Source organism: Streptomyces sp. NPDC006197, assembly GCF_040613865.1.
Taxonomy (GTDB): Bacteria; Actinomycetota; Actinomycetes; order Streptomycetales; family Streptomycetaceae; genus Streptomyces.
Map to the genome: position 1 here is coordinate 1 of NZ_JBEXSZ010000023.1, position 55,615 is coordinate 55,615.

A 55,615-nucleotide genomic window follows, 5' to 3' on the forward strand; every position below is an offset into this window, starting at 1 on the left:
CTGCCGGCGCTGAGGCCTGTCGGCAGGGTGTCCTGAACGGTGACCGGGGTGCCGTTCGTCCTCCGCCGTTCGTTCTTCCGTACTAGAGACCTCTGCGGGGCCCCGGTGGCAGCGCCGCCTGGGTGTGGGGGTGCTGCTGCCCCGACCAGGCCGTCGGATACCCGCTCGCGTGCCGGTGCCCGTACACGCCCGTGCTCAGGACCGTGCCGAAGGCCCGGAAGCTCAGCTCCTCCTCGCCGCTGCGGTCGCCCGGCAGCGTACGGAACGTCCTGCGGTACTCCGAGTACAGGGCGTCGTAGATCGGCGTCGGCGAAGGGCCTGCCGTGACGTCCCGCGCGGGACGCATCGCGGGGATCTGGCTCGGATACGGCTGGGTGAAGGGGTCGTATGGGTGCACATAGGTGCCAACGACACCGCCGTCCGTCGGATGCGGGCGGTTCTCCGAAAGAGGAGCGCTCCGGGGACGCGGCACGGTCGGCACACCCGGTCCCGCCCCCGGCGCGTCCGGTCCCGCCCCCGGGAACTGCCGCGCCCGCCGTAAGCCCGGCCGGCCGTCTTCCATCAGGTGCCGGCCAGCGGCATGGCGGCGGCCACCAGACGGCCGTTCGCGGCGGCCTTCTCCAGGGCGTCGCGCAGCAGGTCCTCGCGCGGCTGCTGGCCGATCGAGCCCACCGGGGCGGCGAAGACCAGGACCGTGTGCGACTTGTTGGCCGCCGCGCGCCAGCCCTCGGTGACCTGGAGCGGCTGGTGCGCCTGCCACCAGGCGGCCTGACCGGCACCGCCCGGCCCCGGCTGGAGCACGGAGTGCAGCTGGCCCATGGCGACCAGGACCGACCAGCCCGGCAGCATCGTCGGCTTCTCGCCCAGGTCCGTGACCGGCTGGAAGCCCTGCTCGGTCAGGAGCGAGAGGAACTCGTCGGCGAGGCCGTCCGAACCGGGACGGGCCACCGGGGCGGTCGGCTCCACGACGAGCGCCGGGTGCAGCTCGCCCTCGATCAGGACGAGACCGCTGGTGACCCCGAGCACGGCCTGCTCGGGGTGGGAGGCGGAGAGCGCGTCGGCGGCGTCGGAGGCCGTGATGGAGGCGACGGCGCCCTGGAGCTGCTCCTCGGCGACCCGGACGACCTGCGACGGGATGCAGCTGGCGTGGGCGAACGCGAGGACCGCGGTCTCCTCGCCGACGAACAGCACCGTGCTGGTGCGCTCCTGGTCGGAGTCTCCCGGCGTGCGGCAGGAGGTGCAGTCGTAGCTGCCCGGGGCGTTGTCGCCGGCCAGCAGCCGGTCCGCTTCTTCGTCGCCGATCTCGGCGCGTACGTCCTCGCTGACGTCGAGCATGCGCGGCACGGGGGGCTCCCTGGACTCGGTACGGGGGACGCCGGGCCGTTCCCGGGCGTCTCATGCCGAGTTCAACGGGTCAGCCTCGGCCGGGGTCACGCGCGGAAGCGAGGCAAGTTGCCGGTGGCGCGTGCGTCCCGGGCGGTCCGCGGGCGTCCGTGCTCGTCCGGGGCCGTGACTCCGACCGGGTGGGGTGTGAACAGTGTTCCGCGCGGCACGGGTCGGGGGCGGTGGGGGGCTGCCTAGCCTTCCCCGATGTCGAAGATCCGATTTTGGACGGCGGGTTCCCTCGTGGCGGCGTCCGCGGCCGCGCTCCTGACCCTGGCCCCGGCGCCCGCCCTGGCCCGGGACACGCCCGCGGGGCCCGTCCCGGGCGCGGTCGCGGGGGCGCGGGACGTGCCGGGGGCCGTCGAGGACCTGGTCGCCGGGGTGCGGGAGCTGCCGGGGGCCGTCGAGGGCCTGGTCGCCGGGGTGCGGGACGTGCCGGGCGGCGTGCGGGAGGTCTCCGCCGCGCTCCTGGGCGTGTCGGACGCGCTCCGGGAGGCCGCCGCCGTGCCCTCGTACGCCTGCGCGCGGGACCAGTGGCCGTGGGGCTGCGTCGCCGAGTGCGAGAGCAGCGGGCGCTGGCACGTCAACACCGGCAACGGCTTCTACGGCGGACTCCAGTTCTGGCACCCCACCTGGGTCGAGCACGGCGGGCTGGAGTACGCCGCTCGCGCCGACCTGGCGACCCGGCAGCAGCAGATCACCGTCGCCGAGGGGGTGCTGCGCACCCAGGGGTGGGGGGCCTGGCCCGTCTGCTCCAAGCGGTACGGCCTGTCCGGGCGCGTCCACACCGTCCAGGCCGGCGACACGCTCGCCTCGGTCGCCCGCCGCTTCGCGGTCAAGGGCGGCTGGCAGGCGCTGTACGCGGCGAACCGGAGCCTGATCGGACCCGACCCGAACCGGATCGTCGTCGGCACCATGCTGCGGATCGACCCGCTCTGAGGTCCGGCGGCCTCAGCGGTACTCGGCCGGCTCCCCGCTCGACGCGCGGGAGCCGCGCCGCAGTTCGTGCACGAGCGAGCCGCGCGGCAGCCCGTCCGGTACGCGCTGCTCGGCCAGGACCACGGCCGCCCCGCGCTCCACGGCGAGCTCCCCGAGCATCCGGTACGTACGGGCCGCGACCGGCGGGGCCATGCCGAGCGACGGCTCGTCGACCAGCACCACGCGCGCGCGTGCGAGCAGCGCGCGGGAGACCGCCAGCATCCGGCGCTCCCCGCCGGACAGCGTCCCGGCCGTCCGGGGCAGGAGGGGGACCAGTTCCGGGTACGGGGCGGTGGCGTCGGGCGCGTCGGCCCCGGGCGCGGCGAGCGCGAGGTTCTCGGCGACGGTGAGGCCCGCGTACACCGCCCGCAGATCCGGTACGAAGCACAGCCCGCGGCGCGCCCGTTCGTGCGCCGAGAGGCGGGTCACGTCGGCCCCGCGCCACTCCACCCGGCCCGCCGCGAGCCCCACCGTGCCGGCCAGGGCGCGCAGGGCGGTCGTCCGGCCCGCGCCGTTGCGGCCCAGGAGAACCGTCACCGTCCCGGCCGGCACGGGCAGGTCGAGACCGTGCAGGGCCTCCAGGGGGCCGTAGCGGACCCGGGCGGCGCGCAGGGCGATCTCGACGCTCACGACAGGATCCGGCCCCCTTCCATGGTGTGCACCGTGTGCGCGATCCCGGCGACCAGGTCCGGGTCGTGCTCGACGACGAGGACGGTCAGACCGTCCGCCGCGAGCGCCGCCAGGATCCGGGCGAGCGCGGCGGTCTCGGCGGCGTCGAGCCCGGCGGCCGGCTCGTCGAGGAGGAGCGTGTGCGGCCGCCCGGCCAGCGCGCGGGCCAGCTCGACCCGGCGCAGCGTTCCGGTGGGCAGGTCCGCCGCCGCCCGGTGCCGTACGGGCCCGGCCAGCCCGAGCAGCCGCAGGCTCCGCTCCACGGCGGCCGGGTCCTCGCGTCCCCCGCCCTGCTCCTGGCCCAGGCGGACGTTCTCCTCGACGGTGAGCGACGGGAACACGGCGAGCCGCTGGAAGGTCCGGGCGATGCCGAGACGGGCCCGGGCGTGGGCGGACCGGGCGGTGACGTCGGCGCCGTCGAGCGTGATCCGGCCCTGGCCCCGGCGGGGACGGAGGGTCCCGGCGAGACAGTCGAACAGGGTGCTCTTGCCCGCGCCGTTGGGACCGACGAGGGCGGTGACGCGGGCGGGGGAGAGGGCCAGGGTGACGTGGGAGAGGGCGGTGACGCCTCCGGGGTAGGTGAGGGTGAGGTCGTCTGCACGGAGTCCCTCGCGGGGGCCCGTGCGGGGGCCCGTGCGGGGCGCTGGGCGGTGCGGGTGCGTCCGGTGCGGGGTGGGCGCGGGTGCCGTGGGGCGGGGCGGGGCTTCGTCGGCGGCCGGCGGGCCGTGGGGCTGCGTCCGGCCTCCGACCGGACCGGGGTTCCCACCCGCACCCCCCGTGCGGGCTGTCGACAGAGGTGCGGGCTTTCCCGTGGGGGGTTCCGCACCGTCGGCGGCCGACGGGTCGTGGGGGCGCCTCCGGCCTCCGGCCGGGCCCGGGCCGCTGGTCGTACCGGCGCCTTCGGGTGGGCCCGGTTCCCTGGCCGTATCGGTGTCCTGGGGCGGGCCCGGGGCGCCGGCCGCGCGGGCGCTTCCGGTGGGGTGGGGCCGGGGCAGTAGGGACGTCAGGGGCGGGAGGCGGCCCGTCAGTGTTGCCAGGAGGCCTGTCAGGGCCACCGCCGTGCCCGCCTGGGGGCCCGCGTCGAGGGTCGTCAGGAGGGCCGCCCCGGCCAGGGGGGTGAGGAGGCTGTCGGCGCCCAGGACCAGGACGGCGGCGAACCAGAGCAGGCCGCGTACCGGGTCGTACTGCTCGGGGTCGAAGGCGCGCAGGCCCATGCCGAGGAGCCCGCCGCCGAGGGCCGCCAGGGCAGCGCCCAGGACGAAGGCGAGGAGCTTGAGGCGGGGCACCGGGACGCCCGCCGCCTCGGCGCCCGGCTCGTGGTCCCGCAGGGCGGCGAGCGCGCGGCCCGTGCGGCCCCGGCGGAGGGCCGCCACCAGGGCCAGGCAGCCGGCCAGGACGACGAGCTCCAGGGCGTAGAAGGCGCGGTCGTCGGAGAAGCCCGCCGGGCGGCCGAGGGTCAGGCCCGCCGTCGCGTACGGCTGGGTGAGGACGAAGCGGCTCACCGCCACCCCCACGGCCAGCGTCGCCAGGGCGAGGGCCAGGCCGTGCCGCCGGATCGCCGGCCGGCCCGTCACCAGACCCGCCACCGCCACCATCGGCACCGCGAGCCCGAGGGCCGGCAGCGCGGGCACCCCGCCGGCCGCGAGCAGCGCCGTGAAGAGGGCGCCCAGGCCCGCGTACGCCGCCTGGCCCAGGGCGATCTGGCCGCCGCGGCCCGCCACCACGACCAGCGACAGGAGGATCACGGCGAGCGCGGGGACCTGGACCGCCGTGTGCAGGTCGGAGCCCGCGAGTCCGAGCGGGAGGAGGAACAGGACGCCGACCACCAGCCACAGGGCCGTGGGCACGCGGGCGGGCCGGGCCGGTGACGGCAGGGCGTCCTCGCCCTTGCCGCCGACGCCCGGCAGGACGAGCGTCGCCACCAGGAGCGCCACCACGAACAGGTTCGCCCCGACGGCCTGGAGGAGGGGGCCCGCCCAGCCCTCCGGGTGCAGGCGGGTCAGCTGCGCCTGGGCGACCCCGACGGCGAGCGCCGCCCCGATGGCCACCGGTAGCGACCGCATCCTCGCGATCACCGCGACCGCGATCACCTCGACGACGAGCAGCGGCATCCCGTACGGGTCGAGCCGTACGTACGGGGCGAGCAGCACGCCCGTGAGCCCGGCCGTGAACGAGCCGAACGCCCAGCCCGCCGCCGCCACCCGGTCCGCGTCGATGCCCGCCAGGACGGCGAGCGGACGGTTGTCCACGACCGCCCGCAGCTCCCGGCCGAACCGCGTCCACCGCGTCACCGCCCCCACCAGACAGGCCAGCGCGACCACCGCCGCGAGCTGCGCCCACGGATCGTCGCCGAGCAGCACGGGCGCGTCGTCCCGGGCCCCCGGGCCCCACAGCAGCACCGCCCCGCCGACCAGGAGGACGAAGACGCCGATGGTCGCCACCAGGGTCTGGGCCGGACGGGAGCCGAGCAGCGCCAGGGGGCGGAAGACGCCCCGGTCGAGGGCCAGGCCGAGGGCGGGGGCGACGAGGAGGAGCGTGACCGGGGCGCCCAGGGGCAGCGGCCAGCCCCAGCCGACCACCAGCTGGCGGAGCACGTACGCGCAGACCATGGCGACGGCGCCGTGCGCGAGGTTCAGCACGCCCGTCGCCCGGTAGGTGACGACCAGGCCGATGCCGGTGAGCGCGGCGGCGCTGCCGACCGCGAGGCCGGCGAGCGTCAGCTCGTACGTCAGGGAGGCCACGGCTCACACACCGGGCAGGGGGCGAGCTCCGCGTCCCCCACCGCCACGGCCTCCGCCTTGCCCGCCACCAGCGGGCAGTCCGGACGATGCGCCAGGGTCCCCTCGGGGACCCGCAGGAGGGGGCCGTCCGAGGACGGCGGAGGAGGCTCCTGAGGACCGGGGAGACGCGGCCGGGGAGGGCGTACGGGTAGCAGCGCCGCCGCACCGACGAGGACCGCGCCCGCCACGAGGAGCGCGGCCCCCGGCACCGTGCACGAGGCCAGATAGGGCAGCTGGCGCTCCGCGAAGCGCTCGCCGGAGATCCCGTACCAGCCGAGCGCGCAGAGCACCGCGCCCCCGGCGGCCGCCGCGAGACCGCTCCAGAGCAGGATCCGGGATGTCGGCACGGGGCCCTCCCTCGTCTCTTCCTTGCACTATGCCCCGATCCGTCCCACCCTGGAAACACCAGCCGCTCCGGACTGGCCGGACACCCGGTGGTGAGCCAGATGGTTGTCGTACGACGTGGTGGTGGACGCTCCCGTCTCGCGGTCCTCGGGGCCGTCGCCGTCCTCGCTCTGGGGCCCGCCCTCACGAGCTGCTCGGACGACGGCGGGTCGAAGGGCGACAACACCGCCTCGTCCGCCCCGTCGTCCGGGAAGACGGCCCAGCCCCCCGGAGGCGCCACCCAGCCGGACGACCCCGCGGCGGCACGGGCCGAGATCACCAAGAACTGGACGGCCTTCTTCGACCCGAAGACCCCGACGGCCGAGAAGACCAGGCTGCTGGAGAACGGCGAGCAGATGGCACCCGTCCTCGCGGCCTTCGCCGGCGACAAGAACGCGGCGGCGTCGGCGGCCAAGGTCAAGAACGTCGACTTCACCTCGCCCGACGGGGCGAACGTGACCTACGACCTGCTCGTCGGCGGCAACCCCGCCCTGCCCGACGCGAAGGGCACCTCCGTCCTCCAGGGAGACACCTGGAAGGTCTCCGTGAAGACCCTGTGCGGCCTGGTCGAGCTGAGCGGTGTCACCGTCCCGGGCTGCTGAGGCGGTCGCGGCGCTGCTCCTGGCCGTCCTGCTCGCCCTCCTCACGGCCTGCGGCAGCCGTCTCCCGGAGCGCGTCTTCGAGACGCGGCCCACTGCCCACCCCTCCGGCGGTGAGCCGCTCCGCGTCGGGATCATCACCAGCGCCACCAGCCCCGTCGGCGGGCAGGCCTTCACCGGCCCGCGCGACGGGGCCCGCGCCTGGTTCGACGCCCTCAACGCGCGCGGAGGCCTCGACGGGCGCCGCATCGAGGTCGAGACCTGCGACGACGGCGGCAGCGGCGTCGGCGACAACGCGTGCGTGCACCGGCTGATCGACGAGCGCGGGGTCTTCGCCCTCGTCGCCACCACCGCCCTGAACTACGCGGGCGCGCCCCTCGTCGCCCGGGCCGGCGTCCCCGACATCGGCGGCCAGCCGCTCACCCCCGCCTACGACACCTATCCGCACCTCTACGGCATCTACGGCAGCTCCGCCCCGCGCACCGGCCGCGAACCCGGCTGGGGCGGCACGCTGTACGGCGGGACCGAGGTCTACCACTGGTTCCGGAAGGAGCTGGGCGCGCGGACCGCCGCCGTCGTCTCCTACAACCAGGCCGCCTCCGCCTCCTACGCCCGCCTGGTCGTACGGGGGCTGCGCGCCGAGGGCTACCGCGTCGTCGAGGAACAGGTCGACTTCGCCCTGCCCAACTTCCGCGCGGTCGCCGCCGATCTGCGGGCCGAGCACGCCGACCTCCTCTTCGACGCGATGGACACCCACGGCAACGTGCGCCTGTGCGAGGCGATGGAGACGCTCGGGGTCAAGGTCGCCGCCAAGGTGACCAACGTGCAGAACTGGTCCTCGGCCGTCTCCCACGACTACGCCCGGGCCCCCGGCTGCCGGGCCTCGCTGTGGGTGACGGGCTCCAGCCGGAACTACGACGACACCGGACATCCGGCGGTCCGCGCCTTCCGCACGGCCATGGGCGACCGGCCCCTGTCGCAGTGGCAGCTGGAAGGCTGGGCGGCGGCGATGTGGTTCACCGACGCGGCCCGCTCCTGCCTCGCCCGGGGCGCGCTCACCCGCGGCTGCGTCGAGGAGTTCATGAACCGTCCGGAACCGTACACCGCGCGCGGACTGCTGCTCCCCGTACGGTTCGAGCACCTGGCCCGGCCGCCTGCCACCCGGAACACCTGTCTGTCCGTGGCCCGTTGGCAGGACGGACGGGGCTGGGTGAGCCAGGGCGACATGACCGGGAACTGCGCGACCGTCCCCCAGCTCGGCTACCGCCCGTGAACGGCGCCCCCGCACCGGCAGTACAGTCGGGCACCGACCGACTGACCGACTGACCGGGGGGAACCGGCAGTAGATGCGTATCTCCTTTCTGCTCCACAACGGCTACCACTACGGCGGCACCATCCGGACCACGTTCACGCTCGCCGAGGAACTGGCGGAACGCCACGAGGTCGAGATCGTCTCCGTGTTCCGCCACCGCGACCGCCCGATCCTCGGCCTGCCGGCCGGGGTGACCCTCCGCCACCTCGTCGACCTGCGCAAGGACAGCCCCGGATACGACGGCGACCACCCCGACTTCCACCGTCCCGCCGTGGTCTTCCCGCGCGGCGACGGCCGCTGGAAGCAGTACAGCGCGCTCACCGACACCCGGATCGGGGAGTACCTCCGCGGGGTGGAGGCCGACGTCCTCGTCGCCACCCGTCCCGGGCTCAACGTGCACCTCGCCCGGCAGGCCCGGCGCGGACCGGTCCTCGTCGGCCAGGAACACCTGATCCTGAGCGGCCACAGCTACCGGCTGCGCCGGGACATCGCCCACGAGTACGCGCTCCTCGACGCCGTCACCACGGTCACCGAGGCCGACGCCCGGACCTACCGGAAGCTCCGGCTGCCCGGCGTACGGGTCGAGGCCGTGCCCAACAGCGTGCCCGCGCCCTCCGCGCCGCCCGCCGACCCCGCGGCGCGGACCGTCGTCGCCGCGGGCCGGCTGACCCGGGTCAAGCGGTACGACGTGCTGATCGACGCCTTCGCGTCCGTGGCCGCCGACCATCCCGACTGGAAACTGCGGATCTACGGCACCGGCGACGCCGTCCAGGACCTCAAGGCCCCGCTGACCCGGCAGATCAGGGACCGCGGGCTCGACGGGCAGGTCTTCCTCATGGGGGCCGTCACCCCGATGGAACCGGAGTGGGCCAAGGGCTCGATCGCCGCCGTGACCTCGCAGCGCGAGTCCTTCGGCATGACGATCGTCGAGGCGATGCGGTGCGGGCTGCCGGTGGTCTCCACCGACTGCCCCCACGGGCCGCGCGAGATCATCGAGGACGGGGTCGACGGGCGGCTCGTGCCGGTCGACGACGTCGCCGCCGTCGCCGCGGCGCTGCGGGAGTACGTCGAGGACGAGGAGCTCCGGGCCAAGGCCGGGCGGGCGGCGCTCGCCGCGTCCGAGCGCTTCGACCCCTCGCGGATCGCCGCGCGGCACGAGGCCCTGTGGACGGAACTCGTCGCGCGCGGCGCGGGACGGCGGGTGCACGCGGCCGGCCGGGCGCGGGTGCATCGGGAGGTGGGGCGGGTCGTGGACGCCGTCTACACCCAGAAGGCGAGGGCGGGCCGCCTCCTCCGCCGCCTCCGCTGACGCGACCCCGCGGGGGCCTCGCCCTGCCGGGCCCCTGGTGCGGCCCCGCCCCGGCGGATCCCCCGTGGGGTCGCGGGCACGCCCCGGTGGGGTTCGGATTGCGGACCGTGGTTGTCCGCAAGGGCTGGCAGACTCGGGGGCATGTTGGAGACCTCCGCCCGGCTGCTGCGACTGCTGTCGCTCCTCCAGGCTCATCGTGAGTGGTCCGGTGCGGATCTCGCCGAGCGGCTCGGAGTGACGGCCCGCACCGTGCGGCGGGACGTCGACCGGCTGCGGGAGCTGGGCTACCCGGTGCACGCCAGTCCCGGCACGGGCGGCGGGTACCAGCTGGGGGCCGGCGCCGAGCTGCCGCCGCTGCTCCTCGACGACGAGGAGGCCGTCGCGGTCGCGGTCGGACTGCGGTCCGCCGCCGGCCAGGGCGTCGAGGGCATCGGCGAGAGTTCCGTACGCGCCCTGGCGAAGCTGGAGCAGGTCCTGCCGGGCCGGCTCCGACGCCGTATCGGGGCGCTCAACGCCTTCACGGTGCCCCTGCTGCGTACCCCGAGGGAGCGGGTCGACCCGGCGGTCCTCACCGAGCTGGCCAACGCCTGCCGGGACGGCGAGCGGCTCCGCTTCGCCTACCGCGACCACGGCGGCGCGGCCACCCGCAGGACCGTCGAGCCGCACCGCCTGGTGTGCACGGAGCGGCGCTGGTACCTGGTCGCCTGGGATCTGGACCGGGGCGACTGGCGGACGTTCCGGGCCGACCGGATCGAGCCGACTCCGCCGCACGGCCCCCGTTTCCCGCCCCGCGAGCCGCCCGCCGAGGATCTGGCCGCGTACGTGGCGAAGGGCGTGTCCGGCACCGCCTACGCGGCGGAGGCGACGGTCCGGCTGCTGGTGCCGCTCGCCGAGGCGGCCGCGGTCGTCGGCGCGCTGGACGGGGTCCTGACGGCGGACGGGGAGGACGCCTGCCTGCTGCGAACGGGGGCGCACACCCTCGACATGATGGTGTTCCACGTGGCGTTCATGGGCTTCGAGTTCGAAGTGGTGGAGCCGCCGGAGCTGGCGGAGTCGGTCCGGGCGCTCAGGGACCGGTTGTCCCGGGCTCTCGACCGGTCGGAGGGCTGAGCCGCAGCCGTTCGTACGCCGCGGACTCCGGGTCTCCGGGCCTTCCGGCAGCGTAAGCATTGTGTAAGGGAAGAGTGCGTTCCCCGCGTGCGCGTCGCCGACGCAATTCGGGACGGCTCGCGGGAAGAGGGGAATTACCCGCGCCTTGTCCGCGCTTCCGAACCCTTCGTGCGAACTGATGGGCACCGCTGCGAATTACTGGAGAAACGGCCGGAAACGCGCCCCGCGACTGACGGGCGGACAGGTCAAACATATGTCGAGAACTTGTGACACAAGCGTGACCGCCAAGGGACTAACGTGAGGTTCATGTCACCCACTTCGCGCACTCCCGAACCGCCCCGCGACGCTCCCGGGTCCTATGTGGGCCTCGACGCCGAAGGGGCCGAGCAGCTCGCCAGGACCCGTGGCTGGAGCGTCGTCCGCTCCCTGCCGCCCGGCTCGATCATCACCATGGAGTACCTGTCCGGGCGCATCAACTTCGAGGTCGAGGACGGCACCGTCACCCGCTGCTGGCTCGGCTGAGGAGCCGGCGGGACCGTACGCGGAAGGGCCCCGGCCGAGGTGGCCGGGGCCCTTCCGCGTACGCGGAGGAGGGGGTACGGATCAGCCGCGGGTCACCGGGGCGCGCCGGCCGCCGGCCAGCCCCACGGGCTCCCGGACGGGCTCCCGCACCGGCTCCTCGGGCACGGGCGGGCGCGGCGGGAAGAACCCGGGGCGCGGGCCGCCGGAGGCCACGGGCAGCGAGGGCACGAGCCGGCGGCGTTCCCGCAGCCGCTCCCGCACCCGGTCGCGCGCGGCGAGGATCCGGGCCTCCGCCACGGCCAGGACCGGCTCGCACCAGGGCAGCGCGAGCAGGACGAGGAGCCCGGCGGCCCAGCCGAGCAGCACGTCGCTCAGCCAGTGCGTGCCGAGGTAGACGGTGGTGAGGCCGACGCCGAGCGCGACCACCGCGGAGAGGGCCGACAGATAGCGCCGGGCCCTCGGGGTGGTCGCCAGGTAGGCGAGGATGCCCCAGGTCACGACCGCGTTGGCGGTGTGCCCCGAGGGGAATATGTCGCCTCCGGCGAAGAGCTCGGCCGAGCCGATCTGGGTCGCGTAGTGAGGTCCGAGGCGGCCGAGTCCGAGCTTGACCGCGCCCACCGAGACGTTGAGCAGCAGGAGGGCGGCGCCGAGGCACAGCAGGGGACGCAGGGTGTGCTGGCGCCAGGAGCGCCAGCCCAGCCAGGCGGCCACCATGACGGCCGTGGGGCCGCGCTGGCCGAGGACGACGTAGTAGTCGAGGAAGCCGTGGATCTCGGGCCACTGCTGGTACGGCCGGAAGAGCATGATCTTCCAGTCGAGGGTCACCAGCCACGTCGACAGCAGGACGGCCACGACGATGGCGAGGTAGAACGCCGACGTCCCGCCGAAGAGGGCGAGACGCGTGCGGGTCATCCGCGGGACCTCTATCTTCGGCGGTTCCGGCTCCCGGTCCAGCCGGGCAAAGATGTCGGTACGCACCCAATGGACGTTACAGGGAGTGAGAAGCAGACCCGGTCGTTCCGCTCCCTTCGTGATGACCATGTGATGTGGAGTAGGTCTCAGTGAGCAGTCCATTCCGGTCGTCCGTCGGGAAATCCGATGACCTTCCGCCCTATTCCCGCCGGGGGTGATTCCGGAAGTGTGTTTGAGTGCGTGGGAATTTCCTCAAACAGACGTCCGTGCGGAATTCCATGCGACGCGCGGGCCGTGCCGAGTGGCGTACGCCACACCCCCGGCCCCGGCGAGGTGAGAGCTGCACCACGCGCTCGGGCCTTGAACTCGCGTACGCTGACGGCTCACTCGCCCGTCGATGCCGGGCCGCCCCGGGGACATACGCCCTGGTCACAGCCCACCGAGCGCGAGAGCTTCACTGGGAGGTACGTACATGTCGCGGACGAACACGGCCCAAGGGCGATCGCGTTCCGCCGTCGACTCCGGCGCCAACCGCTGGGTCGTCCTCGTCGTCCTCTGCGTCAGCCTTCTCCTGGTCGCCCTCGACGCGACCATCCTCCACGTCGCCGTCCCCTCGCTCACCGAGGACCTGCGCCCCAGCTCCACCGCGCTGCTCTGGATCGTCGACGCCTACCCTCTGGTCTGCGCGTCGCTGCTGATCCTCTTCGGCACCCTCGGTGACCGGGTCGGCAGACGGAGGGTCCTCCTCCTCGGCTACGCGCTCTTCGGCATCGCCTCGGCGGTCGCCGCGCTCGCCACCGCGCCCGCGGTCCTCATCGGGGCCCGCGCGCTGCTCGGCGTCGGCGGCGCCATGATCATGCCCGCCACGCTCTCCATCCTCCGGACGGTCTTCCCCGACCGGAGGGAGCGTGCCACCGCGATCGGCGTCTGGACCGCCACCGCCGCGATCGGGGCCGCCACCGGGCCGGTGCTCGGCGGCTTCCTCGTCGAGAACTACTGGTGGGGCTCCGTCTTCCTCATCAACATCCCGCTGATGGCGCTGATCCTCCCGCTCGGCCGCCGCCTCCTCCCCGAGTCCCGGGGCGCCGCCGACGGGCCCTGGGACGTGCTCGGCGCGCTCATGGCCGTGGCCGGCGTGCTCGGCTGCGTCCTCGGCGTCAAACGCGCCGGGGCCGGCGACCCGCTGCTCGCCCTGCCGACCGCCGGGCCGCTGCTGCTCGGCGCCGCGCTCCTCGTCCTCTTCGTACGGCGGCAGAAGCGGCGCCCGCACCCCCTGATCGACCTGCGGCTCTTCTCCCGGGCCGCCTTCACCACCTCGGTCGGCTGCATCGTCATCGGCATGCTGGCCCTGGTCGGCCTGGAGCTCATCGCCGTCCAGTACCTCCAGTTGGTCCTCGGCCTCAGCCCCCTGGAAACCGGGCTCCGGCTCCTCCCGCTGACCTTCGCCGCCATGGCCGCCGGCGCCACCGGCTCGTACACCCTGCGCCGGATCGGGCCGCGCCGGATGGTCGGCTGGGGCTTCCTGCTCACCGCAGCCGCGGTGCTGCTGCTGACGTTCATGGGACAGCACGACCGGCCGCTGCTGCTCACGGTGGGGTTCGTGCTGCTCGGCTTCGGCCTGCAGACCACGCTCTTCTCGGCGTACGAGTCGATGCTCAGCGAGGCGCCGCAGCGCAGCGCGGGCGGCGCGGCCGCGATCGGCGAGACCTCGTACCAGCTCGGCGCGGGCATGGGCATCGCCCTGCTCGGCAGCGTGATGAACGCCGCGTACGCCCCCGCGCTCGCCTCGGTCCCCGGAGTGCCCGCGGAGGCGAGCCGGGCCGCCGCGAACTCGCTCGGGGAGGCCTACAAGGTCGCCGACCAGCTCGGTGGCACGGCCGGGGACGCCCTGCACCAGGCCGCCCGCCATTCCTTCGTGCAAGGCCTGCACGTCACGCTCTTCGTGAGCGCCGGGCTGCTGCTCGTCGGCGCGCTGATGGCCCGGCGGCTGCCGCGGATCATGGAGTGTCCGGTGGATCCGGAGGAGGCCTTCGACGCCCGGGAGGCCCAGGGGGCGCTCTCGGCCCAGGAGGGTCCGGACCGGGCTGCGGAGCCGGTCGTGGCCGGGGTGGCGGCGGGGGTGCCGGAAACGGCGTCCGCCGGCCTGTCGGAGCGTGCCGGTTCTTCGGGGGTGTCCGTCGCACCGGAGCGGGTCGCTTCGTCGGGGGTGTCCGCCGCGTCGGAGCGGGCCGGTCGTCCGGAGGCGCCCGGTCCGTCGGGGCGGGCCGATCGCTCGGAGCCGGTCGGTTCCCCGGAGGGGGTCGAGCCGCGGGTGCCCGCGACCCGGGAAGCGATCGAGCCCGCCGGCTCGGGGCGCCCGGCGCACTGACCCGATCCCGTCGGGAGGTGCCAGGGCCGACCGGCGGGCCCGCTCAGCTCTGGTTGAAGAAACCGTCCTGCTGACGTCGGCCCGTCTCGCCGGTGACGATCTGGGTGTCGGCGGGGGTCAGGAGGAAGACCCGCGTCGCCACGCGCTCGATCGAGCCGCGCAGACCGAAGGCGAGACCGGCGGCGAAGTCGACGACGCGCTTGGCGTCGTTCGGCTCCATCGCGGTCAGGTTCACGATCACCGGAACCCCGTCCCGGAAGAGCTCGCCGATGCCCCGGGCGTCCCGGAAGCCGTCCGGGGAGACGGTGGCGATCCGGCGGCCCCGGTCCTCGGCGGTGTCCGTGGCCACCCGGACCCGGGGGTCCGTCACCCAGGCGTCGCCGCCCTCGGCACCGTCGGCGTACTCGTCGTCGTAGTACCGCTCGTCGTTGTCCTCGACGAGTCCCAGCCAGGCACTGGCCTTGCGCACCGATCCCATGGACGCCTCCTTTCAGCGCGGTCACTTGTGGTTCCGCATGTCCCTATCGTCGTCCATGATGCGGATCGCGCGCCAAGTGGATAGTCGCCGCGCAGGGGATTCGTGACGGTACTGGTGCAGAACGTGAGGGCCGTTTCCTGGCGATTCGTCAGGAAACTTGCGGTATGAGGCCCCTGACGGAGGGCCATGCAGCTGAAAATATGAAAGTCGGGCTACAAGGGTGACGGTGGGCGCGTACGGGTGAACGGACCCACTCGCTACGATGCCGCGAGGCCGCCCGGCGGACCTTCGCCGCCCCAGCCCACGACTCACGGGGGAGTCCTTGTTCGGAATCGTCAGACCCTGCACCCATCGCCTCACCGACGGTCTCAAGACCGAGTGGATGGCCCACCTCTGCGGCCTCTGCCTGGCACTCCGCGCCGACCACGGGCAGTTCGCCCGGATCGTCACCAACTACGACGGGCTCATCGTCTCCGTCCTGACGGAGGCTCAGACCGGCGTGACCGAGGCGGGCCGCCGCACGGCCGGGCCCTGCGCGCTGCGCGCCATGCGGACCGCCCCCGTCGCCCGCGGCGAGGGAGCCAGGCTCGCCGCCGCCGTCTCGCTCGTCCTCGCCTCGGCGAAGGTCCGGGACCACGTCGCCGACAGGGACGGCCTGTTGGCCCGCCGCCCCGTCGCCGCCGCGGCCCGCCGCGTCGCCCGCTCCTGGGACAGGGCCGGGGCCAGGACCGGCCGGGACCTCGGCTTCGACACCGCCGTCCTCGTCGACGCCGTCGACCGCCAGACCGGCATCGAGGCCCTCGCGGGACCCGGCACCCCCCTGCTCGCCGTCACCGAGCCGACCGAGACGGCGACCGCCGCCGCCTTCGCGCACACCGCCGTCCTCGCCGGACGGCCGGGGAACGCGGCGCCGCTCGCCGAGGCGGGCCGCCTCTTCGGCCGCCTCGCCCACCTCCTCGACGCCGTCGAGGACCAGGCCGCCGACGCCGAGACCGGCGCGTGGAACCCGCTCACCGCCACCGGCACCTCTCGTGCGGAGGCCCGCCGGCTCGCCGACGACGCCCTCCACGGCATCCGCCTCGCCCTGAAGGACGCCGAGTTCGCCGACGGCAAGCTCGTCCACGTCCTGCTCGCCCACGAGCTGCGCACCTCGGTCGACCGCGCCTTCGGCACGACCGGTTGCTCGCACGGGGCGCAGGGCGTGCAGGCCTCCCACGGCCCGGTGCCGGGGAACCCGTACGGGGGGCAGCCGCCCGGCCCGTACGGCTCGCAGAACCCCTACGGGGGCGGCGGGAACCCGTACGGCGGCGGGAACCCCTACGGGGGCGGCGGGAACCCCTACGGGGGCGGCCCCATGGGCCCCGGAGGCCCCGGAGGCCCCGGAGGCCCCGGAGGCCCCGGAGGCCCGGGCGGACCCGGCGGACTGCCGCCGCAGTTCGGCGGCGGCGCGCCCCAGGCGCCCAAGCCGCGCGGCTTCCTCGCCGGGTGCGCCATGTTCACCTGGCTCTTCTGTACCTGCCAGATCTGCTGCGCCAAGGAGTACGAGGGCCCCTGGTCCCGCAAGAAGCGCGAGGGCTGCTGCCGGGACTGCGACTGCGGGGACCCCGGCTGCGGCGGCTGCGACTGCTGCTGCCCCTGCGACGGCTGCTGACGCTCCGTCGGTCACCCCCGCTTCCTTTCAACAGGAAGACCGCACGCGACCGAAGCCGCACTCGAACGGGTCTGGGGCGCGACCTGTCCGGCCACGACCCGACGGTCCGCTTCCGGACATCGCCCCCGACCCGGACTCGGCGCCGTGCAGGGCCGGGTGCGGGTCGCCGACCCGGTCGCGGTGGCGAGGAAGTGGCGGGCGCTGTGCGGGGCGAAGGGGCTCTCGATCCGGCAGCCGGGAACGCGGGGTCTTCCACGCGGAGTACACGGACACCACGCTGCGCTCGCACCCGGGCCTTCCCGAGCCGGTATGGAAAGGTGGCACACCATGAGCACGGATCCACAGCAGGACGCGCAGGCCTGGCAGCACTGGCACGAGCAGCGCGAAGCCGCGGTCGCCTCCTCGTACGGCCCGCTCTCCCTCACGGGCACCCACTGGCTCGCGGACTTCCCCGAGGGTCGTGTTCCGGCCATTCCCGGTGAGTGGCGGGAGGACGGCGACGAGGTGGTCCTGACGGCGGGTGCCGAGGACGGGCTCACCGTCGACGGCAGGCCCTTCGTCGGTACGGTCCGGCTCACCGCCGACCACGGCCCGATCCACGAGTCCCGGGTCGAGTCGGCGGGCCGGCGGCTCGTGGTGCTGCGGCGCGAAGGACTGTGGGCCGTACGGGACTTCGACCCGGGCTCGGAGGCGCGCCGCGCCTTCCGGGGCATCGAGGCCACCCCCTACGACGAGCGCTGGGTGGTGCCCGGGGTGTTCCGTCCGTACGGGGAGACGCGCAGCGTACGGGTGGAGAACGCGGACGGCCGGGAGCGCGGCCTCGGTCTCTCCGGGGAGCTGTCCTTCGAGCTGCACGGCGGCGAGCACGTGCTCCGGGTGGCCGTCGAGGACGACGGCACCCTGTGGGCGGTCTTCGCGGACGCCACCAGCGGCCGGGACAGCTACCGCTTCCGTTTCCTGCGGCCCGAGGCCCCGGCGGCGGACGGCTCGGTGACGGTCGACTTCAACCGCGCGCTGTTGCCGCCGTGCGCCTTCGCGGACCACTTCATCTGCCCGTTCCCGCCGCCCGGGAACACGCTCGACACCGCGGTGCCGGCGGGGGAGCGGCGGCTGAACCCGGCCTGACCAGGGCTTCTTCTGGTGGGTGGGGCCCCCGGTCGGGACGACCGGGGGCCCCTGTCCGTACGGCGGTCTTGTGCGTCCGCTCGGAGAGGGCCACTATCACTGGCGGTGCATGTCAGGAACACGTCACCTGATGGCGCCTCACGGGCCCGCCATCCACGGGCCCCTCCGCTTTTCCCAGAAGGAGAATTGTGAGGAGCACAGTGAGGAACACCCGCACCCGTCTGCTCGCCGTCGCCGCCGGTCTCGCCGCCGCGACCGCCCTCGGACTCCCCGGCGCCCAGGCCGCCCCCGCGCCCGGTCCCGCCGGAGCCGCGCAGCTCGCCCGCGCCGACGCCGCCGTGGAGGCCGCCGGAGTCGGCGGCACCGCCTGGTACGTGGACAGAGCCGCGGGTCGGGTCGTCGTCACCGCCGACTCCACCGTCACCGACGCGGGACTCGCGAAGATCCAGCGCCAGGCCGGCGCCGACGCCGGAGCCCTCCGCGTCCAGCGCACCCCCGGCGTCTTCAAGCCCCTGCTCGCCGCCGGAGACGCCATCTACGGCGGCGGCTACCGCTGCTCGCTCGGCTTCAACGTGGTCAGCGGCTCCACGTACTACTTCCTGACCGCCGGCCACTGCGGCAACGTCGCGAAGACCTGGTACACCAACTCCGCGCAGTCGACCCTGATCGGCGCCACCACCGGCTCCAGCTTCCCGGGCAACGACTACGCCCTGGTCCGCTACGACAACACCTCGCTCAGCCACTCCGGCGGCTACTCCGCCGCCGACGCCTACGTGGGCGAGTCCGTCAAGCGCACCGGCTCCACCACCGGCACCCACGGCGGCACGGTCACCGGCCTCAACGCCACCGTCCACTACTCCAGCGGCGGCACGGTGAAGGGCCTGATCCAGACCAACGTCTGCGCCGAGCCCGGCGACTCCGGCGGCCCGCTCTACGACGGCACCAAGGCGCTCGGCATCACCTCCGGCGGCAGCGGCAACTGCCGGACGGGCGGCACCACCTTCTTCCAGCCGGTGCCCGAGGCGCTCGCCGCGTACAAGGTCAACATCTACTGATCCCACCCGCACGGCCCGTTCATCGAACCCCCACCCAGGAGGAACGAGACCATGCGCACCACCCCCACGAAGAAGTTCCGGCTGCTCGCCCTCACCGCCGGCCTCGTCGCCGCCGCCGCGACGCTCGGCGTCCCCACCGCCAGCGCCGACCCGGCCCAGACGTTCAGCGCCACCCAGCTCTCCGCCGCGAGCGACGCCGTCCTCGCCGCCGACGTGGCCGGCACCGCCTGGCGCGTCGACACCGCCACCGGCAAGGTCGTCGTCACCGCCGACTCCACCGTCTCCCAGGCCGAGATCGCGAAGATCAAGCACCAGGCCGGCACCAACGCGGGTGCGCTGCGCATCGAGCGCACCCCCGGCACGTTCAACAAGCTGATCTCCGGCGGCGACGCCATCTACGCGAGCAGCTGGCGCTGCTCGCTCGGCTTCAACGTCAAGGACGGCGCGGGGAACTACTACTTCCTCACCGCCGGCCACTGCACCGACGGCGCGGGCACCTGGTGGTCCAACTCGTCCCACTCCACCGTGCTCGGCTCCACGGCCGGGTCGAGCTTCCCGACCAACGACTACGGCATCGTGCGCTACACCAACACCTCGATCACCAAGTCCGGCACGGTCGGCAGCGTCGACATCACCAGCGCCGCCAACGCCACCGTCGGCATGTCCGTCACCCGCCGCGGCTCCACCACCGGCATCCACGGCGGCACGGTGACCGGCCTGAACGCCACCGTGAACTACGGCGGCGGCGACATCGTCTACGGCATGATCCAGACCAACGTCTGCGCCGAGCCCGGCGACTCCGGCGGCCCGCTCTACTCGGGCAGCCGGGCGATCGGTCTCACCTCGGGCGGCAGCGGCAACTGCTCCTCGGGCGGGACGACCTTCTTCCAGCCCGTGACGGAGGCGCTGAGCGCGTACGGGGTGAACGTGTACTGACCCCGGACCGGGCCGATTCCCGGTCCGGGCACGCCGGAGGCCCCCCGCTGCCGCGGGGGGCCTCCGGTCCGTGTGCCCTACAGGCGGACCTCGCCCACCTCCGAGGCGATCGGCTCCGCCGCCGGCGTCCGCTTCACCGAGGACAGCACCAGGGTGACGGCCGCGCCGACGACCGCCCAGACCGACAGGACCACCATCGAGGCGGTCATGCCGTTGCCCTTGAAGTACGCGATCGAGCGCGCCGCCCAGGTGCCCGCGCCCGGCGGCAGGTACGGGCCGATCGCGCTCCAGAACGGCGGCAGCATCGGCAGCGGGAAGGCGCCGCCCGCGCTCGGGTTGCCCGCGATCACGATGAGCAGGATCGCCAGGCCGATGCCGACGATCCCGAACACCGCCTGCAGGGCGAGGGTGGCGGCGCCCACCGCGAAGACCACCAGGGTGCCCAGGCCCCACAGGGCCGCGATGCTGCCGGGCAGGGCGCCGAGGACCGGGCCGACGATGATCGCGCCGCCGAGACCGCCGAGGGCCGAGTAGAGCGCCAGGACCCCGAGGCGGATGATCGCGCGCTCCCGGTTGGCGGGCCGGGAGCCCGCGCTGATCGCCAGGATCGCGGCGCAGATGTAGCCGCCGACGCACCAGCCGATGACCAGGTAGAAGGCGGAGAGTCCGTTGAAGTCCCGGGAGGAGGCGGGGGTCACGTCGACGGTCCGCACGCGGCGCTGGTCGGCCGCCTCCAGCTTCGTCGTCATCGCCTCCAGGGTCGCGGCGAGCACCTTGCCGCCGCCGGAGGCGACGAGCAGGGTGTCGGTGCGGCCCCGCGGGTCGACGACGAGGGCGCCGTCGATGTCCCGGTCCAGGATCTGCTTCCGCGCCTCGGCCTCGTTCTCGACCGCGCGCGGGTCGAGGGGATCGCCGGGCAGCTGCGCCAGCCGTTCCGTCAGGGCGGGGGAGAGCTGCTGGGGGGCGACGACGCCGAAGGGGACGTCCGTGGGCTTCGGACTGTGCAGGGCGCCGACGTACGAGGTGATGAACAGGAGTTGAAGGGCGAAGACGCCGACGACGAGCAGGGCGGCTCGGGGGGTGACGGCGCTTTTCAGTTCATCGACGAGACTCATGCCCCCACGCTCCGGGGCCGGAGGCGTTCCCGCAGGCGGGTGGGGGCCGAATGGCTGACCGTCCCGGTCGTCGTACGGACACGGGACTTTTTACCGACGCGTAACTTCCCAGCCAGGCTACCCGTGCGTAGCTTGGCTGGAGAGCATCCCCACTTGTGGTCCGGGCCGCAGGGCACAGCACCCCCACCTTCCCCTTGAGCCGCAAGGAGATCGCCCGATGCTGCCCCCGAAGTCCTGGAAGCGCGCCGTCAGAGCGCTGTCCGTGCTCTTCCTGACCGCCGCCGCCACCCTCGCCCCCACCGCCGCCGCCCAGGCCGCCACCGCCCCCAGCCGTGGCTGGAACGACTTCACCTGCAAGCCCTCCGCCGCGCACCCCCGCCCCGTCGTCCTCGTCCACGGCACCTTCGGCAACTCGTGGGACAACTGGCTCGCCCTCGCGCCCTACCTGGTCGACCGGGGCTACTGCGTCTTCTCGCTGGACTACGGCCAGCTGCCGGGCGTGCCCCTCTTCAACGGACTCGGCCCCATCGCCGCGTCCGCCGGGCAGCTCGACAGCTACGTCGACCGCGTCCTCGCCGCCACCGGCGCCCCCGAGGCCGACCTCGTCGGACACTCCCAGGGCGGCATGATGCCCCGCTGGTACCTCAAGTTCCTCGGCGGGGCCGAGAAGGTGAACGCCCTCGTCGGCATCGCCCCCGACAACCACGGCACCACCCTGCTCGGCCTCACCAAGCTCCTGCCGTACTTCCCCGGGGCCGAGGACGTCATCAGCTCCGCCACCCCCGGCCTCGCCGACCAGGTCGCCGGCTCGGCCTTCATCACCAAGCTCAACGAGGGCGGCGACACCGTGCCGGGCGTCCGCTACCACGTCATCGCGACCCGGTACGACGAGGTCGTCACCCCCTACCGCTCCCAGTTCCTGACCGGACCGAACGTCACCAACGTCCTCATCCAGGACAAGTGCGCGCTCGACCTCTCCGAGCACGTGGCGATCGGCACGGTGGACCGGGTCACCTTCCACGAGGTGGCCAACGCCCTCGACCCGGCCCACGCGACCCCGACCACCTGCCTCTCGGCGATCGGCTAGCCCCGGGCCCGCCGCCGGACCGTCCCGAAGAGCACCGCCGCACCGAGCGCGAGCACGGCGGCGCCACCGACCGCGAGATACGGGGTGGCGCCGCCGCCCGTCTCCGCCAGCTCCACCCCGGAACCCGAACCGGCGTCGGGCGCGGGAGCACTCGGCGCGGGGGCCGTACCGCCGTCGTCCGCCCCGAACACCACGTCCGAGCAGGTGTAGAACGCCTCGGGGGAGTCGGAGCGCTGCCAGATCGAGTAGACGAGATGGCGACCGGACTTCTTCGGCACGTTCCCCCGGAACACGTAGTCGCCGTTCGACATCCCCGGGTCGGTCACCGTCACGAACGGCTCGTCCTCCAGGTCCGACCACTTCAGCGGCTTCGACGGGTCGTACCCGTCCTTCGTCACGTACAGCGCGAACGAGCCCTTGTGCGGGGCGGTCCCCTTGTAACGGAAGGTGTGCGCACCGGACTTCATGCTGCTCGCCGGCCAGTCGGCCCGCGCCAGATCGAGCCCCCGGTACTTGTCGTTCCCCGCGCTGCACAACTCGCCGTCCGGGATCAGGTCCCGGTGCTTCCCGGCGGCGTTCGCGATGTTCACCCCGTTCCAGTCGTAGAACGCCTGCGCCCCACCCGCCGCCACCGCCGCCTTGCACGCCGCCGACCTCGGCGCCTCGGGCCCCTCCGCGTAACAGGCCGCGACCCGGCTCACGGGGTCGGTCATCGACCCGTGCGCGGAAGCGGGCCCGACGGCGAGCCCGGACAGGACCAGAGCGGCGGTGAGGGACGTGGCCGTACGGCGTGAGGTCATGGGGAGACAACTCCTTCACGAGGATGGCGCGGGGTTGCCGAGGAAACTAGCCGCTCGAATCCGCGAAGAAGCCGCCGAAGAGCGGCGGGCGGCGATCCTTAGGACCGCGTTAAGGCGGACGAAAGAAGCACCTGAGGAACGTCACCCAAGCCGTCGGTAGCGGCGTTCCGGGCGGCCCGTGCCGCCGTAGCGGAGGGTGACCTCCGCGCGGCCCGTCTCCGCGAAGTACTCCAGGTAGCGGCGGGCGCTCACCCGGGACAGGGAGCCCGCTTCGGCGCACTCCGAGGCCGACAGGCCCTCGGGGTGGGCCCGCAGGACGGAGTCGACCAGGTCGGCCGTGTGCGCCGCGAGGCCCTTCGGGAGCTCGCGGGAGCCGCGGGGGCGGGAGCCGAAGATCCGGTCCACGTCCTCCTGACGGGCCTCGTCCAGTTCGTCGAGGCGATGGCGCAGCGCCGCCACGTGCCGCAACTGCTCGTGCAGCGCCGCCGGGGTGAACGGCTTGATCAGGTAGTGCAGGGCCCCGGCGCGCAGCGCCGAGCGGATCGTGCCCACGTCCCGCGCCGCCGTGATGAAGAGCGCGTCCATGCCCAGACCGGCCGCGCGCAGCTCCCGCAGCACCCGGACGCCGTCCATGTCGGGCAGGAAGACGTCCAGGAGGACGAGGTCGGGACGGAGGCGCTCGGCCGCGCGGAGCGCCTCGGCGCCACTGTGCGCGACCCCCGCCACGGTGAAGCCCGCCACCGCCGACACGTAGCGGCAGTGCAGCTTGGCGACCATGAAGTCGTCGTCCACGACCAGCACCTTCGTCACGCCGACCCACGCTAGGTCCCGACCACAACGACCACAACGTCCGTTGGTTGCGGAAGGGAGACAGCTTCCTCACGCGAGGGCAACATGTGGGCCACCTCACACCCCCATCCCTCCTGCTCGAGAGGCGGCACACGTGCGGTTGCGCACCCCCTTCGCCCTCCTCGGGGCGGCTCTCCTGGTGCTCGTGGGCCCGCCCCTGCTCAGCCCGGGCACCGGCTCCGACACCGGCACCGCGATACCCGGCCTGCGCTTCATGGTCCCCAACACCCCCGGCGGCGGATACGACATCACCGCCCGCACCGCGGCCAAGAACGCCGAGGAAGCCGGCCTCACCGGCGACGTCGAGGTCTTCAACCTGCCCGGCGCGGGCGGCACCGTCGGCCTCACCCGGCTCGTCAGCGAGCGCGGCAACGGCCGCCTCGCCATGTCCATGGGCCTCGGCGTCGTCGGCGCCGTCCACACCAACAAGACGCCCAGGACCCTCGCCGACACCACCCCGATCGCCCGGCTCACCGAGGAGCAGGACATCGTCGTGGTCGGCAAGCACTCCCCGTACAAGACGATCCAGGAGCTGCTCGCCGCCTGGAAGAAGGACCCCGGGAAGCTGCCCGTCGGCGGCGGCTCCTCGCCCGGCGGCCCCGACCACCTCGCCCCGATGCTGATGGCGCAGGCCGCCGGGATCGCGCCGAAGGACGTCAACTACGTGCCCTTCGACGGCGGCGGCGAACTCCTCGCCTCCATCCTCGGCGACAAGGTCGGCTTCGGCGTCTCCGGAGTCGGCGAGTACCTCGACCAGATCAAGGCGGGGGAACTGCGCCTGCTCGCCGTCACCGGCCCCGAGCGGGTCCCCGGCCTCGACGCCCCCACGCTCCGCGAGGCCGGCCTCGACACCGAGTTCACCAACTGGCGCGGCATCGTCGCCCCGCCCGGCCTCTCCGACGCCGAGCGCGAGAAGCTCGTCGCCCTCGTGACCGAGCTGCACGGCTCCCCCCAGTGGCGCGAGTCGCTGAGGACCCACGGCTGGGACGACGCCTTCCTGCCCGGCACGGAGTTCGGCACCTTCCTCACCGAGCAGGACCGGCGGGTCGGCTCCGTCCTCAAGGAGCTCGGCCTGTGAACACCACGCTCAAGAGCCTGCTGCGCGGGCGGTCCGAACTCGGCGTCGGCGCCCTCCTGTTCCTCCTCGGCGTCCTCGTCCTCACCGACGCCCTCACCCTCGACGCCGATGTCGCCGGCCGCGGTCCCGTCGGACCCGCGACCGTCCCCCTCGTCGTCGGCTGCGGCCTCCTCGTCGTCGCCGTCCTCCTCACCGTCGACGTGCTGCGCGGCGGCCGGGGAGAGGCCGAGGGCGGCGAGGACGTCGACCTGACGGAACCCGCCGACTGGCGCACCGTCCTGCTCCTCGCCGGCGTCTTCCTCGCCTTCGCCGTCCTCATCGGCCCCCTCGGGTTCCCGATCGCCGGCGCCCTCCTCTTCTGGGGCGCGGCCCACGCCCTCGGCAGCCGGCACCTCCACCGCGACCCGCTGATCGCGGCCGCCCTCTCGCTCCTCACCTACGCCGTCTTCGACAAGCTGCTGGGCGTCCCGCTGCCCGGCGGCCCGCTGATGGGAGTGATCTGACCCGTGGATTCCCTGAACTCCCTCATCGACGGCTTCGGGACCGCCCTCACCCCGATGAACCTGCTGTGGGCCGCCATCGGCGTGCTCCTCGGCACCGCCATCGGCGTCCTGCCCGGCATCGGCCCCGCCATGGCCGTCGCCCTGCTGCTCCCGGTGACCTACGGACTCGAACCGACCGGCGCGTTCATCATGTTCGCCGGCATCTACTACGGCGCCATGTTCGGCGGCTCCACCACCTCGATCCTCCTCAACACCCCCGGTGAGAGCGCGGCCGTCGTCGCCGCCATCGAGGGCAACCCGATGGCCAAGGCCGGACGCGGCGCACAGGCCCTCGCGGCCGCCGCCATCGGCCACTTCGCCGGCGGCATGATCGGCACGATCCTGCTCGTCGTCCTCGCCCCGACCGTTGCCGCGCTCGCCGTCGGCATCGGCGCCCCCGACTACCTCGCCCTCATGGTCCTCGCCTTCATCGCGGTGACCTCCGTCCTCGGCTCCTCCCGCGTCCGCGGCCTCGCCTCGCTGCTCGTCGGCCTCACCGTCGGACTGGTCGGCCTCGACCAGATGACCGGTCAGCAGCGCCTCACCTTCGGCTCGCTCCAGCTCGCCGACGGCATCGACGTCGTCATCGTCGCCGTCGGCCTCTTCGCGATCGGCGAGGCCCTCTGGGTCGCCGCGCACCTGCGCCGGGCGCCGGGGGAGGCCATCCCGGTCGGCCGCCCCTGGCTCGGCGGCGACGACCTCAGGCGCACCTGGAAGTCCTGGCTGCGCGGCCCGCTCATCGGCTTCCCGTTCGGCGCGATCCCGGCCGGCGGCGCGGAGATCCCGACCTTCCTCTCGTACGTCACGGAGAAGCGGCTCTCGAAGCACAAGGACCAGTTCGGCAAGGGGGCCATCGAGGGCGTGGCCGGACCCGAGTCCGCGGCCTCGGCCTCCGCCGCCGGCACGCTCGTCTCCATGCTGACCCTCGGGCTGCCCACGACCGCGGTCGCCGCCGTGATGCTGGCCGCGTTCCAGCAGTACGGCATCCAGCCCGGCCCGCTGCTCTTCGAGCGGGAACCCGAGCTCGTGTGGGGCCTCATCGCCTCGCTGTTCGTCGGCATGGTGCTGCTGCTCGCGCTCAACCTGCCGCTCGCCCCCGTCTGGGCCAGGCTGCTGCGCATCCCGCGCCCGTACCTGTACGCCGGCATCCTCTTCTTCGCCGCCGTCGGCGCCTACGCGGTGGGCGGGGAGGCGCTCGACCTGGTCGTGCTGCTCGTCATCGGCCTGATCGGCCTCGGGATGCGACGCTACGGCCTTCCGGTGCTGCCGGCCGTCATCGGCGTCATCCTCGGCCCGGCCGCCGAGCAGCAGCTGCGCCGCGCCCTCCAGATCAGCGACGGCTCCCTGACGGGCCTGGTGAACACCCCGTTCTCGGTCACCGTCTACGCGGTCGTCCTCGTGCTGCTCGCCTGGCCGCTGGTGAGGAGGGCGACCGGCCGCCGGGCGCCGGCCTGAGACACGCGCGGGAGGACCGTACGACCGTATGTGCGGCGATCGGACCAACTCGCCCCTGATGGGGTGAGATTCGGACGGCCGGCGACCTGATCCGGTATCCCTGGCGGGCAGCACCTTCCCCCACCCCGAAAGGACCCCGCCCATGCGCGTCCGACTCGTCCTCACCGCCGCGGCCCTGCTCACCGCCGCCGTCGCCCCCCTCGCCCACGCGAGAGGGGCCGACGGCCTGACCGTCGACGAGTACGGCACGATCGGCGCCGACAGCACGGTCACCGTGTCCGGCACGTACCGCTGCCTCGACGACAGCGAAGGCCCCGTCTTCGTCAGCTCCACCCTCAAGCAGGGGAGCCGTTCCACCGGCATCGGCGGCACCCGGGCCGTCTGCGACGGCCACCTCCACACGTGGACCAACAGCGCCGTCGTGAAGGAGCCCGCCTACCGTCCGGGCGCCGCCCGGGTGGAGGCCACCCTCGTGCAGCTCACGGCCGGCGCGTCGGGCCTGCCGCTGCCGGGCTTCCTCGCCACCGAGCAGGCGGACGTCGAACTGCGCTGAGAGGTCCGAAGGACATGCCTCAGGCCTGATGCAGCAGGTCGAGCAGGCCCTCCCGGCCGAGCAGCTCCAGCTCGTCGAGGGCCACCACGGCACGGGCCGCCGCCTCCGGGTCGGAGGCGGCGAGACCGCTCGCCGCGAACTCGTCCTCGTCGAGCCGCAGCACCTCGCTGCCGTCCGCCGACACCCACAGGTCCAGGTCCAGGTCCTCGACCACCACCCCGGAGCCGTCGATCACGGCGGGCCGGGTGACGTCGCAGTACCAGCCCTTCAGGGCGCCGTCGGCCGACCACACCTCCTTGACGGTGAACCAGCGGTCGCGCCAGTAGTGCTCCACGAACACGTCACCGGGCTCGAACCGCACGAAGCCGAAGTCCCGTACCCCCTCGGCCGCCCACGGGGCCCGCACCGAGAGCCGGGCGTCCTCCTCCGTCAGCACCTCGGCCGGGTAACGGATCTTGGTCCGGCCCGCCTTCGTCAGGGTGATCTCAACCGACCGTCCGGACATGCCTTACCTCCGTCGCGCAGACCTCGTAGCCGAACCACTTGTTGATCGCCAGCATCGGCCCGTTGCCGGCGTCGTTGCTCGTGAACGCCTCCCCGCAGCCCGCGGCCCTGGCCCGGTGCAGCGAGGCGGTCTTGGCGAGCTTCGCGAGCCCGCGGCCCCGGAACGCCGGCGCGGTGCCCGTCATCCCGGAGCAGTACCGGCCCAGACCGTCCGTCTGCGCCGCGCTGAACGCCGCCGGCACCCCGTCCACCACCGCGACCGTCGTCAGCGCCCGGTCGAACAGCGGATGTTCCCAGATGGTCTCCCGCCAGTGCGCGTAGTCGTCCAGCTCCGCGCCCACGTCCCCCGGCTCGTCCGCCGTCGTCACCGCGTCCAGCTCGAACAACGGCCGGGGATCGGCCGCGAAGTCCTCGGCCGTGCGCAGCTCGACCCCGGACGGAGGGTCCTGGAGCGGCGGCAGCTCGGCGGTCGTCAGGTCGAGCCGGAGGAAGTGCGCGGAGCGGCTGGGCGCGTAACCGCGCCGCTCGGCCCACGCGCGGTTGGCCGGCTCGTCCAGGACCCAGCTGTACAGCGTCCGCGCGCCCCGCTCCACGAGGTGCTCCTCGGCGGCGCGCAGCAGCAGCGTCCCCGCGCCGAGCCCCAGGTGCGCGGGGTCCACGTACACGTTGACGGAGCCGATCCCGGGCTCCGGGGCGTCGTGGGCGATCCTCAGCTGCGCGGTCCCGATGATCGCGCCGTCCCCGGTCACGGCGACCAGCGGGCGGTTGTGGGCGTCGGGGTGGGCGTGCGCCCAGTCGAAGGCGACCTGCTCGGCGGTCGCGAGCATGAAGGGGAGCGCTGCCCGGCGCACCCGGGCGAAGCCCTCGGCGTCCTGGGCCCGTACATCACGGACGATCACAGTCATGGGGCGGCACGCTACGGGCACGGGACGCACCACCGCCTCCCATTTTCCGGTGGGGTGGGGGCAGAATCGGCCGGGTGACACTCACCATCGCTGTGGACCACGGATCCACCACCGCTCCCTACGAACAACTGCGTGCCCAGATCTCGGAGCGGGCCCGGTCGGGCAGACTGCCGGTCGGATACAAGCTGCCGACGGTACGGGGGCTCGCGGAGCAGTTGGGCCTCGCCGCGAACACGGTCGCCAAGGCGTACAAGGCCCTGGAGGCGGACGGAGTCATCGAGACGCGCGGGCGCCACGGCACCTTCGTCGCCGCCGCCGGTGACGCGGCGACCCGCCGGGCCGCCACCGCCGCCGCCCAGTACGTCGAGGAGGCCCGCCGCCTGGGGCTCAGCCGCGAGGCCGCGGAGGCGGCGCTGAACGAGGCCCTGCGGGCGGCGTACGACGGCTGACGCGTCCGCACGCGTCACGGACGAAGGGCAACCCCCTGCGGGCGGGGACGCGTCGGTGCGCCACGGGCGGCCGACGCGTCCGCATCCGCTACAGGTACAGGCCCGCCCCCGCCGTGCGGGGTTCCGGGAGGCCCGCCGAGGGCGTGCCGCGGCGCAGCGCGAACAGCTCCGCCAGCGTCGCGCCCTCGCGCGGCACGCCCTCCTCGCGGCCGAGCCACTCCACCGACTCGGCCCGGCTCAGCGGTCCGACCTCGATGCGGGCCAGGCAGCGGCCCGGGCGGACCACCGCCGGATGCAGCCGCTCCAGGTCCTCGTTGGTGGTGACCCCGACCAGGACGTTGCGCCCCTGGCCGAGCAGCCCGTCCGTCAGGTTGAGCAGCCGTGACAGGGCCTGCCCCGCCGTGTGCTTCGCCCCGCCCCGGATCAGCTCGTCGCAGTCCTCCAGGAGCAGCAGCCGCCAGCGCTCCTTCGACGTGCCGTCGTCCTCGCCGATGGCGATGTCCATCAGGTAGCCGATGTCGTTGAAGAGCCGCTCGGGGTCGAGCACGCAGTCCACCTGGCACCAGTCCTGCCACGCCCGGGCCAGCGTCCGCAGCGCCGAGGTCTTGCCCGTGCCGGGCGGGCCGTGCAGCAGCAGGAGCCGGCCGGTGACGTCCTCCGGGGTCACCTTCATCAGGCCGTCCATCGCGTCGGCCACCGACGCCGAGTAGTTGGGCCGGACCTCCTCCCAGGTCCCGGCGCTGATCCGGCGGGTCATGCGCCGCGGGCCGCGCTGCGGGGCCACGTACCAGAAGCCCATCGTCACGTCCTCGGGCTCCGGCTCCGGTTCGTCCTTCGCCCCCTCCGTGGCCTCGGCGAGGATCCGCTTCGCCAGTTCCGGGTCGGTCGCCGTGACGGTCACGTCCGCGCGCCGGTTCCAGCGGGAGGAGAGGATCGTCCAGCCCTCGCCCTCGGCGAGCACCGCACTGCGGTCGTCGTCCCGCGCCGCCCGCAGCACCCTGGCCCCCTCCGGGAGCAGCGTCGCGTCGGGCTTGGCCCGGTCCAGGGTGGTGCTGTGCGCGTGCGGCTGCTCGCCGGTCGCGAAGCGGTCGAGGAACAGCGCGTCCAGGACGTCCCCCGGGGAGTCGCTGTCGTCGAGGTTGACGACGACGGGCAGTGAGGCGGGCGGTGCGGACGGGGTGTCAGACATGCGCCCATGATCAGGCAACCGGCGGGGCCGCGCACCGGGTTTTGCGGCCGTCACGGCGTCGGTCGCCCCGCTTCCCCAAGTGGCTTGATATCGACTGTTCCTGACGGAGGGCCGGAAGGCGTTCACCCCCACTTTTGACATGAACACTTCCGGCGGGGCGGATCCGATGCTACTACCTGGTAACGCAGAGATCCTGCTACAGGGAGGTTCCATGAGACTGTCCCGTTTTGCCGCTCTCTCGTCCTCACTCCTGCTCGGTGCCGTCCTCGCCCTCACCGGGGCGGGCGCGGCCCAGGCCGCCGACACCGCCGCACTCGACTACGTGGCCCTGGGGGACTCGTACTCCTCCGGCGTCGGCGCCGGGAGTTACGACAGCGCCAGCGGCGACTGCAAGCGCTCCACGAAGGCGTACCCGGTCCTGTGGAAGAACGCGAACGCCCCCTCCTCCTTCGCCTTCACCGCCTGCTCCGGCGCCCGAACGGGTGATGTGACCGCGAATCAGCTCGGACCCCTCTCGGCCGCCACGGACCTGGTGTCCATCACGATCGGGGGAAATGACGCCGGTTTCGCCGACGTCATGACGACGTGTGTGCTGCAGTCCGAATCCACCTGCATCAACCGCGTGAATCAGGCCAAGGCCTACGTCGACACCACGCTCCCCGGCAAGCTCGACTCCGTCTACAACGCCATCAGCAGCAAGGCACCCGCCGCCCATGTCGTCGTCCTCGGCTACCCGCGCTTCTACCAGCTGAGCGGCAGCTGCGTCGCCGGCCTGAGCGAGAACGAGCGCAGCGCCATCAACAACGCCTCCGACTACCTCAACGCGGCCACCGCCAAGCGCGCGGCCGACCACGGCTTCACCTTCGCCGGCGTCGTCCCCGCCTTCACCGGGCACGAGATCTGCTCGGGCTCCGCCTGGCTCCACAGCGTCAACTGGCTCAACATCGGCGAGTCGTACCACCCGACCGCCGCCGGACAGTCCGGCGGCTACCTGCCCACCCTCAACGGGGCGCTGTAGCCGGCCCGCCGGTGCCCGTGGTGCCGGGCCCCGTCGGAGCGGTGCTCGTGACACCGCCCGGCCCCGGCCCGGTGCCCGGTCCGTCGTCCCGTACCGCCTGATACACCAGCGCACCCGCGAGCAGCAGCGCCCCGACGATCCCGGCCACCAGGACGGGCCCCCGGCGGGGCGCCGTCCGTGGCGGGCCCGACGGCCGGGCCGGCGCCGGCGACGCCCCGGCCCGTGTGCCGGTGTCGTCGTCGCCACGGCCGGTCCGGGGCGGGACGGAGGCCTCGACCGGCTCCGCCTCCGTCCTCGGCGTGCCGCCCGAGGCCACCCGGCGCAGCTCGCGCTCGACCTGATCGGCCGTCACGGCGGGCTCCTCGCCCGTCAGCTCGTCGATCACGGCTCCCAGCGGCCCGGACCGGTCGTCCGCCGCCGCCTCCAGGAGCGTCCCCAGGCAGCGCAGGTCCGCCCCGGGGCCCGTGGAGTCGTCCGGCGCGCCGCCGAAGCCGGTGACGACGACCCGCCCGTCGTTCGCGAGGAGCACCTGCCCGGGTTCCACCCCCCGGTGCGGCACGCCCGCCTCCCGGGCGGCCCGCAGGCCGGCGAGGACCTCGGCGCCGACGCGCGCGGCCTCGCGCGCGGGCAGCGGGCCGTCCGCGTCGAGGGTCTCGGCGAGGGTGAGGCCGCGGACGAGTTCCGTCACGACCCAGGGCCGGCCGTCCTCGGTGACCACGCCGAGGACCCGTACGACGGAGGGGTGGGAGATCCGCGCGGCGGCCCGCGCCTCGCGCTCCCGTCGCGCGTACAGCAGGGGGACCTCGTCGGCCGGCAGTCCGGCCGGGGCGCGGAACTCCTTGACCGCCACCTCGTGGCGGTCGGTCTCGTCCAGGGCGCGCCAGACGGTGCCCGTCGCCCCCTCGGCGAGGACGTCGAGCAGCCGGTAACGACCCGCGATCACCGTCATGGATCCACGGTAGCCGAGGGGCGTCCTCCCGGCTCCGGTCCTGCGCGGGTCCCGTGCGGGGCGGTCCGGACGATCTTGGTGGTGGAGATCACACCCGTCCTCGTGCCCGCGGGCGACGGTCCGGAGTGCAGGATGGTTCGTGATGGTTCGGCAGGTGTTCGAGTGCTGTCCAACTCGCCCTGGAATCAGATGTATTCGGACAGTCACCGTCAACCCCCGTACGAGTGCGGTGAATCCCGCCGCCGGGATACACGGGTGTCACGATGGAGCGATAGGGTTAACCTGCCCGGGCCGGGTGCCCTTGTACGGGTGGGGAGTGACATGGAACAGATAGCAATGCGCAGCAGGCCGCGAGTGCCTGCCATCACCTGCGGAAGCAGTGCGACCAGTTCGCGGCTCGACCGCCATCTCGCGGTGCTCGGCGGCCCCGCCGTGCCCCAGCGCGAAGTGGCCGAGGCGACGCTGCTCATGCGGGAACTGACGACGCGTACGCGTGAGGTGCCGGTGCACAGCCACCGCAGCCGCAGCGCGCGAGTCTCGCTCTTCGCCCCGCTCCGCCGCCTGCGCCGCTCGCTCTTCGGCACGCGCCACTAGCCCGGACGGCCCCGACCGCGACCCCGCCGGACGTGTCCCCGCCCGTCCGGCGTTCCGTCGTGCCCGGGGCCTGCCCGGCACCCGGAGGACCCGCCCCGCTCCCCGTCAGGCGATCACCCCCGCGTCCCGCAGCTCCTTCACCTCCGCCTCCGGCACCCCGAGCTCGGCGAGCACCTCGTCCGTGTCCTGTCCGAGAGCCGGGATCCGGTCCATCCGCGGCTCCGGCGCGTCCGGGAACACGATCGGCGGCAGCAGCGCCCGCAGCGGCCCCACCGGGGACTCCACCTCCCGCCACCGGTCACGCGCCGTCAGCTGCGGGTGATCCGCCAGCTCCGCGACCGAGTTGAGCCGGGCGCAGGCGATGCCCGCCGCGTCCAGCCGCGCCAGCGCCTCGGCCGCCGTCAGCGGGGCGAGCGCCGTCGCGACCACCGCGTCCGTCGCCGCACGCCCCGCCACCCGCGCCGTGTTCGTGGCGAACGCCGGGTCGTCGGCCAGCTCGGGCCGGCCGAGGACCCGCTCGGCGAGCCGCCGCCACTCCCGGTCGTTCTGCACGGAGAGCAGGACGAGACCGTCCACCGTCGGATAGGCGTCGTACGGGGCGATCACCGCGTGCGCGAGCCCCGTGCGCGCCGGGGCCGCGCCCCCGTGCATCCCGTGGTGCAGCGGATGTCCCATCCACTCGGCCAGCGAGTCGAGCAGGGAGACCTCCACCGGACCGCCCCGGCCGGTCGTGCCGCGCCGGACGAGGGCGGCGAGGACACCGGAGAAGGCGTACATCCCGGCGGCGATGTCGGCGGCCGGGATCCCCGACTTGACGGGCTGCTCGGGGGTGCCGGTCACCGACACCAGGCCCGCCTCGCACTGCACGAGCATGTCGTAGGCCCGCTTGTGCGCGTACGGCCCCCGCGCCCCGTACCCCGAGACGTCCACCGCGATCAGCCACGGGTGCGCCGCGCACAGGGTGGCGGCGTCGAGACCGAGGCGGGCCGCCGCGCCCTGCGCCAGGTTCTGCACGAAGACGTCGGCGCCGGCCACCATCCGCCGGACGAGCGCCAGGCCCCGCGGGTCCTTGAGGTCGACCGCCACCGACTCCTTGCCGCGGTTGCACCACACGAAGTGGGAGGCGAGGCCCCGGGCCGCCGTGTCGTACCCCCGGGCGAAGTCCCCGCCGTCGGGGCGCTCGATCTTGACGACGCGGGCGCCCAGGTCGGCGAGCTGCCGGGTGGCGAAGGGCGCGGCGACGGCCTGCTCGACGGCGACGACCGTGACCCCGGAGAGGGGGAGTGGCTGAGTGCTCATGACCGCCCTGCCTACCGTGCCGGGGCGGTCCTTGTCACCAGGGTCCTCGTCACGTGGGGTCTCGTCGTCCGGGGCGGGCCCCCGTGGTCGGACCGCGTCACCCCCGGGCGTACCGGCGCACCGCGAGCGGGGCGAAGACGGCGACGAGGCCGAGCGACCAGAGCAGCGCGCCCGCGACCGGGTGGGCCACCGGCCAGGCCGCGTCCGCCGGGACCGGTGCGTTGCCGAACAGCTCGCGCACCGCCGTGGTGACCGCCGAGAGGGGGTTCCACTCGGAGACCGTCCGCAGCCAGGCGGGCATCCCGTCGGTCGGGATGTAAGCGTTGGAGAGCAGCGGCAGCATGAAGGCGGCGCTGCCCAGCTGCCCGGCCGCCTCCTCGCTCTTCGAGACCAGGCCGAGCAGGATGCCGACCCAGGTCGTCGCGAAGCGGAAGAGGAGCAGCAGGGCGAAGCCGCCCAGGGCCTCGGGGAGCGTGCCCTCGATCCGCCAGCCCATGGCGAGGCCGACCAGGATCAGCGGGACGGTGCCGGCCGCGCTCGCGAGCAGGTCGGCGAGGGCCTGCCCGAGGGGGACGGCGGCCCGGCTCACGGGCAGGGTCCGGAAGCGGTCCATGACGCCCCGGTGGGAGTCCTGCGCGGCCTGGAGCATGCCGGTCATCAGCCCGCCCGCCGCCGTCGCCACCAGCATGCCGGGCACCAGGAAGGCCCGGTACTCGGCCCCGGGGACGGCGAGCGCGCTGCCGAGGACGTACCCGAAGAAGAGCAGGAAGACGATCGGCATCGTCTGGGTCATGACCGTGATCGCGGGCGCGTGCCCGATCCGCCGGAGGTGGCGGCCGAGGACGGCGGTCCCGTCGTGCACGAGGGCGCTCACGCGACGAGCTCCTTCCGGTCGGTGAGGCGGAGGAACACCTCGTCGAGGGTGGGCGGGCGCAGGGAGGCGTCGACGAGGTGGACCCCGGCCGCGTCGATCTCGCGGACGATCCGGGGGAGGGTGAGCGTGGTGTCCGTGGTCACCGCGCCCACCGTGCGCCGCTCGGCGTCCAGGACCGGCGCCGAACCGGTCAGCTGGTCGAGGACGCCCGCGGCCGCTTCGAGGGACGACGGGTCGGCGACGACGACCTCGGCGTAGCTGCCGACGAGCGCCTTCAGTTCGGCCGGGGTGCCGCGCTGCGCGGCCCGCCCCTCGTCGATCAGCACGATGTCGTCGGCGAGCCGGTCGGCCTCCTCCAGGTACTGAGTGGTCAGCAGCACGGTCGTGCCCTGGTCCGCCAACTCCCGTACGGCGTCCCAGATCCCGTTGCGGCTGTGGGGGTCGAGGCCGGTCGTGGGCTCGTCGAGGAAGAGCACCCGCGGAGGCACGATCAGGCTCGCGGCCAGGTCGAGGCGGCGCCGCATGCCGCCGGAGTAGGTCCGGGCGGGCCGGCCCGCCGCCGCGGCCAGGCCGAACCGCTCCAGGAGCTCGTCGGCGCGGGAGCGCGGGGCGCGCAGGAGCCGGGCGAAGAGCCGCAGGTTCTCGGCGCCCGTGAGGTCGCCGTCGACCGAGGCGTACTGCCCGGTGACCGCGATCCGCTCGCGGACCCCCGCAGGGTCGCGCACCACGTCGCGGCCCGCGACCAGCGCGCTGCCCGCGTCGGGCGCGACCAGGGTGGTGAGGACGCGGACGGCGGTGGTCTTGCCGGCGCCGTTGGGTCCGAGGACGCCGCAGACCGTGCCCTCGGGGACGGCGAGGTCGAGGCCGCGGAGGGCGTGGACGTCGCCGTAACGCTTCCGCAGGCCTTCACTAAGTACAGCGTACGTAGTCGTCATGGCGCGACCATACCCCACTACGTACGGCGTACGTAACTAAGATGGGGGCGAGGTGATGATCCATGGCGGGCCGAGCGGCCGAACCGGAAGTGATCTGGACGCGGCCCGAGCGCACGGGACGCGGCCCGAAACCGGCCTACAGTCGGCGGGACATCGTGGACGCGGCCGTCCGCATCGCCGACGCCGACGGCATCGAGGCGGTCTCCATGCGCCGCGTCGCCGCCGAACTCGGCTGCGGCACCATGTCGCTCTACAATTACGTCCCCCGCAAGGAGGACCTGTACGAGCTGATGGTCGACGCGGTCAGCGGCGAGTACGATCTCTCCGGGGAGCCCAGCGGCGACTGGCGCGCCGACATGACCGCGATCGCCCACCAGAGCCGCGCGATCATGTACCGCCACCCCTGGCTGGCCCGGGTGATGACCACCGCCTACGGCTTCAGCCCCAACGCCCTGCGCTTCCTGGAGTGGTGCCTCGGCTGCCTCGCCCCCCTGGAGCAGCCCGCCGGGCTCAAGATGCAGCTGATCGCCATGGTCAACGGCACGGTCATGGCCACCGTCGCCAACGAGCAGGCCATCGCCGAACGGGCCCGCGGACTGCCCTGGTCCGAGGAGGAGGAGCAGGCGGTGCGCGGCGCCTACCTCATGGGGCAGATGGCGAGCGGCCGGTACCCGCACCTCGCCGCCCTGCTCGCCGAGGCCCCCGCCGCTCCCGTCGACGCGGACGAGATCTTCGCCATGACCATCGCCCGCCTCCTGGAGTCCTTCGCACCGGACGGCGGCTGAGGACGCTCAGAGGAGCATGAACTGCCCCTCCGGGCCCTCCTCCTGATGGTCGAGGACGGAGGCGGGGCGGCGGGACCGGGCCGGTGCGGGAAGGATCCCGGCCGCGGCGAGGTCCGCCCGGCCGATGCCTCCGGCCGCTCCGGCGGCCAGCGCCGCGCGCTCCGGCTCCCGGGCCCCGAGCAGCGCGAGCACCGTGACCAGGTCGAGCAGCTCCGAGGTCCACTCCTGCGGCCAGGCGGCCGGCCCGATCGCCTTCAGGGAGCCGGGCTCCGCCGGGGCCGTCCGGTGCGCGAACCACTGCTCCAGGACCCGCACCCCGCCGACCCGGTACTCCCAGGCCTCCGCCGGCACGGGGGAGATCCGGCCCCCGCCGAGAGCGAGCGTCTCGCCCTCGGAGTCGTACGCCATCGTCGTCGGCCGCGCCGGGACCGCCGCCCGCACGTAGGGCCGCCGCCCACCCGGCAGCCGGGGCCTCGTCCCGCTCAGGGCGCCGCGCACCTGCACGTCGGCGAGCTCCCGGCCGAGCGCCACGCCCGCCGCCCACACCTCCGGGTCCCCGGGCAGCGGGACGCGGCACCCGGCGGGGGAGGGGAGCGCCGCCGCCACCGTCCACGCCAGCCAGTCACGGGCGTCGACCTCCCGCCCGTACCGCTCGCCGAGGAAGTCCAGGAGACCGGGCGCGAGATTGGGCTCCCGGCCCCCGGGGCGCCGGAACAGCGGCCGGATGCGGCCCGGGCGGCCCGCCGGGGAGCGGCCCTCCGGCAGCGCCGCCGTCACCAGGAGCGCGGGACCGGCCGCCCCCGGCACGTACCCCTGCTCGACGGCGAAGAGCTGCGGCTCCCCGGCGACCCGCCACAGCTCCGGGCGGGCGGTGTCGATCAGCCGGTGGTCCGGCAGCAGCCACTGCTCGTCGAACGGCCCGTGCGCCACCCGCACCGGCTCCGGGCACGGCCCCGCCTCGCGCGCGAAGCGCGTGGTGCCGGTCCGCTGCCCGGGCAGCGCGCCCACCGCGCTCGCCGGGGTCCGCGCCCGGCTCGGCCGGAACAGCGCTTCCCGCTCGGCGCCCTCGGCGGCCACGAGCCGGTCCCAGCGGGTCCGCAGGGTGCGGGCGTCGGGGGCGACGATCCATGACCGCCCGAACCGCAGCGGGGCCACGGACCACGGCATCAGCTCGTCGAGGAGGGGCGGGGCGTCGTCCGCGCGGGGGGCTTCCGTCACGCCCCGCATGCTAACGACCGCCCTCCGTGGGCTTCCACCGTCCGTGCGCCTCCACCGTCCGCGCGTTTCGACGGCCGGTGCGTTTCTCGACGGGCGGTGGGCTTCGGGGGTCAGTGCGCTTCGACCGTGACCGTGAAGGAGAAGCGGTCGCCGCGGTAGCGGATGCGGGCCACGTCGACGACCCGGCCGTCCTCGTCGTAGGTCACGCCCGTGTAGTGGAGGATCGGGGAGAGCAGCGGGACCTGGAGCAGGGCCGCCGTCTCCGGGTCCGCGAGACGGGCCTCGACCGTGTCCGTGATGCGGCTGATCCGCACCCCGACCACGTCCCGCAGCACCTTCGTCATCGGCCAGCGCTCCAGATCGGCCGGGTCGATCGCGGCGGCGAGCTCGGGCCGCACCGCGTTCTCCGCCCAGTTGGTCGGCTCGCCGCTCTCCCCGTCGCTGCGCAGCCGCCGGTACGCCATGACCTCCGGCACGTCCGGGAAGTGCTCCGCGAGCTCCCCGGGCACCGGCTGGGTGCCGTGCCCGAGGATCGTCGTCCGCTCGCCCGACTGCTGGGCCACGATCGCGTCGATCGAGCCGAGCAGCCGGCGCGGCGTGGACCGCCGGGCGCCCGGCTCGATGAAGGTGCCGCGCCGCCGGTGCCGGCTGATCAGGCCCTCCTCCTCCAGTTCCTTGAGGGCCTGGCGCATGGTCAGCACGCTCACGCCGTAGTGGGCCGCGAGCTGCTCCTCGGTGGGCAGCCGCAGCGAGGCGTCGGACGTGCGGCCCAGTATCGAGGCGCGCAGCGACTGCGAGACCTGGTACCAGAGCGGCAGCTTGCGGTTCAGGACCAGCGAGTCGGGAGCGAAGGCGGTCACGGGTTCTCCGTACGAAGGCTACGGGCTTACGGCCGAGACATTACGGCCGGAAGTGGCGCTCAAGACCCTGCCATACGTCGTCGTATCCCTTCTGCAGGTGGTCGGCGCCCGCCGCCTGCGGGGTCGTGGTCACCGGCCAGCGGGTCTCGAACATGAACGCGAGGCCGTCGTCGATCTTCTGCGGCTTCAGCTCGGCGGCGCTGGCCCTGTCGAAGGTCTCCCGGTCGGGGCCGTGCGCGGACATCATGTTGTGCAGCGAGCCGCCGCCGGGCACGAAGCCCTCCGCTTTGGCGTCGTACGCGCCCTCGATGAGGCCCATGTACTCGCTCATCACGTTCCGGTGGAAGTACGGCGGGCGGAAGGTGTCCTCGCCGACCAGCCAGCGCGGGGCGAAGACCACGAAGTCGACGCCCGCGAGCCCCGGGGTGTCGGAGGGGGAGGTGAGGACGGTGAAGATCGACGGGTCGGGGTGGTCGTAGGAGATCGTCCCGATGACGTTGAAGCGGCGCAGGTCGTAGACGTACGGGGTGTGGTTGCCGTGCCAGGCGACGACGTCCAGCGGCGAGTGGCCGTACGTCGCCGACCAGAGGTTGCCGCAGTACTTGTTGACCACCTCGACCGGGCCCTCGACGTCCTCGTAGGCGGCGACCGGGGCGCGGAAGTCACGGGCGTTGGCGAGACCGTTCGCGCCGATCGGGCCGAGGTCCGGGAGCTGGAACGGGGCGCCGTAGTTCTCGCAGACGTACCCCCGGGCTGTCTCGTCGAGGAGCTCGACGCGGAAGCGGACGCCGCGCGGGATCAGCGCCACCTCGCCCGGGTGCGCGGCGAGCAGGCCCAGCTCGGTGCGGAGGAGGAGGCCGCCGCGCTCCGGGACGATCAGCAGCTCGCCGTCGGCGTCGCCGAAGACCCGCTCCATGGAGGCGTTGGCGTGGTAGAGGTGCACGGCCATGCCGGTGCGCTGGGTCGCGTCGCCGTTGCCGCCGAGGGTCCACAGGCCGGCCAGCCAGTCGGTGCCCGGCGCCGGCTCGGGCAGCGGGTTCCAGCGCAGCCGGTTCGGGTCGGGCACGGTCTCAGTGAAGGGGGCGCCGGTGAGGGTGCCGTTGTCGGTCCGGGTGAACGGCGGGTGCGCGGCCGAGGGACGGATCCGGTAGAGCCAGGAGCGGCGGTTGTGGGACCGCGGCTCGGTGAAGGCGCTTCCGCTGAGCTGCTCGGCATAGAGGCCGAGGGGTGCGCGCTGCGGCGAGTTACGGCCGTCCGGCAGTGCGCCGGGGACCGCCTCCGAGCTGTGCTCGTTGCCGAAACCGGTGCTGTAGGTGAGCGCCTCGGCCGTCTTCCTGGCCTGCTCCGTGGTCATCGACCGCTCCTGTCCTGAGCCCGCAAGGGAATCCTATGTATGACCGTAGGATTCCGTGTGCCCCCGCGTCAATGGCCCCACGCGGATGATCGCGTGCCCTCTCGACGGCACCGTCCCGCTGATCGCCCGATCCGGACCGGAGCGGCATCATGGACCCCGTGTCCCAGACCCGCCCCCGAACCCAGCCGGCGCTCCGCCGCGCCCCCGTGCAGCAGCGCAGTGCCGAGCGGCTGGCCCGGATCCTCGACGCCTGTGCCGAACTCCTCGACGAGACCGGTTACGAGCAGTTGAGCACCCGCGCCGTCGCCACCCGCGCCGGCGTACCCATCGGCTCCGTGTACCGCTTCTTCGGCAACAAGCGGGCCATGGTCGCCGCCCTCGCCCACCGGAACCTCGACCGGTACGCCGAGCGGGTCTCGGAGCGGCTCGCCGAGGCGCCGATCCTCGACGCGCACGGCGCCATCGACGGCGTCCTCGACGAGTTCATCGAGATGAAGCGGACCGTCCCGGGGTTCGCGCTCGTCGACTTCGGCGTGCCCGCCGCCGCTCCCGGAGAAGCCGCGGCGGGCGGCCCGGTGGGCGGCCCGGCAGGCGGTGCGACGGGCGGTGCGACAGGCGGACCGGTCGACGGCCCGGCCGAGGCCGTCGTCGAGGACCCCAACCGGCTCGTCGCCGAACGGATCTGCGCGCTCCTCGCCACCCATCTGGGCCGCGCCGCCGACGAGGAGCTGCACCGGAAGGTGCTCGTCGGCGTCGAGACCGCCGACGCCCTGGTGCGACTGGCCTTCCGCGTGGACCCCGCCGGGGACCCGGCGCTCGTCGCCGAGACGCGGTGCCTGCTCCACGCCTATCTGGCGCCCTCGCTCTCCTGACCTTCCGCAGACCCCTCCCGCCCATGCCTACCGGTCGGTAGGCTCGGCGTCACCCGACGCACCCAGGGAGACGCCATGCCCACCGCCCTGCGCATCTGCCCCCTCTGCGAAGCGACCTGCGGACTCACCCTGACGCTCGACGGGAGCCGCGTCACCGGGGCGCGCGGCGACCGCGACGACGTCTTCAGCCAGGGGTTCATCTGTCCCAAGGGCGCTTCCTTCCCCGAGATCGACGCCGACCCCGACCGGCTCCGCACCCCCATGGTCCGCAAGGACGGCAGACTCCAGGAGGTCCCCTGGGCCGAGGCGTTCGACACGATCGCCGCCCGGATCCGCCCGATCGTCGAGGAACACGGGCCGGACTCCGTGGGGATCGTCCTGGGCAACCCCAACGTGCACACGATGGCCGGCGCCCTCTACCCGCCCCTGCTGATCGGCGCGCTGCGCACCCGGAACCTCTTCACCGCCTCCACGCTCGACCAGATGCCCAAGCACGTCTCCAGCGGCCTGCTCTTCGGAGACCCGCTCGCCGTCCCCGTGCCGGACCTGGACCGCACCGACCACCTGCTGGTCCTCGGAGCCAACCCGCTGGACTCCAACGGCAGCCTGTGCACCGCCCCCGACTTCCCCGGCAGGCTCAAGGCACTGCGCCGGCGCGGCGGCACCCTCACCGTCGTCGACCCCCGACGCACCCGCACCGCCCGCCTCGCCGACCGGCACGTCGCGATCCGCCCCGGCGCCGACGCACTGCTCCTCGCCGCCCTCGTCCACACCCTCTTCGACGAGGACCTCACCGACCTCGGCCCGCTCGCCGCCCATGTGGAGGGCGTCGAGGAAGTACGGACCGCGGTACGGGAGTTCAGTCCCGAGGCGGTCGCCGCCGCCTGCGACGTGGACGCGGACACCATCCGCACCCTCGCCCGGGAGCTCGCCGCCGCGCCCACCGCCGCCGTCTACGGGCGGATGGGCAGCTCCACCGTGGCGTACGGCAGCCTCGCCAACTGGCTCGTCGACGTCCTCAACGTCCTCACCGGCAACCTCGACCGGCCCGGCGGCGCGCTCTTCCCGCTCTCCGCCACCGCGCCCGCGCCCCGCCCCGCCGGCCCCGGCAGGGGCTTCGCCCTCGGGCGCCGGCACAGCAGGGTCTCGCACCACCCCGAGGTCAAGGGCGAGTTGCCGCTCGTCGCCCTCGCCGAGGAGATCGAGACGCCGGGGGAGGGGCGCATCCGCGCGGTGATCACCGTCGCCGCCAACCCCGTCCTCTCCGCCCCCGACGGGGACCGCCTCGACGCGGCCCTCGGTTCCCTCGACCTGATGGTCGCCGTCGACCCGTACCTCAACGAGACCACCCGCCACGCCGACGTCCTGCTGCCTCCGCCGCCGCCCTCCCGGAGCGCCCACTTCGACTTCGCCTTCAACTCCTTCGCCGTCCGCGACCAGGCCCGCTACACACCGGCGGCCGTCCCCCTCGAAGCGGACCGCATGGACGAGTGCGAGATCCACGCCCGGCTGATCCTCGCTGTGTCCGAGGGGGGTCCCCCCTGCTCGAGCGAAGCCGAGAGCTTGGGGGAGCACGGCGCGCCGCCGTCCGCCGTCGACGACCTCGCCATCGACACGACCCTCGCCAAGGCCGTGACGCAGGAGCACTCCCCGGCGTACGGCGCGGATCCCGAGGAGTTCGCCGCCCGGCTCTCCGGCACCACCGGAGCCGAGCGGCGGCTCGACCTGATGCTGCGGCTCGGGCCGTACGGCCTCACCCTCGACGAGCTGAAGGCACACCCGCACGGCATCGACCTCGGCCCGCTGAAGCCGCGCCTGCCGGCGCTCCTCAAGACCCGCAGCGGACGGATCGAGCTGTTCCCGGAGCCCCTCGCCGCCGACCTGCCCCGGCTGCGGGCCGCCCTCGACGCCGTACCGGAGCCGGGGACCCTCCAGCTCGTCGGGCGCAGGCACCTGCGCTCCAACAACAGCTGGCTGCACAACACCCCGGCCCTGGGCGGAGGTTCGAACCGCTGCACCCTCCAGGTGCACCCCGAGGACGCGGAGCGGCTGCGGCTGACCGACGGCGGGGTGGCGCGCGTGAAGGGGGAGGGCGGTGAGCTGGAGGTGCCGGTGGAGGTCACCGACGGCGTGCGGCCGGGCGTCGTCAGCCTCCCGCACGGCTGGGGCCACGACCGGCCGGGCACCCGGCTCGCCGTCGCCTCCGCCCGCCCCGGCGTCAACGTCAACCAACTGCTCGACGGGTCCCGGATCGACCCCCTGTCCGGGACGGCCGTCCTGAACGGCTTCCCCGTGGAGGTGTCGCCCCTCTCCTAGCCCCACTTCTCTGACCTGGGGTTTTGCTCGTATTGCTCACGCGTCAACGTCTTGTTAAGGGCGGAAGAGGGCACCTACGGTCATCCGGACCGCCGCTCGGCGGCAGTTCAAGGGTGAACGTGAGGTGTCCTCCATGCTGACCGTCCTCGGCTTCGCCATGATCGCGACCTTCCTGGTCCTGATCATGCTCAAGAAGATGTCGCCGATCGCGGCGCTCGTACTGATTCCCGCGCTGTTCTGCGTCGCGGTCGGGCAGGGGGCCCAGCTCGGCGACTACGTCATCGAAGGCGTCGGCAAGCTGGCGCCGACCGCCGCGATGCTGATGTTCGCGATCGTCTACTTCGGCGTCATGATCGACGTCGGTCTCTTCGACCCGATCGTCCGGGGCATCCTGCGCTTCTGCAAGGCGGACCCCGTGCGGGTCGTCGTGGGCACGGCGCTGCTCGCCGCGATCGTCTCGCTGGACGGCGACGGCTCCACCACCTTCATGATCACCGTCTCGGCGATGTATCCGCTCTACAAGCGGCTCAGGATGAGCCTGGTGGTCATGACGGGTGTCGCCGCCATGGCCAACGGCGTCATGAACACCCTGCCGTGGGGCGGACCCACCGCCCGCGCCGCGACCGCGCTCAAGCTGGACGCCGCCGACATCTTCGTGCCGATGATCCCCGCGCTCGGCGTGGGCCTGCTCTTCGTCTTCGTGCTGGCGTACGTGCTCGGCCGCCGCGAGCGCAAGCGCATCGGCTACCTGACCCTCGACGAGGTCCTGGTCCCGGAGACCGACGCGGTGCTGGTCACGGCGGGCGGCGGCAAGGGCGGGGGCAAGGGCCAGGGCGGCGACAGGAAGGCGACGGCCGCCGCCGGAGAGGTCGCCGGTACGGGCGCCGACGAGAGCGACGGCTTCCAGGGGCTCGACCCGAAGCGCGCGACGCTCCGTCCCCGGCTGTACTGGTTCAACGCCGGCCTGACCGTCGCCCTGCTCGCCGCGATGATCCTCGAACTGCTGCCGATCCCGGTGCTGTTCCTCCTGGGCGCCGCCCTCGCGCTCACCGTCAACTTCCCGAAGATGACCGAGCAGAAGGAGCGGATCGCCGCCCACGCGGACAACGTCCTCAACGTCGCCGGCATGGTCTTCGCCGCCGCCGTCTTCACCGGCGTCCTCACCGGCACAGGCATGGTCAAGCACATGGCCGACTGGCTCGTCGGCGCCATCCCCGAGGGCATGGGCCCGCACATGGCCCTGGTCACCGGCGTGCTGAGCGTCCCGCTCACGTACTTCATGTCGAACGACGGCTTCTACTTCGGCGTGGTCCCGGTCCTCGCGGAGGCGGGCGCGGCCCACGGCGTGTCGTCCCTGGAGATCGCCCGCGCCTCGCTGGTCGGCCAGGCCCTGCACATGTCGAGCCCGCTGGTCCCCGCCGTGTACGTGCTGGTCGGCATGGCGAAGGTGGAGTTCGGCGACCACACCAGGTTCACGGTGAAGTGGGCCGCGCTGACCTCGCTGGTCGTGTTGGCGGCCGGGATCCTCTTCGGGATCATCTGACCCGGCCGGGCCCCGTCGCCCGTGGGCGGGGGTGAGCCGGACGGGTGGAAGTCGGAGGGTGGCGCGTCGGGTCGCCACCCTCCGTGCCCAGTTTGTGACAGATAGTCGGATTATCGCAGTAAGCGTCCGATGAGTTCACGACTGGAGGACCTCCACCATGACGACACCCCCCACCCGCGCCCTGCTCCGGGCGGCGCTCGCCACCCTGGCGCTCAGCACCGTCACCCTCGGGGGCGCCCCGGCGGCCTTCGCCGCGCCCGGCGACGACGGTGACGTCAAGGTTCACCAGGCGGCCACGAGCGACACCGACCCGGTCAACGAGCCCCGTGTCAACTGCCCCTTCAAGCTCGCCGCCCTCAACTTCGACGGCCTGTCGAGCATCACCTACTCGATCTTCCTGCAGCCGGGTCAGCCGGGCAACGGGGACCAGCCGGTGCTGGGGCCCACGGCCGTCTCCATCGACCCCGTCACCGGTAACGGGGCCACGGCGAGACCGCTCCGCCTGCCGGTCGGCATGTACAAGGTCGAGTGGACGTGGGAGGGCAAGAACGGCGCCCCGAAGTCGAAGGTCTTCAACGTCATCTCCGAATGCGACGACAACGGCAACGGCGGGAACGGCAACGGCGGGAACGGAAACGGCGGCAACGGGAACGGCGGGAACGGCAACGGCGGGAACGGCGGCGGCCACGGCCACGGCCACGGCCGGCCCCCGCACGGCCCGGTCGGCGCCGGCGGTGGCGGCAGCGCGCAGCTCGCCGCCGAGGACTCCTCCGCCTTCGGCGTCGGGGCGGCCGTCGCCGCCGGCCTCGCCGGCACGGCCGGGCTCGTCCTGATCCGCCGCTCGCGCCGCCGCGACAATGGCGCCGCGTAGGTCCCGCTTCACCCGCAGGCAGCGGCGCCTGCTCCGGCTCGCCAGGACCACGGCGATGGCCGTGGTCCTGGTGACGGGGGGTGTCTGGTGGGCCGGTGACGGGGAACCGGCCGACCCGCCGCTCGCCGCAGGCCCGGCCGCTCCCGGCCGGGCCGGGGCGGCGGCCGGAGAGCCCGCCGCCCTGGACCACAAGCCGAAGCCCCGGGCGCTCCCCAAGGCCACGCCCCGGCCGCGGCCCAAGACCACGCCCCGGCCCGCGCCCCCACCCGCCCCGCTGGCCCGATCGCGTCCCGTCACCGTCGCCGTCCCGGCCATCACCATCGAGGCCCCCGTGATCGAGCTCGGTCTCGACGCCACCGGACGGCTCGGCACGCCGCCCGTCGACAATCCTCGCGTCGCCGGCTGGTACGCCAAGGGGCCCGCCCCCGGCGAGCGCGGAACCGCCGTCGTCGTCGGCCACCGCGACACCCGCACCGGGCCCGCCGTCTTCCTCAACCTCAACTCGCTCAGCGCCGGCAACACCGTCCGGGTCGCCCGCGCCGACGGCAAGGTCGCCGTCTTCACGGTCGACCGCGTCGGGACGTACGCCAAGAACGCCTTCCCCGACAAGGAGGTGTACGGAGACACCGGGCGGCCCGAACTGCGGCTGCTCACCTGCGGCGGAGCCTTCGACCGGGGCAAGGGCTACGAGGCGAACATCGTCGTCTTCGCCCACCTCACCGAGATCGCCCAGAAGATCTGACCCCGGCGCCCGGCCCCACGGCCCTGGACCGGCCGGGCCCGCACACGAACCCACGCCCCGGTCGACGGAACCCAGCCGCTCCGTCGACCGGGGCGTGTGCCGTGCCCCGACGCTCGGGCCGTCCCGGATCCGGCGGGTTCCGGAGTCGTACGGCCGTACGGGACCGGCGTGGACAGGGTGTGGGCCGGGGCGGCACGATCGAGCGGTGCGGTGGCGCGCCGCCGACCGGGACCGGAGCGTGCGGCCCGGTGAGACCGGAGGCACTCCGGCGGGCTCTGGCGTCGGAAAACTAACAGCGCTAGTTTGGGTCGGACCACGCACGGACCACGCACGGGCGACCTGAGGAGACAGCGGATGAAGGCCCACGACGCGATGTACATCGGCGGGGAGTGGCGCCCCGCTTCCTCCACGGACACGATCCCGGTCGTCAACCCGGCCGACGAGCAGGTCATCGGCCACGTCCCCGCCGGCACCGCCGAGGACGTCGACGCCGCCGTACGCGCCGCCCGCGCCGCGCTCCCCGGCTGGGCGGCCACCCCGCCCGCCGAGCGCGCAGCCCGGATCGCCGCCCTCCGCGACGCGCTCGCCGCCCGCGCGGAGGAGATCGCCGCGACCGTCACCGCCGAGCTCGGCGCCCCGCCGCAGCTCGCCGCCGCCGTCCACGCCGGACTGCCGATCGCCGTCGCCGGCAGCTACGCCGAACTCGCCGCCACCCACCCCTTCGAGGAGAAGGTCGGCAACTCCACCGTCTACGCCGAGCCGGTCGGCGTCGTCGCCGCCATCACCCCCTGGAACTACCCGCTCCACCAGATCGTCGCCAAGGTCGCCCCGGCCCTCGCCGCCGGCTGCACCACCGTCCTCAAGCCCGCCGAGGACACCCCGCTCACCGCGCAGCTCTTCGCGGAGGCCGTCCACGAGGCCGGTCTGCCCGCCGGCGTCTTCAACCTGGTCACCGGTCTCGGCCCGGTCGCCGGGCAGGCGCTCGCGGAGCACCCCGACGTGGACCTCGTCTCCTTCACCGGCTCCACCGCGGTCGGCCGCCGCATCGGCGCCCTCGCGGGCGGCGCCGTCAAGCGGGTGGCACTCGAACTCGGCGGCAAGTCCGCGAACGTGATCCTGCCGAGCGCCGACCTGCCCAAGGCCGTGGCCGTCGGCATCGCCAACGTCATGTCCAACTCCGGCCAGACGTGCAGCGCCTGGACCCGGATGCTGATCCCCGCCGACCGGTACGAGGAGGCGGTGGCGCTCGCCGCCGAGGCCGTCGCCAAGTACGTCCCCGGCGAGCGCGTCGGCCCCCTCGTCAACGCCAAGCAGCAGGAGCGGGTCCGCGGCTACATCGAGAAGGGGATCGAGGAGGGCGCCCGGCTCGTCGCCGGCGGCCCCGAGGCCCCGCGCGAGACCGGCTACTACGTCTCCCCGACCGTCTTCGCCGACGTCACCCCCGACATGACCATCGCGCAGGAGGAGATCTTCGGCCCCGTCGTCTCGCTCCTGCGGTACGAGGACGAGGACGAGGCCCTCGCCATCGCCAACGGGACCGTCTACGGCCTCGCCGGAGCCGTCTGGGGCGAGCCCGGGGCGGCCGTCGCCTTCGCCCGCCGCATGGACACCGGCCAGGTCGACATCAACGGCGGCCGCTTCAACCCGCTGGCCCCCTTCGGCGGGTACAAGCAGTCCGGCGTCGGCCGGGAGCTCGGCGCGCACGGCCTCGCCGAGTACCTCCAGACCAAGTCCCTGCAGTTCTAGGCATCGAGGAGAGACGCGTGATCCGCGCCGCCGTCCTGCCCGCCGTCGGCTCTCCGCTGGAGATCACCGGCATCGAACTCCCCGAGCCCGGCCCCGGCCGGGTCCGGGTCCGGCTCGCCGCCGCCGGGGTCTGCCACTCCGACCTCTCCCTCTCGAACGGCACCATGCGCGTGCCCGTCCCGGCCGTCCTCGGCCACGAGGGCGCGGGCACCGTCGTCTCCGTCGGCGAGGGCGTCACCCACGTCGCCCCCGGCGACGGCGTCGTCCTCAACTGGGCGCCGTCCTGCGGCAGTTGCCACCCCTGCTCGCTGGGCGAGGTCTGGCTCTGCGTGAACGCCCTGACCGGCGCGGCGAACATCCACGCCCGCACCGAGGACGGCAGGGACCTCCACCCCGGACTCAACGTCGCCGCCTTCGCCGAGGAGACGGTCGTCGCCGCGAACTGCGTCCTGCCCGCCCCGGAGGGGGTGCCGCTCACCGACGCCGCCCTCCTCGGCTGCGCCGTCCTCACCGGCTGGGGCGCCGTCCACCACTCCGCCAGGGTCAGGGAGGGCGAGACCGTCGCCGTCTTCGGCGTCGGCGGGGTGGGCCTCGCCACGCTCCAGGCCGCCCGGATCGCGGGCGCGTCGACCGTCGTCGCCGTGGACGTCTCCCCGGAGAAGGAGGCGCTCGCGCGGGCCGCCGGAGCCACCGAGTACGTCGTCGCCTCCGAGACCACCGCCAAGGACATCCGGAAGCTGACCGGTGGCCAGGGCGTCGACGTGGCCGTCGAGTGCGTCGGCCGGGCCGTCACCATCCGGACCGCCTGGGAGTCCACCCGGCGCGGCGGCCGCACCACGGTCGTCGGCATCGGCGGCAAGGACCAGCAGGTCACCTTCAACGCCCTGGAGATCTTCCACTGGGGCCGCACCCTGGCGGGCTGCGTCTACGGCAACTCGAACCCGGCCGAGGACCTGCCGGTGCTCGCCGAGCACATCCGGGCCGGCCGTTTCGACCTCGGCGCCCTCGTCACCGAGCGGATCACCCTGGAGGGCATCCCGGGCGCCTTCGAGAACATGCTCGCGGGCAAGGGCGGCCGCGCCCTCGTCGTCTTCGACTGACGGCACGCGGAAGCCCGTACCGGCACATCGGCCGGTACGGGCTTGCGCACGTCAGAGATCCAGCACGAGGCGGGGGCCGCACGAGCGCCCCACGCAGATCATCATCGTCGCCCCCGAGGCCTTCTCGTCCTCGCCGAGGACGGAGTCGTGGTGCTCGGGAGTCCCGGCGAGCACCTTCGTCTCACAGGTGCCGCACCAGCCTTCTTCGCAGGAGTACGCCACATCCGGCACCACCTCGCGCACGGTGTCGAGCAGGGTCCGTCCGGGCTCCACGCGCAGAGTCCGCCCGGTCCGCCGCAGCTCGACCTCGAACCCGCCCTCGCCGGAGGGCCCCTCCACCGGCGCCGCACCGAACCGCTCCGTGTGCAGCGGACCCGGCCACCGGTCCTCCACCGCCCGCAGCAGCCCCTCGGGTCCGCAGCAGTACACGGCCGTGTCCGCCGGCAGCCCGGCGAGGACACCGTCCAGGTCGGGCAGCCCCGCCGTGTCCTGCGGGACGAGCGTGACCCCCGGGAGTCCGGCGAGCTCCTCGCGGTACGCCATGGACGCCAGGCTCCGGCCGCCGTACAGCAGGGACCACGAGCCCGGCGGCAGGGAGCGGACCATCGGCAGCAGCGGGGTGATGCCGATGCCGCCCGCGACGAACAGGTACCGCTCGGCGGGCACCAGCGGGAAGCGGTTGAACGGGCCGCGGACGCCGAGGACCGTGCCTTCCCCGACCGAGGCGTGGATCTCCTCGGAGCCGCCCCGCCCCGCCGGCTCCCGCAGCACCCCGAGCCGGTAGACGCTCCGGTCGGCCGGATCGCCGCAGAGCGAGTAGTGCCGGACCGCGCCCGACGGCAGCGTCACCTCCAGGTGGGCGCCCGGCTCCCAGGGCGCCAGGTCGGCGCCCGTGGCATCCGCCAGGAACAGCCCCCGTACGCCGTCCGCCTCCTCGACGACCGATCTCACCGTCAGTCGGACCGTGGACATGGCATCACCTCGACGCTCGTGACGGCGGCAGCAGCGGCTCCGGCCACACCCGGCACACCACCCCGTACAGCACGGCGGCGACCAGGAAGGAGGCCGGCAGGCTCAGGTCCACCCCGCCCGTGAGGCCGGTCAACGGGCCGGTGTACAGCGGGTTGTTGACCCAGAGGACACCCACGAAGGCGCCGGCCGCGAAGGCCGTGGCGGCCCTCGGGTTGACCCCGCCCGTGTACCAGTACCGTCCGCCGCCGCCCGTGGTGAACGTCCGCAGCGCCTCCGCGTCGTACCGGCCCCGGTGGAGCACGTACCCGACGGAGAGCACGGCCGCCCACGGGGCCACGACCGTGAGCAGCAGCGTCACGAACGCCGACATGGCGTCCATCGCGTCGTACACCACCGCCCCGAGGTACAGCACGGCCGCCGCGAGCAGCGCGACCACCGTGGTCACGGCGGCCCGCGAGGAGCGCCAGAACACCGAGTTGGCGGAGAGCCCGGCCGCGTACAGGCAGAGACCGGCCTGCGGCAGGGTGCCCGCGAAGCCGAAGACCACCACGGCCACCGCGAACCAGCCCGGCACCGCGTCCGTGAGGCCCTGCAGCCACGGCTCGTCGGGCACGGGGAAGAGCGTTGTCACGTACGCGCCGGTGAGCAGGGCCGCGAGACTGCTGAGGAACATCGAGACGCCGCTCGCCCGCACCACCCGGCCGGTGGGGGTGGTGGCCGGCATGTAGCGGGTGTAGTCGCCCTGGAACGTGGCGTACGACAGGGGCACGGTCGCGGACGCGGTCGCCGCGAGCAGCCAGGTGTCCAGGGTGCTGTCGAGCGCCAGGACCCCACCGGCGTAGCCCGCGTCGAAGCGGGGGGCGAGCACGAGGGCGGTGCCGAGCAGGACCGCCCCGCCGGTGACCGCCGTGATCCGGTACGTCCGGACCAGCGTCTCGTGCCCGCGCACGGCGACCAGCGCGACCGCCGCCGCCGTCACGAACATCGCGACGGTCAGCGCGCCCGGACCCGTCGGCGTGGACAGCAGCCGGTGGCCCGCGACCATGACGGCCGTGCCGCCCGTCCACACCGCGATCGCGAAGAAGCCGAGCGCCGTCACCACCGTGATGACGTTGCCGACGACCCTGCCCCGCACGCCGAAGTGCGCCCCGCTCGACACCGGATCGTTGGTGCCGGTGCGGACGCCGAACCGGGCGAGCGGCGCGAGCAGCGCCGTCCCGACGGCGACGCCCGCCGCGATCGCGCTCGCCGACGCCCACCAGCCGAGACCGAAGACCACGGGCAGCGCGCCGAGCACCACCGTGCCGAACGAGAACTGCGCGGAGGGCCAGATCCAGCCGAAGTCGCCCGGCGTCGAGGTGCGCTCGGCCTCGGGCACCGGCGCGACGCCGTCGTGGTCGACCGCCGCACGGGGCGGCGTCGCGGTGGACGCCGCCCCGGTCGGTGTGGTGGTCATGAGGCGCCCCCGGCAGGGTCCCCGGGACGGTCCTGGCCGGGCAGCACGTCGACCACCCGGAGGGCGGCGCAAGCCGCCCCCGAGGTGCGCTCGCCGCTGGTCAGGTCGAAGGTCGTGTGGTGCAGGGGGCAGGTGATCCGCAGCCTGTCCCCGTCGACCCTGCCGTACTTGAGCCGGCCCCCGCGGTGGGGGCAGACGGCGGCCGCGAGGACCTTGCGGCCGCCGACCTCGACCAGGACCAGGTCCTCGGTCACCTGGCGGACGGTGGGCTCGCCGGAGCCCTGCCGCCCGGCGGGCACGGCCGTCATGCGACGGTCTCCCGCGCCCGCGCGATCGCGGCTTCCTGGGCCTCGCCGACGATGTCGGAGGCCAGCCGCACGCCCGCCCAGATCTTCGCGAAGTCCGGCTCGTCGAGCGCGCGGATCGCCGTACGCATGTGGTTGGAGTGGTACGAGTCGATGTAGAGGTGCTCGGTGTAGTACGCGTCGTGGACGATCCCGAGGCGCCGCGCCGCCCGGGCGAAGCTCTGGAAGGCGTACAGGACGCTGGTCTCGAAGTAGGCGTACGCCCCCAGGAAGTACTGCGGGGACGACGCGCGGCTCGCCAGCCAGTGGAACATGTTGACGTACGCGTAGCACTCCGGCGTCGTCTCGTCGAGGTAGTCGTCGAGCTCCAGGCTCATGCCGAGCTCGGTGAGCAGGTCCCGGTAGAGCTGGGAGTGCGCCTTCTCCTCGTTGCCGCAGCCGAGTTCGTCGATGAGGACCCGGAAGACCGCCATCGCCGAGCGGTACGGCAGCCGGGGGACGACCGGGAGCAGCGACTCGGACTCGGTGAGCCCGTCGAGCGCGAACTGCCGCACGATCACCTTGAACTGGTCGAGCGTCGCGTGCTCGGCGAGGAAGGTCGCGCTCTCCGGGAGCGCGGCCTCCTCCTCGGCGAGGAACTCCTTCAGCGCCTGGAGCAGTTCGCCGGCCGAGCCGAAGCGGGGGGCGGAGGCCTCGTGGGCCCGCGCCTTCGGCAGGATCCACCGCTCCTCGATCGCGGTCATCGAGCCGTAGTCGCCGAGGTTGGGCACCCGCCGGTAGAGGGCGTGCAGCTCGCGCTGGGAGGTCGCGGCCGGGGCCGCGATCGAGTGCGCGGCCACCGGGACGGAGTCGTGGGACGAGGGCGCGCTCATGCCGCCTCCGCCTCCTCGTGCGTGGTGGGGGAGGAGATCACGCCGCGGGCGTGCAGCTCCTTCTTCACCCACCGGTACCAGTCGTCCTTGAAGACGCCGTACTTCTCGCAGACGGTGTTGATCTCCGCTTGGCGGTCCGGGGTCGGATCGACCAGCATGGCGTTGCACAGGGCGGGTTCGAGGTTGGCCAGCGGGCCGATGAAGCCCTGGATGCCGCGGGCGTCGACGAGGAGGTTCTCCCAGCCCTCGAAGACCGGGATGCCGGTGCCGGCCCCGGCCATCCTGCGGGTGAAGGCGGCGTCGCCGCTGGACTCCTTGATGCCGACGATCCCGGGGATCTCCTCGCAGATCCGGATCAGGGTCTCGAACTCGATGCGATTGCCCGACAGCGCCTCCTCGTTGTAGAGGAAGATCGGTATGTCGAGGGCCGCGCGGATCGCCCGGTAGTGCTCGACGATCTGGTCCTGCGTCACCTCGGCACCGAACGGCGTGGTGACGACGACGGCGTCCGCGCCGATCTCGGCGGCCGTGCGGGCCCGGTCGATCACCGAGGCGGTGTCGGGGAGCTGGATCCCGGCGAGCACGGGGAGGCCGTCGGCGTGCTTGACGGTGTACGTGACGACGTCCTGCCACTGCCGGGCGTCGAGCTTCCAGCCCTCGCCGGAGGTCAGGGCCGGCATGAGGCCCGTGACCTCGGCCCGGATGTGGTCCAGGAGCCGGACGACGCTCTGCTCGTCGACGGTGCCGTGCTCGTCGAGGGGGGTGATCAGCGGGACGACGGTCCCGGAGTAGGTGTCAGGCATGAGTGGGGTGCCCTTCGGAAATGGCTTCAGAGGTTGTGGGAGTCGACCGTCAGCACCAGCGAGCGCCGGTAGAGGTCCTCCAGGTACGCGGGGAACGAGGCCTCCGCGGTGGCGCCGACCGGCACGACGGGCAGGTCGGTCCTTCCGAGCAGCCGGGGGCTCGCCGTGTGCAGCGTCCCGCCCCGGCCGATGACCTGGGCGAGGAGCAGGCGCTCGTGCGTGGGCAGGCCTTCGAGCGCGGGGGTGGTGAAGGCCCGCCGCAGGTCGTCCTCGTCGTACGGGACGCGGTCGACGGCCAGGTCGGTGTGGAGGACGTCCATGAACGGGTAGTACTCGTCCTGGACCTTCCGCTCGTAGCCCCACACCAGGTCGTCGCAGCGGCCGACCTGCTCCCAGTTCATCACGACCCGGCCGGCGTCCCCGGCGGCCAGCCGGCCGGCGAAGAAGGCCTTGGCGCCGGTGCGGACGGCGTCGTCCTCGCTGTGCATGCCCATGAAGAGGGTGGCGTCGATGAACACCGTGGGGGCGTGGTCCGTCGCTTCGGGGGTGGTGTCAGGCCGCATAGCGCTCGAGCACCTTCCGCATCCGCTCCATCGCGCCGGCGAACACCTCGGGCTCGCGGGCCAGGGCCAGGCGGACGAAGCGCTCGCCCTTCTCCTTGGTGTTCCAGTAGAAGAAGGTGCCCGGCAGGACGTACACCTCCTCGTCGAAGAGGACGGCCTGGAGCTGGGTGGCGGTCAGGTGCTCCGGCCTGATGCGGAACCAGGCGACGCTGGTGCCGACGACCGGCTCCTGGAACTCCAGGATGCTGCCGTCGAGGGCGGCGCGGGCGGCTTCGCCGTTGGTCTTGATGATGTCGCGGACGGAGGAGAAGCCGTCCTCGATGGAGTCCTCGATGTACTGCGTGACCATGTTGAGGACGAACGGCGAGACGTTCAGCAGGACGCTGGTGTGGAGGTTGTAGACCTCCTCCTGGATGTCCCGGCTGGAGGTGATCATGGCGCACTTGGCGTCCTGGATCGGCCAGGTCTTGCCGGTGTCCTCCATGACCATGTAGGTGACGCCGGACTCCTCCAGGAGCTTGTAGATGTCGACGCGGCCGATGCCCTCGTCGCACAGCGCGAAGGAGGCGAAGCAGAAGTCCATCACCAGGACCTTGCCGTGGTCCACGCAGTAGCGGACGACCTCGCGGAAGCCCTCCAGCTTCTCGGCGAGCAGGGTGAAGCCGGTCGGGTTGTTCGGGTCGACCAGGTAGATCGCGTCCGCGTGGATCGCCTCGACCAGGCGCTCGTAGATGGCGTCCTTGTCGTGCAGCACCGACTCGTCGACCGGCCCGAGCGGCACCTGCATGTTGCGCAGCAGGTCGACCAGGTTGTCGAAGCAGGGCTCCACCAGCTGCACCGACATCCCGCGCTGCTTGAGGAACATGCCGGCGACCATGGTCGAGACGCTGGCGGAGTACGAGAGGAGCGTGCGGTCCATCGCCCGGGCGGTGGGCTGCTGGTGCAGGCGGAAGAAGGCGTCGACGAACTGGCGCTCGAAGTGCGCCTGCTGCTTCGTCTCCGACTCGTGCCAGAGCTCGGGGAGCCGCGAGACGATTCGCTCCTGCGAGGCGGACTGGCGCTGGTGCGTGTGGGCGTCGGCCAGGTTGAAGCGGGTCTTCAGGGCCTCGATCTCGTGCTGGGTGAGGTCGACGAAGGTGCTGACGTCTGCCTTGTCGGTCAACGACATGAAGAGCTCCTGCTGTCGATACGAAACCCGTCCGGAATTCCGGCGGCGTGAATGACTGTAGGAGCTTCGAGCGGCCTTGCGAATAACGGACGGGTCACGCAATTAATAATCACCGCGATGTTCTGTCGGAGGAAAAAAGGAACGACGGCCAGGCATTCCGCGAAAGGGAATGCCTGGCCGTCGTTCTCTTTTATCCGCCGCCGCCGGCGGCTTTTTCGGCTACTCCGTGGCGGCCCGCAGCAGGATGTCCTCGTACACCTTCGGGTCGTCCGAGGCGATCACCGGCCAGCCAATGCCGTACGC

General features: G+C 73.6%; 55 protein-coding genes (1 of these 55 cut by a window edge). 27 read left to right on the forward strand and 28 right to left on the reverse strand.

What is annotated here, in order from left to right; translation table 11 throughout:
• Positions 1-82: 82 nt before the first annotated feature.
• Entirely contained in the window at positions 83-397 is a 315-nt protein-coding gene (locus ABZ318_RS10040; RefSeq protein WP_356901996.1) for a hypothetical protein, read from the reverse strand.
• Between the two features lie 164 nt (positions 398-561).
• Entirely contained in the window at positions 562-1,344 is a 783-nt protein-coding gene (locus tag ABZ318_RS10045; RefSeq protein ID WP_356901997.1) for a hypothetical protein, read from the reverse strand.
• Between the two features lie 246 nt (positions 1,345-1,590).
• Here ABZ318_RS10045 and ABZ318_RS10050 point away from each other — a divergent pair, with 246 nt between their 5' ends.
• The gene (locus tag ABZ318_RS10050; protein WP_356901998.1) at positions 1,591-2,322 is read left to right on the forward strand and encodes a transglycosylase family protein; all 732 of its coding nucleotides are present in this window, start codon (positions 1,591-1,593) and stop codon (positions 2,320-2,322) included.
• A gap of 12 nt (positions 2,323-2,334) precedes the next feature.
• On the opposite strand, the gene ABZ318_RS10055 is transcribed toward ABZ318_RS10050, so the two are convergent.
• The 3 genes from ABZ318_RS10055 to ABZ318_RS10065 are packed head-to-tail and all read right to left on the reverse strand — an operon-like array spanning position 2,335 to position 6,157.
• Positions 2,335-2,991 carry an ATP-binding cassette domain-containing protein gene (locus ABZ318_RS10055; RefSeq protein WP_356901999.1) on the reverse strand — a complete coding sequence of 219 codons (657 nt, stop codon included), beginning with the start codon at positions 2,989-2,991 and terminating at the stop codon, positions 2,335-2,337.
• A complete protein-coding gene (locus ABZ318_RS10060; protein ID WP_356902000.1) occupies positions 2,988-5,771 on the reverse strand; it encodes an ATP-binding cassette domain-containing protein in 2,784 nt (927 codons plus the stop codon). The genes ABZ318_RS10055 and ABZ318_RS10060 overlap by 4 nt, the downstream gene beginning before the upstream one ends.
• Positions 5,759-6,157: a hypothetical protein gene (locus ABZ318_RS10065; protein WP_356902001.1), complete on the reverse strand. Its 399-nt coding sequence runs from the start codon at positions 6,155-6,157 to the stop codon at positions 5,759-5,761. The genes ABZ318_RS10060 and ABZ318_RS10065 overlap by 13 nt, the downstream gene beginning before the upstream one ends.
• Positions 6,158-6,256: 99 nt before the next feature.
• Here ABZ318_RS10065 and ABZ318_RS10070 point away from each other — a divergent pair, with 99 nt between their 5' ends.
• From ABZ318_RS10070 to ABZ318_RS10090, 5 genes are all read left to right on the forward strand, one after another.
• Positions 6,257-6,796 (forward strand): hypothetical protein, encoded by a 540-nt coding sequence (locus ABZ318_RS10070; protein ID WP_356902002.1) that lies wholly within the window; start codon positions 6,257-6,259, stop codon positions 6,794-6,796.
• A complete protein-coding gene (locus ABZ318_RS10075; protein WP_356902003.1) occupies positions 6,774-8,066 on the forward strand; it encodes an ABC transporter substrate-binding protein in 1,293 nt (430 codons plus the stop codon). Before ABZ318_RS10070 ends, ABZ318_RS10075 begins: the two co-directional genes overlap by 23 nt.
• A 73-nt stretch (positions 8,067-8,139) precedes the next feature.
• The gene (locus ABZ318_RS10080; RefSeq protein ID WP_356902004.1) at positions 8,140-9,414 is read left to right on the forward strand and encodes a glycosyltransferase; all 1,275 of its coding nucleotides are present in this window, start codon (positions 8,140-8,142) and stop codon (positions 9,412-9,414) included.
• Positions 9,415-9,555: 141 nt separating this feature from the next.
• Complete coding sequence (locus ABZ318_RS10085) at positions 9,556-10,524, forward strand: YafY family protein (RefSeq protein WP_356902005.1); 969 nt, start codon at positions 9,556-9,558, stop codon at positions 10,522-10,524.
• Positions 10,525-10,830: 306 nt separating this feature from the next.
• Positions 10,831-11,046 (forward strand): I78 family peptidase inhibitor, encoded by a 216-nt coding sequence (locus ABZ318_RS10090; RefSeq protein ID WP_356902006.1) that lies wholly within the window; start codon positions 10,831-10,833, stop codon positions 11,044-11,046.
• 81 nt (positions 11,047-11,127) lie between these two features.
• On the opposite strand, the gene ABZ318_RS10095 is transcribed toward ABZ318_RS10090, so the two are convergent.
• The gene (locus tag ABZ318_RS10095) at positions 11,128-12,024 is read right to left on the reverse strand and encodes a phosphatase PAP2 family protein (RefSeq protein WP_356902007.1); all 897 of its coding nucleotides are present in this window, start codon (positions 12,022-12,024) and stop codon (positions 11,128-11,130) included.
• A gap of 406 nt (positions 12,025-12,430) precedes the next feature.
• Between ABZ318_RS10095 and ABZ318_RS10100 the strand changes: the two genes are divergently transcribed.
• Positions 12,431-14,326 carry an MFS transporter gene (locus tag ABZ318_RS10100; protein ID WP_356902008.1) on the forward strand — a complete coding sequence of 632 codons (1,896 nt, stop codon included), beginning with the start codon at positions 12,431-12,433 and terminating at the stop codon, positions 14,324-14,326.
• Between the two features lie 43 nt (positions 14,327-14,369).
• Here ABZ318_RS10100 and sepF read toward each other — a convergent pair whose 3' ends face one another.
• On the reverse strand, positions 14,370-14,804 hold the full coding sequence (sepF, locus tag ABZ318_RS10105) for a cell division protein SepF (protein WP_030315727.1): 435 nt from the start codon (positions 14,802-14,804) through the stop codon (positions 14,370-14,372).
• 322 nt (positions 14,805-15,126) lie between these two features.
• On the opposite strand from sepF, the gene ABZ318_RS10110 reads away from it, so the two are divergent.
• The 4 genes from ABZ318_RS10110 (at position 15,127) to ABZ318_RS10125 (ending at position 19,571) form a co-directional block, all read left to right on the forward strand.
• Positions 15,127-16,455, forward strand: coding sequence for a DUF5685 family protein (locus ABZ318_RS10110; protein ID WP_356902009.1), 1,329 nt, complete (start codon positions 15,127-15,129; stop codon positions 16,453-16,455).
• A gap of 327 nt (positions 16,456-16,782) precedes the next feature.
• Positions 16,783-17,580, forward strand: a complete 798-nt coding sequence (locus ABZ318_RS10115; RefSeq protein ID WP_356902010.1) for a DUF1684 domain-containing protein — start codon at positions 16,783-16,785, stop codon at positions 17,578-17,580.
• Between the two features lie 200 nt (positions 17,581-17,780).
• The gene (locus ABZ318_RS10120; RefSeq protein WP_356902011.1) at positions 17,781-18,635 is read left to right on the forward strand and encodes a S1 family peptidase; all 855 of its coding nucleotides are present in this window, start codon (positions 17,781-17,783) and stop codon (positions 18,633-18,635) included.
• 51 nt (positions 18,636-18,686) lie between these two features.
• Positions 18,687-19,571, forward strand: a complete 885-nt coding sequence (locus ABZ318_RS10125) for a S1 family peptidase (protein WP_356902012.1) — start codon at positions 18,687-18,689, stop codon at positions 19,569-19,571.
• Between the two features lie 77 nt (positions 19,572-19,648).
• Here the strand turns inward: ABZ318_RS10125 and ABZ318_RS10130 are convergent, their stop codons facing one another.
• On the reverse strand, positions 19,649-20,686 hold the full coding sequence (locus ABZ318_RS10130; protein ID WP_356902013.1) for an ABC transporter permease: 1,038 nt from the start codon (positions 20,684-20,686) through the stop codon (positions 19,649-19,651).
• 217 nt (positions 20,687-20,903) lie between these two features.
• On the opposite strand from ABZ318_RS10130, the gene ABZ318_RS10135 reads away from it, so the two are divergent.
• Positions 20,904-21,773 (forward strand): alpha/beta fold hydrolase, encoded by an 870-nt coding sequence (locus tag ABZ318_RS10135; RefSeq protein ID WP_356902014.1) that lies wholly within the window; start codon positions 20,904-20,906, stop codon positions 21,771-21,773.
• Here the strand turns inward: ABZ318_RS10135 and ABZ318_RS10140 are convergent.
• A complete protein-coding gene (locus tag ABZ318_RS10140) occupies positions 21,770-22,573 on the reverse strand; it encodes a lytic polysaccharide monooxygenase (RefSeq protein WP_356902015.1) in 804 nt (267 codons plus the stop codon). The two genes, ABZ318_RS10135 and ABZ318_RS10140, sit on opposite strands and share 4 nt — an antisense overlap.
• Before the next feature lie 141 nt (positions 22,574-22,714).
• A complete protein-coding gene (locus tag ABZ318_RS10145) occupies positions 22,715-23,383 on the reverse strand; it encodes a response regulator (protein WP_356902016.1) in 669 nt (222 codons plus the stop codon).
• A 133-nt stretch (positions 23,384-23,516) separates the two neighbouring features.
• Here ABZ318_RS10145 and ABZ318_RS10150 point away from each other — a divergent pair, with 133 nt between their 5' ends.
• The 4 genes from ABZ318_RS10150 to ABZ318_RS10165 all read left to right on the forward strand — a co-directional run bounded on the left by ABZ318_RS10150 (position 23,517) and on the right by ABZ318_RS10165 (position 27,050).
• Complete coding sequence (locus tag ABZ318_RS10150; protein WP_356902017.1) at positions 23,517-24,500, forward strand: tripartite tricarboxylate transporter substrate binding protein; 984 nt, start codon at positions 23,517-23,519, stop codon at positions 24,498-24,500.
• Entirely contained in the window at positions 24,497-25,003 is a 507-nt protein-coding gene (locus ABZ318_RS10155) for a tripartite tricarboxylate transporter TctB family protein (protein ID WP_356902018.1), read from the forward strand. The genes ABZ318_RS10150 and ABZ318_RS10155 overlap by 4 nt, the downstream gene beginning before the upstream one ends.
• Positions 25,004-25,006: 3 nt before the next feature.
• Entirely contained in the window at positions 25,007-26,497 is a 1,491-nt protein-coding gene (locus ABZ318_RS10160) for a tripartite tricarboxylate transporter permease (protein WP_356902019.1), read from the forward strand.
• 142 nt (positions 26,498-26,639) lie between these two features.
• Positions 26,640-27,050, forward strand: a complete 411-nt coding sequence (locus tag ABZ318_RS10165) for a DUF6299 family protein (RefSeq protein WP_356902020.1) — start codon at positions 26,640-26,642, stop codon at positions 27,048-27,050.
• Between the two features lie 19 nt (positions 27,051-27,069).
• Here the strand turns inward: ABZ318_RS10165 and ABZ318_RS10170 are convergent, their stop codons facing one another.
• Both ABZ318_RS10170 and ABZ318_RS10175 read right to left on the reverse strand, forming a co-directional pair.
• Complete coding sequence (locus ABZ318_RS10170; protein ID WP_356902021.1) at positions 27,070-27,555, reverse strand: DUF402 domain-containing protein; 486 nt, start codon at positions 27,553-27,555, stop codon at positions 27,070-27,072.
• A complete protein-coding gene (locus tag ABZ318_RS10175) occupies positions 27,536-28,459 on the reverse strand; it encodes a GNAT family N-acetyltransferase (RefSeq protein ID WP_356902022.1) in 924 nt (307 codons plus the stop codon). Before ABZ318_RS10175 ends, ABZ318_RS10170 begins: the two co-directional genes overlap by 20 nt.
• A 74-nt stretch (positions 28,460-28,533) precedes the next feature.
• Here ABZ318_RS10175 and ABZ318_RS10180 point away from each other — a divergent pair, with 74 nt between their 5' ends.
• On the forward strand, positions 28,534-28,908 hold the full coding sequence (locus ABZ318_RS10180) for a GntR family transcriptional regulator (protein WP_123450784.1): 375 nt from the start codon (positions 28,534-28,536) through the stop codon (positions 28,906-28,908).
• Between the two features lie 88 nt (positions 28,909-28,996).
• On the opposite strand, the gene ABZ318_RS10185 is transcribed toward ABZ318_RS10180, so the two are convergent.
• Positions 28,997-30,097: a DUF5925 domain-containing protein gene (locus ABZ318_RS10185; protein ID WP_356902023.1), complete on the reverse strand. Its 1,101-nt coding sequence runs from the start codon at positions 30,095-30,097 to the stop codon at positions 28,997-28,999.
• 211 nt (positions 30,098-30,308) lie between these two features.
• Between ABZ318_RS10185 and ABZ318_RS10190 the strand changes: the two genes are divergently transcribed.
• Positions 30,309-31,115, forward strand: a complete 807-nt coding sequence (locus ABZ318_RS10190; protein ID WP_356902024.1) for an SGNH/GDSL hydrolase family protein — start codon at positions 30,309-30,311, stop codon at positions 31,113-31,115.
• On the opposite strand, the gene ABZ318_RS10195 is transcribed toward ABZ318_RS10190, so the two are convergent.
• Positions 31,099-32,064: a protein kinase gene (locus ABZ318_RS10195; RefSeq protein ID WP_356902025.1), complete on the reverse strand. Its 966-nt coding sequence runs from the start codon at positions 32,062-32,064 to the stop codon at positions 31,099-31,101. The two genes, ABZ318_RS10190 and ABZ318_RS10195, sit on opposite strands and share 17 nt — an antisense overlap.
• Before the next feature lie 321 nt (positions 32,065-32,385).
• Here ABZ318_RS10195 and ABZ318_RS10200 point away from each other — a divergent pair, with 321 nt between their 5' ends.
• Positions 32,386-32,658 carry a hypothetical protein gene (locus ABZ318_RS10200; protein WP_116161802.1) on the forward strand — a complete coding sequence of 91 codons (273 nt, stop codon included), beginning with the start codon at positions 32,386-32,388 and terminating at the stop codon, positions 32,656-32,658.
• A gap of 105 nt (positions 32,659-32,763) precedes the next feature.
• On the opposite strand, the gene ABZ318_RS10205 is transcribed toward ABZ318_RS10200, so the two are convergent.
• From ABZ318_RS10205 to ABZ318_RS10215, 3 genes are all read right to left on the reverse strand, one after another.
• Positions 32,764-33,957, reverse strand: coding sequence for a CaiB/BaiF CoA-transferase family protein (locus ABZ318_RS10205; protein ID WP_356902026.1), 1,194 nt, complete (start codon positions 33,955-33,957; stop codon positions 32,764-32,766).
• 97 nt (positions 33,958-34,054) lie between these two features.
• Positions 34,055-34,831: an ABC transporter permease gene (locus ABZ318_RS10210; RefSeq protein ID WP_356902027.1), complete on the reverse strand. Its 777-nt coding sequence runs from the start codon at positions 34,829-34,831 to the stop codon at positions 34,055-34,057.
• Positions 34,828-35,766, reverse strand: coding sequence for an ATP-binding cassette domain-containing protein (locus ABZ318_RS10215; protein ID WP_356902028.1), 939 nt, complete (start codon positions 35,764-35,766; stop codon positions 34,828-34,830). The genes ABZ318_RS10210 and ABZ318_RS10215 overlap by 4 nt, the downstream gene beginning before the upstream one ends.
• 62 nt (positions 35,767-35,828) lie before the next feature.
• Between ABZ318_RS10215 and ABZ318_RS10220 the strand changes: the two genes are divergently transcribed.
• Positions 35,829-36,551, forward strand: a complete 723-nt coding sequence (locus ABZ318_RS10220; RefSeq protein ID WP_356902029.1) for a TetR/AcrR family transcriptional regulator — start codon at positions 35,829-35,831, stop codon at positions 36,549-36,551.
• 6 nt (positions 36,552-36,557) lie between these two features.
• Here ABZ318_RS10220 and ABZ318_RS10225 read toward each other — a convergent pair whose 3' ends face one another.
• The 3 genes from ABZ318_RS10225 to hmgA all read right to left on the reverse strand — a co-directional run bounded on the left by ABZ318_RS10225 (position 36,558) and on the right by hmgA (position 39,983).
• A complete protein-coding gene (locus ABZ318_RS10225) occupies positions 36,558-37,778 on the reverse strand; it encodes a type ISP restriction/modification enzyme (protein WP_356902030.1) in 1,221 nt (406 codons plus the stop codon).
• 101 nt (positions 37,779-37,879) lie between these two features.
• Positions 37,880-38,629, reverse strand: coding sequence for a GntR family transcriptional regulator (locus ABZ318_RS10230; RefSeq protein WP_356902031.1), 750 nt, complete (start codon positions 38,627-38,629; stop codon positions 37,880-37,882).
• A 40-nt stretch (positions 38,630-38,669) separates the two neighbouring features.
• Positions 38,670-39,983, reverse strand: coding sequence for a homogentisate 1,2-dioxygenase (hmgA, locus tag ABZ318_RS10235; protein WP_356902032.1), 1,314 nt, complete (start codon positions 39,981-39,983; stop codon positions 38,670-38,672).
• A gap of 149 nt (positions 39,984-40,132) precedes the next feature.
• Here hmgA and ABZ318_RS10240 point away from each other — a divergent pair, with 149 nt between their 5' ends.
• From ABZ318_RS10240 to ABZ318_RS10270, 7 genes are all read left to right on the forward strand, one after another.
• Positions 40,133-40,855, forward strand: coding sequence for a TetR/AcrR family transcriptional regulator (locus ABZ318_RS10240; RefSeq protein WP_356902033.1), 723 nt, complete (start codon positions 40,133-40,135; stop codon positions 40,853-40,855).
• A gap of 75 nt (positions 40,856-40,930) precedes the next feature.
• Positions 40,931-43,171: a molybdopterin-dependent oxidoreductase gene (locus tag ABZ318_RS10245; protein WP_356902034.1), complete on the forward strand. Its 2,241-nt coding sequence runs from the start codon at positions 40,931-40,933 to the stop codon at positions 43,169-43,171.
• A 133-nt stretch (positions 43,172-43,304) separates the two neighbouring features.
• Positions 43,305-44,714: a citrate:proton symporter gene (locus tag ABZ318_RS10250; protein WP_356902035.1), complete on the forward strand. Its 1,410-nt coding sequence runs from the start codon at positions 43,305-43,307 to the stop codon at positions 44,712-44,714.
• 157 nt (positions 44,715-44,871) lie between these two features.
• On the forward strand, positions 44,872-45,585 hold the full coding sequence (locus tag ABZ318_RS10255) for a hypothetical protein (protein ID WP_356902036.1): 714 nt from the start codon (positions 44,872-44,874) through the stop codon (positions 45,583-45,585).
• Complete coding sequence (locus ABZ318_RS10260; protein WP_356902037.1) at positions 45,572-46,327, forward strand: class F sortase; 756 nt, start codon at positions 45,572-45,574, stop codon at positions 46,325-46,327. The genes ABZ318_RS10255 and ABZ318_RS10260 overlap by 14 nt, the downstream gene beginning before the upstream one ends.
• Positions 46,328-46,681: 354 nt before the next feature.
• Positions 46,682-48,073, forward strand: coding sequence for an aldehyde dehydrogenase family protein (locus ABZ318_RS10265; RefSeq protein WP_356902038.1), 1,392 nt, complete (start codon positions 46,682-46,684; stop codon positions 48,071-48,073).
• Between the two features lie 17 nt (positions 48,074-48,090).
• The gene (locus tag ABZ318_RS10270; RefSeq protein WP_356902039.1) at positions 48,091-49,173 is read left to right on the forward strand and encodes a Zn-dependent alcohol dehydrogenase; all 1,083 of its coding nucleotides are present in this window, start codon (positions 48,091-48,093) and stop codon (positions 49,171-49,173) included.
• Positions 49,174-49,224: 51 nt separating this feature from the next.
• Here the strand turns inward: ABZ318_RS10270 and ABZ318_RS10275 are convergent, their stop codons facing one another.
• The 8 genes from ABZ318_RS10275 to ABZ318_RS10310 form a co-directional block, all read right to left on the reverse strand.
• Positions 49,225-50,145: a PDR/VanB family oxidoreductase gene (locus tag ABZ318_RS10275; protein WP_356902040.1), complete on the reverse strand. Its 921-nt coding sequence runs from the start codon at positions 50,143-50,145 to the stop codon at positions 49,225-49,227.
• A gap of 4 nt (positions 50,146-50,149) precedes the next feature.
• Entirely contained in the window at positions 50,150-51,601 is a 1,452-nt protein-coding gene (locus tag ABZ318_RS10280) for a cytosine permease (RefSeq protein WP_356902041.1), read from the reverse strand.
• Positions 51,598-51,909 carry a Rieske (2Fe-2S) protein gene (locus ABZ318_RS10285; protein ID WP_356902042.1) on the reverse strand — a complete coding sequence of 104 codons (312 nt, stop codon included), beginning with the start codon at positions 51,907-51,909 and terminating at the stop codon, positions 51,598-51,600. The genes ABZ318_RS10280 and ABZ318_RS10285 overlap by 4 nt, the downstream gene beginning before the upstream one ends.
• Positions 51,906-52,778: an iron-containing redox enzyme family protein gene (locus tag ABZ318_RS10290; RefSeq protein ID WP_356902043.1), complete on the reverse strand. Its 873-nt coding sequence runs from the start codon at positions 52,776-52,778 to the stop codon at positions 51,906-51,908. The genes ABZ318_RS10285 and ABZ318_RS10290 overlap by 4 nt, the downstream gene beginning before the upstream one ends.
• The gene (locus tag ABZ318_RS10295; protein WP_356902044.1) at positions 52,775-53,581 is read right to left on the reverse strand and encodes a dihydrodipicolinate synthase family protein; all 807 of its coding nucleotides are present in this window, start codon (positions 53,579-53,581) and stop codon (positions 52,775-52,777) included. Before ABZ318_RS10295 ends, ABZ318_RS10290 begins: the two co-directional genes overlap by 4 nt.
• 26 nt (positions 53,582-53,607) lie before the next feature.
• Positions 53,608-54,144: a DUF6190 family protein gene (locus tag ABZ318_RS10300; protein ID WP_356902045.1), complete on the reverse strand. Its 537-nt coding sequence runs from the start codon at positions 54,142-54,144 to the stop codon at positions 53,608-53,610.
• Positions 54,134-55,312: an aminotransferase class I/II-fold pyridoxal phosphate-dependent enzyme gene (locus tag ABZ318_RS10305; RefSeq protein WP_356902046.1), complete on the reverse strand. Its 1,179-nt coding sequence runs from the start codon at positions 55,310-55,312 to the stop codon at positions 54,134-54,136. Before ABZ318_RS10305 ends, ABZ318_RS10300 begins: the two co-directional genes overlap by 11 nt.
• Before the next feature lie 219 nt (positions 55,313-55,531).
• Positions 55,532-55,615, reverse strand: the 3' portion of a protein-coding gene (locus ABZ318_RS10310; RefSeq protein WP_225804265.1) for a DsbA family protein. It continues 618 nt past the right edge of the window; 84 of the gene's 702 nt are visible here — the last part of the coding sequence; its start codon lies off the right edge, out of view; it ends in the stop codon at positions 55,532-55,534.

Bases quoted from the DNA above. Each gene is read 5' to 3' on its own strand.
- hmgA (WP_356902032.1), bottom strand. From the start codon at position 39,983: ATGACCACGGAGCAGGCCAGGAAGACGGCCGAGGCGCTCACCTACAGC.
- ABZ318_RS10135 (WP_356902014.1), top strand. From the start codon at position 20,904: ATGCTGCCCCCGAAGTCCTGGAAGCGCGCCGTCAGAGCGCTGTCCGTG.
- ABZ318_RS10200 (WP_116161802.1), top strand. From the start codon at position 32,386: ATGGAACAGATAGCAATGCGCAGCAGGCCGCGAGTGCCTGCCATCACC.
- ABZ318_RS10080 (WP_356902004.1), top strand. From the start codon at position 8,140: ATGCGTATCTCCTTTCTGCTCCACAACGGCTACCACTACGGCGGCACC.
- ABZ318_RS10240 (WP_356902033.1), top strand. From the start codon at position 40,133: ATGGACCCCGTGTCCCAGACCCGCCCCCGAACCCAGCCGGCGCTCCGC.
- ABZ318_RS10175 (WP_356902022.1), bottom strand. From the start codon at position 28,459: ATGACTGTGATCGTCCGTGATGTACGGGCCCAGGACGCCGAGGGCTTC.
- ABZ318_RS10090 (WP_356902006.1), top strand. From the start codon at position 10,831: ATGTCACCCACTTCGCGCACTCCCGAACCGCCCCGCGACGCTCCCGGG.
- ABZ318_RS10100 (WP_356902008.1), top strand. From the start codon at position 12,431: ATGTCGCGGACGAACACGGCCCAAGGGCGATCGCGTTCCGCCGTCGAC.
- ABZ318_RS10275 (WP_356902040.1), bottom strand. From the start codon at position 50,145: ATGTCCACGGTCCGACTGACGGTGAGATCGGTCGTCGAGGAGGCGGAC.
- ABZ318_RS10170 (WP_356902021.1), bottom strand. From the start codon at position 27,555: ATGTCCGGACGGTCGGTTGAGATCACCCTGACGAAGGCGGGCCGGACC.
- ABZ318_RS10215 (WP_356902028.1), bottom strand. From the start codon at position 35,766: ATGACGACTACGTACGCTGTACTTAGTGAAGGCCTGCGGAAGCGTTAC.
- ABZ318_RS10260 (WP_356902037.1), top strand. From the start codon at position 45,572: ATGGCGCCGCGTAGGTCCCGCTTCACCCGCAGGCAGCGGCGCCTGCTC.
- ABZ318_RS10225 (WP_356902030.1), bottom strand. From the start codon at position 37,778: ATGCGGGGCGTGACGGAAGCCCCCCGCGCGGACGACGCCCCGCCCCTC.
- ABZ318_RS10220 (WP_356902029.1), top strand. From the start codon at position 35,829: ATGGCGGGCCGAGCGGCCGAACCGGAAGTGATCTGGACGCGGCCCGAG.
- ABZ318_RS10130 (WP_356902013.1), bottom strand. From the start codon at position 20,686: ATGAGTCTCGTCGATGAACTGAAAAGCGCCGTCACCCCCCGAGCCGCC.
- ABZ318_RS10300 (WP_356902045.1), bottom strand. From the start codon at position 54,144: ATGCGGCCTGACACCACCCCCGAAGCGACGGACCACGCCCCCACGGTG.
- ABZ318_RS10285 (WP_356902042.1), bottom strand. From the start codon at position 51,909: ATGACGGCCGTGCCCGCCGGGCGGCAGGGCTCCGGCGAGCCCACCGTC.
- ABZ318_RS10255 (WP_356902036.1), top strand. From the start codon at position 44,872: ATGACGACACCCCCCACCCGCGCCCTGCTCCGGGCGGCGCTCGCCACC.
- ABZ318_RS10305 (WP_356902046.1), bottom strand. From the start codon at position 55,312: ATGTCGTTGACCGACAAGGCAGACGTCAGCACCTTCGTCGACCTCACC.
- ABZ318_RS10290 (WP_356902043.1), bottom strand. From the start codon at position 52,778: ATGAGCGCGCCCTCGTCCCACGACTCCGTCCCGGTGGCCGCGCACTCG.
- ABZ318_RS10190 (WP_356902024.1), top strand. From the start codon at position 30,309: ATGAGACTGTCCCGTTTTGCCGCTCTCTCGTCCTCACTCCTGCTCGGT.
- ABZ318_RS10125 (WP_356902012.1), top strand. From the start codon at position 18,687: ATGCGCACCACCCCCACGAAGAAGTTCCGGCTGCTCGCCCTCACCGCC.
- ABZ318_RS10205 (WP_356902026.1), bottom strand. From the start codon at position 33,957: ATGAGCACTCAGCCACTCCCCCTCTCCGGGGTCACGGTCGTCGCCGTC.
- sepF (WP_030315727.1), bottom strand. From the start codon at position 14,804: ATGGGATCGGTGCGCAAGGCCAGTGCCTGGCTGGGACTCGTCGAGGAC.
- ABZ318_RS10185 (WP_356902023.1), bottom strand. From the start codon at position 30,097: ATGTCTGACACCCCGTCCGCACCGCCCGCCTCACTGCCCGTCGTCGTC.
- ABZ318_RS10115 (WP_356902010.1), top strand. From the start codon at position 16,783: ATGAGCACGGATCCACAGCAGGACGCGCAGGCCTGGCAGCACTGGCAC.
- ABZ318_RS10280 (WP_356902041.1), bottom strand. From the start codon at position 51,601: ATGACCACCACACCGACCGGGGCGGCGTCCACCGCGACGCCGCCCCGT.
- ABZ318_RS10085 (WP_356902005.1), top strand. From the start codon at position 9,556: ATGTTGGAGACCTCCGCCCGGCTGCTGCGACTGCTGTCGCTCCTCCAG.
- ABZ318_RS10265 (WP_356902038.1), top strand. From the start codon at position 46,682: ATGAAGGCCCACGACGCGATGTACATCGGCGGGGAGTGGCGCCCCGCT.
- ABZ318_RS10050 (WP_356901998.1), top strand. From the start codon at position 1,591: ATGTCGAAGATCCGATTTTGGACGGCGGGTTCCCTCGTGGCGGCGTCC.
- ABZ318_RS10195 (WP_356902025.1), bottom strand. From the start codon at position 32,064: ATGACGGTGATCGCGGGTCGTTACCGGCTGCTCGACGTCCTCGCCGAG.
- ABZ318_RS10245 (WP_356902034.1), top strand. From the start codon at position 40,931: ATGCCCACCGCCCTGCGCATCTGCCCCCTCTGCGAAGCGACCTGCGGA.
- ABZ318_RS10165 (WP_356902020.1), top strand. From the start codon at position 26,640: ATGCGCGTCCGACTCGTCCTCACCGCCGCGGCCCTGCTCACCGCCGCC.
- ABZ318_RS10250 (WP_356902035.1), top strand. From the start codon at position 43,305: ATGCTGACCGTCCTCGGCTTCGCCATGATCGCGACCTTCCTGGTCCTG.
- ABZ318_RS10140 (WP_356902015.1), bottom strand. From the start codon at position 22,573: ATGACCTCACGCCGTACGGCCACGTCCCTCACCGCCGCTCTGGTCCTG.
- ABZ318_RS10295 (WP_356902044.1), bottom strand. From the start codon at position 53,581: ATGCCTGACACCTACTCCGGGACCGTCGTCCCGCTGATCACCCCCCTC.
- ABZ318_RS10070 (WP_356902002.1), top strand. From the start codon at position 6,257: ATGGTTGTCGTACGACGTGGTGGTGGACGCTCCCGTCTCGCGGTCCTC.